The following is a 57,671-nucleotide window of genomic DNA, read 5'->3' as shown; positions in this document are numbered from 1 at the left end:
AAAAGGGCTGCCGCCACCAGCGACGATTGTACTGATTTTTTCATTGTACATGAATTGTGAATTTTCCCTACTCTTTTACAGGTTTTTCGGGGAACACCTCAATGTTGGAATGGCATGGCAAATCGTCGGGAAAAGAAAATGTCTTCCGTGCGAATTCGACAGGAATGAAAAATGTGCAGTAAAATCAGAGGTGCTTAATCGTGCGGCAATATAGAAGGTAATTATGCGTATTTACAAATCTCCGATGGGAAATAACGCAGAGATTTTTTTTGATCTATTGAGATTAAAATCGGCTGTTTCAATATGTAGAATTTTATCGTAGAATAGCCTTTACTTCAAGGGGTGAAAGTAATCATGGGTTCAAATAATTTCCAATTAAATCGTGCGGAAACAGGGTGATGGTCCGAAAGTGGCAAACCATTAGTATTGTAAAATGATTGTTTTTCCAAAACATATTCGAACGGCTCCAATTGGATGGACGCACTGCTCCGAAAAAGTATTTTATCAATCGTTTCGGTTGAATCATCAATGGACAGAATATCGTTGGGAGGCAATCCTGCCTTTACTTTTGGAATGATTCCGTTGCAATGTAAACGCACCCAGGTATCCGTCAATTCATTCTCCCTCAATAGCCAATCCACATTATCCTGCCCGAAACTGTACCGGCCGTTTAAATCGCCCATGACGATCACGGCATTGCCGGCCGAGTGCTGCCGGATGTAGGCCGACAGCTGTTCCATGTTGTGGCGTCGGGCGAGTGCGGCGCGGGGGTGGTTGTACGCGTTGGCGTGTACGTTGTAAAAGTCGATAAAGCGGTTAGGGGCGATTTCAATGCGTGTATAGGTGAAACCTTTGGGCGTAAAACAGTCGGCGCCGGTGCAGTCGGTCCACGCAATGCGGCGGAGGTGCTTCACCGGAAATTTGGAGAGGGTATTGAGTCCGTCACCCGTCATGACGGCCCCTTTGGTGGGCGTGCGAAAGCGATGGGTGTTGCCGCTATTGTATAAATATTGATTGTAATTGAAATCCTCCTGCACGTGCGCGATGTCGTAGCGGTTAAGCAGGCGCCCGATGGCGGAAATACTCTCCTTTCGGGGTGTGGCGGCGCTGCAGATGAGCTGGGGAAGCCCGGCGATATTATAGGTAATGACGGAAAAACTGCCCGCCGTGGCGGAGTCGGGGGGCGATTGCGGCTGATAGGCACCGGGTTGTTCGGTCATTTCACGGGGTGCAGGGGTGGCTTCTGAAAGTAAGAAGAGAATAAAGAGCCACGAAATGGATTTCAGGAACCTGTTGTTGCCAAGAAATAAATAAGCCCACATAAAGTGCTGGTTGGTATGCCCAAAGCTACGGGGAGCGTATGGTCAGGATAATTCCAAATTGTTAAGAATACATTATTTTTCAGACGGATAGCGCCTTTTAGGGTGTAACCGGCCGGTTGCGACGCTAACTTCGCGGTAGTTTTATTTTTTAACAGTGATAACATATTCCATGACCCGTTTTCTGAACAGAATCGCTTCCGGCGTTTCATGTCTTTTGATCGCCTTCGCCAGTCCTGCTTTTTCCCAATCTATTCCAGAGAAATCCTTCCTCGTTTGTGGCGACAGCAAAGTGCTGGTCGTGGATTATTCCAAATCCAGGGACAGTATCCCCAAAATCAAATGGTCGTGGGATGCGCACCAGGCGATTGAGTTGCCAGAGCATTTCCGAACGAAACTGTTCAACACGATGGACGATTGCAAGGCTGTTCGCGGAGGTAAGCAATTGCTTGTTTCATCGTCCAGCGGGGCCATTGCATTGTTGAATGTGAGGGACAAGAAGGTGCTTTTCCGTGCCAGCGTTCCCAACTCGCATTCCATAGAACTACTGCCCGGCGACCTCATCGCCGCTGCCGCTTCCGTACATCCGGCAGGGAACAAATTAATGCTTTTTTCACTGAAACAGCCCGACAAGCCGCTATATACCGATAGCCTCTATTCGGCGCATGGCGTGGTGTGGAACGAAAAACGGCAAAGTCTTTTCGCGTTGGGTTACGATGTGCTGCGCGAGTACAAAATCATTTCCGGAAATAGCCTCAAAATGGTGGACAAATGGACGATACCGGGCATAGGAGGCCACGAGTTACAGCCCGCGAATGCGTCGGGCGATTTGTTTGTGACAGAGCACCACGGTACCTGGCTGTTCAGTCTGGCGACGCAGCAGTTTGCCAAAATCCCGGGATTCCCGGATGCGGAAAATGTCAAAAGCCTGGGCCGTGATGCCTCGGGGCAATACATTTACACGATTCCGGAAGAAAGCTGGTGGACATTCCATGTAAAATTCTACGAGCCCGCACGCAAGTTCGCATTCCCGGACATGCACGTGTACAAGGCGCGGTGGTTTGGAAACGGGCTATAAGCCGAACGGTTTTAAATAATTGTTATGAAAATGGTATTCTCTAATTAGCGAATGCCATTTCAGCGGATATTTGCGGCAAATCCCGGTACCAACCATATATTCAAACCGCCGGGACACCGTTTCATGAAAGCTATTTCCCTATTATTAATTCCCCTTTTTGCCCTTTTGCCCTGGGCCGCTTCCGCCCAGAACAGCCACAACAACCCGTTGTCGTGCGCGCATTCGCATAACGATTACATGCAGGCCGCACCGTTTTCGCTAGCGTACCGACATCAGTTCGGTTCGGTAGAGGCCGACGTGCATTTCCGCAACGACACGCTTTTTGTTGCGCATGATGCGAATGACATCAGTGCCGACCGTACTTTCGACAAGCTGTATTTGCAGCAGATTATCAAGCAAACCAACCAAAACCAGGGAAGCATATATAAGGATAAAAGCCGGGTTATGACCCTGCTGGTCGACCTCAAGACTTCCTCGCAGCCTACCTTGCAGGCTTTGGTGAAAGCATTAGCGCCCCATGAGGCATTGCTGGCGCCGAAAGGTTCCGTGAAAGTGGTCGTAAGCGGCAATACGCCGGCGCCGGATCAGTTCGGGCAGTATCCCGCCTACATTTTCTTCGATGGCCGTCCGGGTGTTAACTATACCGCCGCAGAGGCCGCCCGGCTGGGGATGATCAGCCAGGATTTTCACAAATATTCGCAGTGGAACGGAAAAGGTATTCCCGTAGAAAAAGACCGCAAGGCGCTCGTGGATGCGATTGCCAATGCACATGCGATGGGCAAACCGTTCCGTTTCTGGGCGAGTCCGGACAATATCAATGCGTGGAAAGTGCTGATGAACCTCGGGGCGGATTACATCAATACCGACCATGTCGCCGAGTTGGGCACGTTTCTAAGTGGCCGTAAAAACGCGGAGTACCAATCCACGGAGTTTTACAAGCCCTATCAACCTACTTACAAAAACAACGACGCGCTGGGTAAGGTGAAGAACATCATCCTGCTCATTGGCGACGGAATGGGCCTGGCGCAGATTTACTCGGGCCTTACTGCCAACCGCGGGGACCTCAATCTCGGTCGGTTCCTGAATATCGGTTTCTCGAAAACGGCTTCCTCTGACAATTACATTACCGATTCCGCCGCAGGTGCTACGGCTTTTGCTACCGGCCATAAAACCCGCAACCGTGCAATTGGTGTGGATTCCAACCTGGTAGCGGTGCCGTCCATTATCCGTCAGGTGAAAGCTACGGGCCGGAAAGCGGCATTGATTTCCGCGGGCGACATTACCGACGCCACGCCAGCGTGCTTTTATGCGCACCGCCCGGAGCGAAGCCAGATGGACGAAATCGCGACCGATTACCTGAAAGAACCGGTGGATGTACTGATCGGAGGCGGTTACAGCCATTTTGATAAAACGAAAACGGCCGACTCGCTCAAAGCACGCGGTTTTCAGGTATCTAATAACTGGGACGACCTGGCCAGTATGAAAGCGCCTTTCGTGTTGCTGGACGACAAACACGTGGTATCAATGCAAAAAGGCCGGGGCGATTTTCTGAAAGATTCATTTCAAAAAGCACTTCAATCGCTGCAATCGAATCCGAAAGGCTTCTTCATGATGGCGGAAGGCGCGCAGGTGGATTACGGCGGCCACGCGAACATCGTACCCTACGTGGTAACGGAAATGCTGGATTTCGATAAACTGGTAGGAGAGGCGCTCCGTTTCGCCGATTCCAATGGCGAAACGCTCGTTATCGTCACTGCCGATCACGAAACCGGAGGCCTCACGCTCCTGGACGGCAACCTGAAAACCGGCTACGTCGACGGGCAGTTCAGCACCAGCGACCACACCGGCATTATGGTACCCGTTTTCGCCTACGGCCCGCATTCACTGGATTTCCGGGGCGTGTATGAGAATACGGAGATTTACCGGAAGATGAGGAAGATTTTGGAAGAGGGAGGAAGGGGAGGAAAGAAGTAAGAGCGCAGCATGCGCTCGTGCAAAGCTCCGGCTTTGCACATACTATTCGCAGGCCTCCGGCCGGTCCATACTGCAAAGCGACTTGCGGTACTGGCCGGCCGGAGGCCTGCGAGTAGTTAGTCACGAAGGTGTCCTTCGCGCCACCTCGCTTGCGGTAATGGCCGGCTGGAGGCCTGTGAATAGTTAGTCACGAAGGTGTCCTTCGCGCCACCTCGCTTGCGGTAATGGCCGGCCGGAGGCCTGTGAATAGTTAGTCACGAAGGTGTCCTTCGCGCCACCTTGCTTGCGGTACTGGCCGGCCGGAGGCCTGTGAGTAGTTAGTCACGAAGGTGTCCTTCGCGCCACCTCGCTTGCGGTACTGGCCGGCCGGAGGCCTGCGAATAGTTAGTCACGAAGGCATACCTTCGCGCCATTCCCTTTTTAAAAACATTTAATAACCATATTTTCCTATTTGATCCGTTTTGATGTTTACATTTGTGCAAATCTGCCATGTATTCCATTGAAGATAGACGCGTTACATAATGAAACGGAGTTGCTGACTGATATTGCAGCCGGCAGCGAAAGGGCTTTTGCCACACTGTTTCACTGGTATCGCGATAAAGTCTATTCCGCGGCATTCCGGCTCACCCATTCCAGTTTTCTTGCCGAGGAAGTTGTTCAGGATGTATTTTTGAAATTGTGGGTTAAAAGGGAAGCATTGCTCGAAATCGCTGGTTTTGAGGATTACCTCTTCATCATGACCCGTAACCACGTTTTTTCCGCCCTCAAAAGAATGGCCCGGCAGCAACAACTCGTCGATGACCTTCAACTCGAACTGCCCGCGGGCGAAAACACGACTTACAACCGCATGCTCGACCTCGAAATCGAGGAAATCGTGCATCAGGCGGTAGAGCTTTTGCCTGCCCAGCAAAAACAGGTTTACCTCATGAGCAAGGAGCAGGAATTGAAGCGTGACGAGATCGCGAAAAAGCTCCGTATTTCTTCCGAAACAGTCAAAACGCACCTCGCCCGCGCATTGCGCCACATCCGGGCATACAGCAAATTGAAGCTCGAAATTTCGATTTCCTGGCTGCTGTTTTTCTTGGTAAATTAATTTTAAAACTTTTTTTTATCGCATTGTCCCCCGAAACCGTCCGGCAGAAGTCTTTACGGGTGAAGGTCGGCAAAAGCCGTCCGTAATCCTGACTATCTATGCAAAACCGACGACTGGACGACTTGTTTTTCCGGTATTGTGAGAAAAAAATAACCGACGAAGAGCGGGAAGAACTGATGGCCATGTTGCTTTCGGACGATAACCGTGAGCAGATCAACGGGCTGATCGATCAGTTTATCCGCAGCGACGGCACGAAACATACATTGTCTGACGAAACGGCCGATGATATCCTGAGCTCGATTTTTTCGGCTACGGGGATGCGGGACACCAGGCGAGAGCCTGGTGCCAGTGACGGTGAGCAGATTATCGAGCGAGAATCGGTTAGCACCGAGCGGGAGCTCGGCGCTAACCGCCCGATGTGGTTATTCAGGCTGGCTGCGGCTTCGGTGGTGCTTTTCCTGGTGTACGGAGGCTACCGGTGGTTTAACAGCAGGAAACCGGCACCGCAGGTGGCGGTCATGCATAGCGTGTACGGGGACGACGCGCCCGCGGGAGGCAATAGGGCAAGCCTTACGCTGGCCGACGGCCGGACCTACGATCTGAATACGATCACCGAACGAAACCTCCTGGTGCAGCCCGGTACCACAATCGACAAATCGAAGGGGGAGGTGATATATGGAAAAAATGGCGTCAATGACGGTGCTGTGGCCTATAATGTGCTCAGAACGCCGCTTGGCGGGCAATACAAAATCGTGCTACCCGACGGCTCCAAGGCATGGCTCAATGCCGGATCGAGCCTGAAATACCCCACCGCTTTTAAAGGCGATAGGCGGGATGTTGAAATGACGGGGGAAGTATATTTTGAAATAGAACCCGACAAGGCCAGGCCATTCCTGGTGCGCGTTGCGGATAAAAACCGGAATGGTAAAGATATGGAAATCACTGTTTTGGGTACGCATTTCAATATCAGCTCCTACGGTGACGAACCTACGATGCAGACGACCCTGCTGGAAGGTTCCGTGCGTGTGAAGAAGGACGAAGTGACCAAAGTGCTTACGCCGGGCCAGCAGGCACGTGTCGTAACGGGCGAGGCGGTGCATGATATTGCCGTTAACACGGTGGATACCGAGAGTGTTGTGGCGTGGAAAGAGGGGCGGTTCGAGTTCAATGGCAATATCCGGGAGATCATGCGGCAGATTTCGCGCTGGTACGACCTGGATGTGAAATATGAGGGAAATGTGGAGCGAAAGTCATTTGCGGGGACGATCTCGCGCAAGAACAACGTGTCGGAAGTACTGAAAATGCTCGAAATGACGGGCGGAATCCAGTTCCGGATCGACGACAGGAAAATTACCGTGAAAAATACAGATTGAATACCTTCAACTTAAAACTTCCCCTGACATGAGCCTCCTGAATTCCTCCTGAGCTGCTTACCGGAAAAGGATGATGAGGAAAAAGACCGGATGCGTTGCGACCGCACCCGGCCCGACCTGATCAGTCCTGCTATCATTGGACAACGATACATTCACTTTAACCAGGCATACAAAACTATGAAATTTGTATACAAGGGCAAAACTGTCCTATGGGGGGCGTATATACTTATCCGTTCTCTATGGGGGCAGTATGCCGTAAAACACCGAACCGACTTTGGCAAAGTCCTCCTGACGATGAAATTAACCGTGTTGATATTCCTGATTGGTACATTGCAGGTGCTGGCCGAAGATACATTCGCCCAGCAGGTATCGATCAAAAAGAAGGACGCAACTTTACTGGAAGTGCTCAGGACCGTCAGGAAACAAACGGGCTTCCTGTTCATTTGCGATCTTGAAATGCTGGATCAGGCCGAAAAGGTCAATATCAATGTGACGAACGCGCCTTTGAAAGAGGTGCTCGACGCCTGTTTTGCCGGGCAGCCGCTGACCTACAATATTGTCGACAAGACGATCATCGTCAAGAAAAAGCGCGAGCCGGTCCGGAAACCGAAAGAGCAGACCAGCCTGAAAGAGCCATTTTCTTTTACGTCCGATCCGGTTTTGAAGGAAAAAATGACAGAACTGATGCGTAAGAAGGTCAACCTGCAAACAATCTTCGATATCAGCGTCATCGGTAAGGTTTCCGACGAAAAAGGCGAGCCGCTCGCGGGCGTGAACGTGATCCAGAAGGGTACCCAGCGCGGTACTTCGACCAACGAGCAGGGGGTATTCAATATCGACATTACCGACGCCGACGCGGTGCTGACATTCTCTTTTGTCGGTTTCATGTCGCAGGAGGTGATCGTAGGCCGCCGGAGCCAGATCGACGTGACCCTGAAAATCGACAATAAGGCTTTGGAAGAGGTGGTCGTGGTCGGCTATGGTACGCAAAAACGTTCGGATCTGACCGGCTCGGTATCATCGGTGAAGTCGGAAGAGATCAAAAACCTGCCTGTGCGGAGTGTCAATGAAGCATTGCAGGGCCGCGCGGCGGGTGTGCAGGTGACGCGCCCGGATGGTTCGCCGGGTGGTGGTTCGGACATCGTGATCCGTGGCGTTGGTTCCATTGGCGGTATGGCGCCGCTTTACATTGTGGACGGAATCCGGATGTCGGCGGGTAACAACTTCAACTTGCAGGACGTCGAATCCATTGAAATCCTGAAAGATGCGAGTGCCGCGGCGATCTATGGGGCGCAAGCCGCGGGTGGCGTGGTGCTGGTCACCACGAAGCGTGGCACCGCAGGTTCCGACAAAATGAATATCAATTTCAATGCCTACTACGGCGTGCGGAAGCCGGTGAACCTGTATTCGATGCTGAATACGCCGGATTACATCAAGGCCAAGGCCGCTTCCGGTGTGAATACCAGCGGCTGGGGCGATCCGAATACCCTGCCGGATAACAATTGGGTGGATCAGATTTACCAAAATGGCAGCGATCAGAGCTATTCGCTGTCGCTTTCGGGAGCGACGCCCAAGACCAACTATTACCTTTCGGCCAACTACCAGCGCGAAGGCGGTACCATCATCGACAACTGGTTCGAACGTTACGGGATCCGGTCCAATGCGGATTTCAAGATTAATAACCGCTTGAAAGTAGGAGAGACGTTGTACGGCTGGAGTACCCGCAACAATCCAGTGCAAACCAGCACATTCCCGTTCCGTTCGGCACCCGTGATTCCCGTATACGACCCGACGAACCCCGTAGGTGGCTGGGCGAAAACGGGGACTTTTTTCACCGGGCCCAACCTCGTGGCGAATGAGCTGATCAACCATGCGAAAAATAACCAGTATGCGTTGGAAGGGAACGTTTACCTGGATTGGGAAATCATCAAAGGCCTCAACTTCCGCTCCACATTCGGGGCGTCGATTTACGCCGTGAACAACTACAAATTCACGGAGGCCTACGATTTTGGTACCCTTAAAAATGTGAATGCGTTCCTGGGCCGCGATCAGAGTAATACCCGGAACTTTACCGGAAACTTCGTCCTTACTTACGCCAAAACATTCGGACGTCACGAGATCAAGGCTATGGCGGGTTACGAGGCTTATCAGTCTAACCTGAGCAACTTGCATGGCGAAGCACAGGGCTTTCAGGTGATTACCTATAACCTGGCCATGACTACTAACCCGAGTACCTATAAAACCAGTGGCGGCGAGTTTCCGCAAACACGTCTGCTGTCGCAATTCGGGCGGGTCAACTATACATTTGCCGACAAATACCTTTTCACGGCCAATGTGCGCCGCGATGGTTCCGACCGCTTCGGTCCGGCCAACAAATGGGGCGTGTTCCCTTCCTTCTCGGTAGGCTGGAAAGTGAGCGAAGAGGCTTTCGTGCGGGATAATTTTTCACAGGTTTCGAACCTGAAAGTCCGCGCAAGCTACGGTAAATTGGGTAGCACGAGCAGCATTCAGCAATACACCTATCAGGCTTCGTACGGGGGCAGCGGCGGTACCAATATCCTGGGTTTACCTAACGGCGACCGCTCGAAAGGCTACGCGCTGACGGCCCAGCTGCCTAACCAGAATATCAAATGGGAGCAGGTGAACCAAACCGACATCGGTATCGACCTTGGTTTGTTTAAAAATGCATTGAATATCACCGCCGACTGGTACAGCCGCCAGACGCAGGATATGATCTACCAGGTGCCGGTGCCGGTTTCTGCGGGTTTTTATGGGTCGAGTGTGTATACCAATATCGGCCAGATGAGCAACAAAGGACTTGAACTGGCGGTGGATTACCGGGGTAAGGTGAAGGATTTTACCTATTCGGTGAGCGCGAATGCGGCATTTAACAAAAACCTGGTGAAACAGCTGAGCGGTACCAACAACAATCCGATCAACGACGGCGCCGCGGGCGATTACCTCGAAAGTACCGTTACGCGCACGCAGGCGGGCAAGCCGTTGAGCCAGTTCTACGGGTATATTGTAGAAGGCCTGTTCCAGACCGATTCAGAAGTAGCGGCATTGAACCAGAGCGCACAGGAAGCTGCTTCGGCGGCAGGTAAGCCTACTACCGGCGTATTTTTCCAGAATGCGGGTACCGGCGCGGGCGACCTGAAATTCCGTGATGTGAATGGCGACGGCCGCATTACCATCGACGATAAAACCTACATCGGTAATCCATGGCCCAAAATCACCTATGGCTTCTCGCTGAACCTCGGTTGGAAAGGCATTGATTTGCAGGCGATGTTCCAGGGCGTGCAGGGGGTGGATGTTTTCAATGGCAACAAATATTACACCCAGTTTTTTGTCGGCGACTACAATACGACCAACGACATTTTCAAAACCTCGTTTTTCAATGGAAACGGCCTTACCGACCAGCCTCGTGTGGGCACGAAGGACGCGTCGGGCAACTACGTGCGCGACCCGAATTCAAACTACACCCGTATTTCCTCGTTCGTGGTCGAAAACGGCTCGTTCCTGAAACTGCGTAACCTGCAAGTGGGCTACACATTGCCTTCCGCATTGGTGAAACAATGGAAAATGAGTGGTTTGCGGGTTTACTTCCAGGCGCAGAACCTGCTCACCTTTACCGGCTATTCGGGCCTCGACCCGGAGGTGCTGGGCCGCAACGGTACCACTGCCCGCGGGCTCGATACGATTTACTCGTACCCGCGCACACGACTGGTTTCCATGGGTATCGATCTGAATTTCTAACCGATTTAAACAGCTGGCAAGGCTATGAAAATATTACACCAATTTCTCCTGCTTTTCGTGCTTACGGGCCTGCTTTCGTGCAGCGACGACTTCGTGAATGTCGAAAACCCGGGTGCACTGTCCCCTTCGCAATATCCCAACTCGGTGACGGACCTCGAACAGTTGCTGACCGGCGTGTATGCCACCCAGCACGCCACCGGCCTCTATGGACACACGATGCTGGGCAAAAACCTCTGGCTGTGGGACCATACCCTCGATTTGAGCTGGCAAGGGACGCCGACGTGGATCCAGATGGGCCAGAACAATTCGCAACCCAACGACAGCTTTCTGTACGACACATGGCGTGAGCTCTGGCGCGGCGTACAGCGCAGCAACACGCTGCTTACTTCAATAGAAAATTACCGCCAGAAGGCACCCAACGACGCGGCGGCGATTGACCTGATTAAAGGGCAGGCGCTTTTCCTGCGTGCCTGGTATTATTTTCACCTGGTATCGTTCTGGGGAGAAGGTTTCAATGCGGCCACCGACGGCGCCAAAATGGGCGTTCCGATCATTACCGAAGTAGCTCCGGGCCTCGAAGCGACGCAGGTACCGCGCAAAACGGTGAAGGAAGGCTGGGATTTCATTATCAGCGATCTCAAAGCGGCCGAAGGCCTGCTCAAAAGCACGAACTGGACAGGCGCTACCGACAAATACAAGGTATCGGGCTGGGCCGTGAAAGGATTTTTGGGCAAAGTATACGCCTACCAGGCCGACTGGGCCAATGCCAAAACCTACCTTGGCGATGTGGTGACCAACAGCGGCAAATCGCTGGTGTCGTTTGACGTGTACAAGGATATGTTCAATGGTAAAAATGAATTTACCTCCGAATCATTGTTCGAGCTGAACCTGAACGTGGATATGACGGCCCGCGGCGGCGATGACCAGTCGATGGGATCGAGTATCGGGATGGTCATCGCGCCTACGTACGTGAGCGACAATGGAGGACAAGCTGCTTCGGCATGGTCGAATGTGTTCCCACACGCCAAAAACATCGCCCGTTTCGGGTTCAATGAAGGGCATTATTTCAAACCGGGAACGACCAGCGCGAATATCGCCAATGTGGATCCCGCCTACATTACCCGCTCGCTGGAAGCGAAGAAGAAGCAGACCGTCGACCCGCGCCTTTGGGTGGCATGCTATCAGCCTTATGTAGATTCAATGGTTGTGAATGGCAAAAAACGGCCTATTTCGCATTACCTCGACATTACCGAACTGGATATGGAGGCTTGGAGCTTCCGCAAATTCACCAACCCTAATGGCACGGAAGCGGAGATTAACATGTCGAATGGCGCCAACTTCCCGTGGCTCAGGCTCGCTGATGTGTATCTGCTTTATGCCGAAACACTCTCGCATTCGGGAGACAATGCCGGGGCTTTGGAATACATCAATAAGGTGAAGCGGAGGGCTTATGGCCTGCCGGTCAATACGCCGTCGGCATTGGATTACAAGAGCCTTACCGACCAGACGAAGGCCAGCGACGCCGTCCTGAAAAACGACCCGCTCAAATACGAGCGCTGGGCCGAGCTTTTTGCCGAAGGGCATTGGTGGCTCGACGTCCGCCGCTGGCAGATCGGCGATAAGGAAGCGGCTTATTACCAGCGCATTCGCGGAGGCGCCATTCAATGGGACCCTACGGACTACGCCCAACCGATCCCGATCAACGAGATCACTGCCAATGTGAATATGCGGCAAAATCCGGGGTATTGACGGATGTGTGAAGAATGTCAGTCTGAGCGGACGGGGCCGCCCGGCGGTCGAAGACAGTCCGTATGGCAAGACGCCTTACAAGCCCTTCGACTCCGCTCAGGGTGACACCCACAGGAGTATTTACGGGATGTCTACCTAAACCCAACTTCATTCATGCATTCGAACCAACCAGACGTCGGTCCGCTGGGATATTTTATGCGAATTGCAACTGTCCTGGCATTGCTTATAACTCTTGATGCGCTCGTAGGCCTGCAAACCGACGATCGCAATACTGACTGGGTTGCCTACGGCGGCAATAAGGCCGGCAACCGTTATTCGCCGTTGACACAGATCAACCTGAATAATGTAAACCAACTGAAAGTAGCCTGGGAATACGATGCTACCTGGCTCGCACCGGGCGCAACCGCCCCGCGCCGTCCGATGGAAATCCAGTGCCAGCCGATTATCGTGCAGGGCATTTTGTATGGCACCACGCCATACCTGAGCCTGTTCGCATTGAAAGCCGATACCGGCAAAGAGCTCTGGCGCTTCGACCCGTTCGCAGGCAGTGCGCCGCGTTTTCATGCGAACCGCGGTGTCATGTTTTGGGAAGACGGCCGTGACAAAAGAATCCTTTACACAGCAGGAAACCACCTCTATGCTGTCGATGCCGCCACTGGAAAACCCGTGCAGGGCTTTGGCGACGGCGGAAGAGTCGATCTGAGCCAGGGCGTGACCGGCCGGCCGGGGCGTGAGAACGACCGGTTGTCGGTCGATGCGACCTCGCCGGGTGTGATCTACAAGGATATGCTCGTGATAGGCTCGCGCGTATCTGAGTACGGGGACGCCGCGCCCGGGCACATACGCGCCTTCGACGTGCGCACGGGAAAGCTCAAATGGACGTTCCATACGGTGCCCGAGCCCGGAGAACCAGGTCATGAAACCTGGCCGAAGGATGCCTGGAAACGCATTGGAGGAGCCAACAGCTGGGCCGGTATGGTGCTCGACGAAAAGCGCGGGGCGGTGTATTTCGGTACCGGATCGCCTTCGGTTGATTTCTATGGTGCCGATCGCGAAGGGAAGAATTTGTATGCCAATTGCGTGATCTCGCTGAACGCCGAAACCGGGAAAATGAACTGGTATTACCAAACGGTTCACCACGACCTCTGGGACAGGGATATATCGTGTCAGCCGAATCTTTTGACGGTCAGACACAAAGGCGCGGATGGCCGGGTCAGGAAAATCGACGCCGTGGCACAAGCTACCAAGGACGGCTTGCTTTTTCTGCTCGATCGCGATACCGGTAAGCCATTGTTTCCGGTAGAGGAACGCCCGGCATTGACGGATTACCACCTTCCCGGGGAGCATCCGTGGCCTACGCAGCCTTTCCCGACGAAACCTGCGCCGTTTTCCCGCCAGAATTTTACGGAAAGCGAAATCACCGACCGTACGCCCGAAGCGCACGCATTTGTAAAAGAAAAATTCGGTCAAACCCGCTCCGGTAACAAGTACATGCCGCCCAGCAAGGAAGGGAGCCTGTACCTGGGCATCGGCGGCGGTGCGGAATGGGGTGGTAATGCAGCCGATCCGGACGGTATCCTGTATCAAAACGCCAATGAAATGGTATGGGACCTGAAAATGATGGATTACAATGGAAGAGGCGGTAACAGCGCGAGGCAAGCTACGGCAACGCCCGGGCTGGCTGTGTATATGCGGAATTGTGCCGCGTGCCATCGCGCCGACCGGCAGGGTAGCGGGCAGGAATACCCGAGCCTGGTGCAGGTGGGTAACAGGATGTCGAAGGACGAAATCGGCAGCATTATCAAAAGCGGGCGCGGCCGGATGCCTTCATTCCAGCATATTTCCGACAAAGAGCGGGATGAGCTGGTCGCCTTCCTGGCCAACCCGGAGCAAAGGACATTGGTATCCGAAAATCATAGCGCGAGCGAAGCGCCCGAGGAAGCAAAATCGGCATTCCCGTACATTCCGCCATACATCAACAACGGCTGGACGCGCTTCTTCGACCCGGACGGTTACCCGGCGATTAAACCTCCCTGGGGAACACTCAACGCCATCGACCTGAATACCGGCGAATACCTCTGGCGCGTACCGCTCGGCGAGTTTCCCGAACTCACGAAAAAGGGCGTTCCCATTACCGGCACCGAAAACTACGGCGGGCCGATCGTAACGGCAGGAGGTTTGGTATTCATCGCAGGTACCAAAGATGAAAAGATCCGCGCATTCGATCGCAAAACCGGGAAGACCGTTTGGGAATACCAGCTACCGGCAGGTGCGTTTGCTACGCCCGCAACCTATATGGTGAACGGCAAGCAATACGTGGTACTCGCAGCCGGAGGTGCTAAAAACGGTCACAAACCCGGCGGCAAGTACATAGCATTTGCGCTTCCGTGACGATAGGCGACCGACCGCTGACGGCTGACCGCCGACGGCCGACCATAGACCATGCACCGTGCTGACTATTCTTGACCTGTTGACTATTTCTGACTATTCCTGACTATTCCTGACCCGTTAACCATTTCTGAACCTAATCATTCCTAATCCAAACATCTATGAATAACAGTTCCTCTGATCCCCGCCAAAATCGTCGTGACGCGCTAAAAATGTTGGGAGCCGGTTCTACGGCCGGGCTGCTGGGGCTCCTGGGCGCTACCGACCGCGCGTATGGTGGAGACCCACGCGAGCGTTACACACGACCCGCCTACGCGAAAGGCATGGCGCCCGTGAAAATCAAAAGTGTGAAAGCGATCGCCACCGCGCCCCAGGGCTCCAACCTGATCGTCGTCAAAGTAGAAACAACCGAGCCCGGTCTCTACGGACTCGGCTGCGCGACTTTCACCCAGCGTGCTTTCGCGGTGGTGACGGCGATCGATACCTACCTCAATGAGTTCTGCGTTGGAAAGGACGTGGACAATATCGAAGACATGTGGCATTCGACCTACGTGAGCTCGTATTGGCGGAATGGTCCGGTGCTGAACAATGCATTGAGCGGACTGGACGAGGCGCTTTGGGACATTAAAGGTAAGCGCGCCGGGATGCCGGTGTACCAGTTGCTGGGTGGCAAGGCCCGTTTCGCGATCCCGTGTTACACCCATGCCAATGGCAATACACCCGAGGCCGTTGCCGACGACGTCCAGCGCATTATGGACCGGGGTTTCAAATACATACGCATTCAGCAGGGCGGCTATGGCGCAGTGGGTGCAACCGAGCAAAAACCGGATTTCAAGGCGGCCGGTTTTGGCGGGGCTACCGATAATTACATGAATGAAAGGGCCTATTTGAAGTCGGTACCGAAGCTGTTTGAAGCGGTGCGCAAGCGCTGTGGTGAGGATATCGAGCTGCTGCACGACATCCACGAGCGTGTGCAGCCGATGGACGCCATTAATATGATCAGGGCATTGGAGGAATACCGGCCATTCTTTATTGAAGACCCGTTTTCACCCGAAAACATGGGTTGGTTCCGTCAGCTGCGCCAAAGTACCACGGTACCGATCGCGATGGGCGAGTTGTTCAACAACGTGAACGAGTTCCGCGATCCGATGGCTAATCAATGGTTCGATTACATTCGCTGCCACGTGTCGCAGATCGGCGGTATTACGCCAGCCATGAAAGTGGCGCGGCTGGGAGAGTGGTTTAATGTCAAAACAGCCTGGCACGGGCCGGGCGATGTTTCGCCGGTCGGTCATGCGGCACACGCGCACATCGACCTGGCTGTCTGGAATTTCGGTATCCAGGAGGCTGTGAGTTTCAATGAAAAGACGCAGGCGATTTTCAAGGGCTGCCCGACGATGAAGGACGGCTATATGTCGGTGAACGAGGTGCCCGGGCTGGGCGTGGATATTGATGAAAAAGAAGCCGCCAAGTATCCGATCACGAGCAAATCCAACTGGCAGGTTCGTAAATTTGATGGTACGAGCATCCGGCCGTAATGGTTGTTACGTCCCTACGGGACTTTAATCGTTGGTGATGGCATTGTTGGCTACCAATATTCCATCGCTACGCGATTCTAAATAATCTAAATAGCGATGTTTGACAGTGGTAAATGCCGTCAGGCATGTAATATTGGTAGCAGAAAATGGACATGCAAGACATACAATGCCGTAGGTATGTAACAACAAATGAAACGCGAGTCACTATTTAAATTGATCCTATTGTTAATGCCCTTTCTGGTACTGTTGGTGCTGGAAGGGGCATTGCGGTTGTTCGGCTACGGTCACGACCTGGCCGTTTTCACGGAAGATCCCGCCCGGAAAGGCTATTTGGTGCTGAACCCGCACGCTTCAAAACGCTATTTTACCAACCAGCAGAATGCGACTTACGGCAATGCCGAGCCATTCACCGCGAAAAAAGCGCCAGGCGTGTTTCGCCTCTTCGTACTGGGCGAATCCACCACCATCGGCTATCCCTATATGAACAATGGCTCGTTCCACCGCTGGCTGCAATACCGGCTCTCGCAAACCTATCCCGACCGCGACTTCGAATTGATTAATCTCTCACTGACCGCCGTAAATTCCTACACGGTGCTCGATTTTGGTAAAGCCATACTCGACTATGAGCCGGATGCCGTGCTAGTGTACACCGGGCATAACGAATATTATGGGGCGATGGGCGTGGCCGCTACCAAAGGCATCGGTCATAGCCGCACCCTTGCGCGTCTGCTGATGAACTTGCGCGGGTGGAGACTTATCCAACTGCTGGCTTCCCTGACCGACAAGATTACCGGGTTGGTTTCAGGTGAAAAGGTCGATCTGCGGGAAAACCTGATGAAACGAATGGCCGCCGACCAACAGATCGCATTCGGTTCGGATGCGTATCAGGCGGGACTGGATCAGTTCAGGGCCAATATGGACGAACTCGCCAGGGCGGCCAGTGCCAGGAAAATTCCCCTGCTGATCAGTAACCTCGTAAGCAATGAAAAGGATTTGAAACCCTTTATCAGTATCTCGGATGGTACGGGAAAATCGGCCGATACACATTATCAATCAGGCATCAACCTGTACCGACAGGCCGATTATCGTGGTGCCAAAAAGGAGTTCGTGCTGGCGAAAGAGCTCGATGCGCTGCGTTTCCGGGCGCCGGAAGCTTTGAATACCATTATCAACGACATCACCCGTAGGCACAAGGGCGTGACGCTCGTAGACACGCGCGACCTTTTTGAAAAGCATGCCGCCGCCGGTATTTTGGGTAAGGAAACTTTACTGGAACACGTACATCCCAATTTGCAGGGCTACGCACTCCTTTCGGAGGCCTTTTATCGATCCCTTCATCAAATAGGAGTATTGCCTGCGCCATCCGCTGAAATGCCCTTGGAAGTATTACAAAAGCAAATGCCGATAACGCCGGTGGATTCTTTGAAAGGGGTGTATGAAATGATGATCCTGAAAGAAGGCTGGCCGTTCAATATCCCGATGCCGGCGGAAGAAAAGCGGGAGAAAACGGAAGAAGAGAAGTTGGCTGGTGCGTTGGTGGTCAAACAAATATCCTGGCGCGACGCGATGGCCCGGTTGCGACAATATTACGCCGCCGGGAAAGATACGGCCCGGATGCTGCGCGTGACGGAAGCATTGGCGCTGGACGATCCGCTGAACACGGTGCATTTCGACAATGCGGGTAAACTGAGCGCCGCTCTGGGAATGAACAGGCAGGCGGTTAATTATTTTTCCAAAGCATTCAGAATGGAAAACAGTTTCGAACGTGCGCGGATGCTTTTTGTCATACTACTTAAAATGGACCAGCCGGAGGAAGCATTGCCGTACGTGGCTTACGCGGCTGCTCATAATACTTCAAGATTCGATCTGAATGAGTTGTACGCATTCGTGCAGCGGCAAGCCGAGGCGAAAAAGCAGGAACGTTAGCGGTTCGATCGTGCAAAACTCTTGCTTTGCACACATTATTCGCAGGCCTCCGGCCGGTCGGTACCGCAACTTTGCAGTATGGACCGGCCGGAGGCCTGCGAAAAGTGGCACGAAGCGAGAGCTTCGTGCCTGCCGTTCGAATGTTAACGAAGTGTACTGAAAAACGAAATCTGTCCGTCGGTTTTGACCATGATCACATCGGCTTCTTTGCCTTTGGAAACGGTCACAAAATAGTGGTCGGCATCTTCGAACTGGGTGCCGTAGAGGAGCATGTTGGTGTCGTTGTTTTCATTGTCTTTGTATTCTACCACCGCACCGATCGCATAGTTTTTAAACTGTTTCTGAATTTCCTTTTGCGCTTTGGCAGGAATATCGGTGAATTTTTTGTCGGCAGTGGTGCCTACGAGCATGAAATGACTGTCGTAATAGGCTGTCTGTTTCTGCCCGTCCTTGGTGAATGTCACCTCGTCGAATTGCGGACCTCTTACCCATTTGGCATCGCTTACCTGGCCGAAATCGGCATAAAAGGAGTCTTTTGAGCGGGAATTTACTTCCGTGCGTGCTTCGGCGTGTTTTTCGGCGCGGTGTTCTTTTCTGACCTCTTTGGCAAGGGTTTGTGCCTGAGCTCCTGTGATTGCCAGTGCGGCGATAAGAGCGGATGTGATGAAAGCTTTCATTGTGATGCTATGTTTTTTGGTGATTGATCGTTTGAATGATCCAAAACTACCAGGTGCGGCCCACCCGGGAAACAGCGCGTGGGCAGAAGGGCAAAAACTGTCGGTGAACAGGGCAAAAGTGTCTTTGTGATTTCTTTTCGCTACATTGGTTTTCGCATTCCCCCCACCAAAACGGACCGTTAGTTATGAATTGCCTGGTGATCGATGACAATATCATTGCCCGTACTACATTGAGGCAGCTCGTGAAACTTGATAAAGAGCTGGTGCTCATTGGAGAATGCGATAATGCCATGGACGCCTATCGCTGGATCATGGACGAACAGGTAGATCTTTTGCTGCTCGATATAGAAATGGAGGGTATGACGGGCATCGAGCTGGTGAAAAGCCTGGGAAGTAAAAACCCCGTGATCATATTCACGACCTCTAAAAAAGAATACGCCGCCGAAGCATTCGAGCTCAATGTGGCCGATTATATCACCAAGCCGGTAACACCCTCCCGCTTCCTGCAGGCCATTGAAAAGGCCCGGGAGATTTTCAGGAGTAAAAAGCAGGAGGTGAGGATGGAGGACGACAGTTTCCTGTTCATCCGGGATTCGAATATCGTCCGCCGACTGAAAATCGGGGATATATTGTATGCCGAGGCCATGGGGGATTATGTCAAACTGTACACGCTCGAAAAATTTTACTCGGTACACGCCTCTTTAAAGGAAGTCGAAGCGAAGCTCCCCGAATCGAAATTCCTGCGCGTACACCGGTCGTTTATTATACAGGTAGGCAAAATCGATACGATAGAAGGCGGCACGCTTATTATTAACAAGAAAATGGTGCCCGTGGCCGACACTTACCGCGCGGCATTGAATAGGAGGCTGAATGTTCTGTGATTTTGAAAAACCGAACCCATGAGAGTCCGCACGCTCGTCATATACATTACCATAGGCTTCGTAGCCGCTGTGCTGGCACTGGTGGCGGTGCAGTATATGACGCGGCGCAATCTGGAAGAGCTGATCAGCGCGAACGAAAGTCTGCTGGATGAATACCGCATGAGCAGCGGACTTTCGCATCAGGTCGATAGCACAAGCCGAGCGGCGCTGGCGGTGAAGATCAATGTGGTAGACCAAAGCGGGCAGCGGGTTTTACGCTGGAACCTGTACCTGACGATTGGTGTGCTGGCCTTGCTTACCGCAGTTTTTGCCGTCATTATCGGGCGGATGAAAAAGCAGGCGGAGCTGATCGGCCAGCTCAACACCAGCGAAAGGAAGCTGAAAGAGGCCGTACTCGTGAAAGAGAACTTCCTGGCGAACATGAGCCACGAGATCAGGACGCCGCTGAATGCGATTTTAGGATATACCAATCTTCTCCAAAAGAAAAAACTCGACGCGGATACGCGCTTGCACATCAGTACGGTGCAGCAATCGGGAGAGACGTTACTGGCGATTGTGAACGACATCCTCGACCTGTCCAAGATAGAATCCGGCATGATGCGCATCGAACATGTCCCGTTCGATCCCGAGGCGTTGGTGCATTCGGTAGGGACGATGTTCCACCACCGTTCGGCCGAAAAGCAGGTGCCGCTGGTCGTATCGTTCGACCCGGCGATCCCGGAAACGATTACGGGCGACCCGACCCGACTGACCCAGATTCTCGTCAACCTGGTAAGTAATGCATTCAAGTTCACGGAAACAGGAGAAATAAACCTCCGGGTTACCGCGAATGGCGGAAGCAATGACCAGGTGAACCTTACCTTCGAGGTCACCGATACCGGGATCGGCATCGAAAGTGCACGGCTCGAAACCATTTTCGAACGTTTCCGGCAAGCAGAAGACTCTACTAACCGCCAGTTTGGTGGCACAGGGCTGGGTTTGTCTATCGTGCGGGACCTCGTGCATTTGCAGGACGGGCATATCGCGCTATCGAGCAAGCCGGGCGCAGGTACGACCGTGAAGGTAACCATTCCTTACCGGATCGCGGTAGGGAGCGAATCGCCCGCGCCCGGAGCTCTGGTGGAGGCCGCACACCCGCAGCGGCCGGGGTTGCGCGTGCTGATTGCCGAGGATCATGTGATCAACCAGGGGCTGATGATGCGCCTGATGGAGGAACGAGGCATAACAGGCCGTGTCGCCGCCAACGGGTTTGAGGCGATTGACATGCTGCGTAGCGAGCCTTATGATCTCGTTTTTATGGATATTCAAATGCCGGGAATGGATGGGTATACGGCCACGCGCACCATACGCGAAGAGCTGAAACTGACAATTCCCGTTATTGCCATGACGGCCCATGCGATGGAGGGTGAAAAGGAAAAGTGCATTCGCCTCGGAATGGACGATCATATTGCCAAACCCGTGAGGGAGAGCGAGCTGGACAGGGTATTGGCCAGCTACACAAGGCCTCTTCCGGGAAAGGGGCCGTCTGCCCATGCATTCAAGGTGATCGATCCGGACTACATGCGGGAGATCAGTAATGGTGACGCAACCTACGAAAAGCTGGTTACCGAGCAGTTCCTGCACCTGATGCCGCGGGAGCTGGAAGCATTATCGACAGCAGCAGGCAAGCGCGACCGCAGCGAGGTTCGCCGCATTGCCCACGTAATCAAAACGACCATTTCGATTATGGGCCTGAATGCCCTGCTGGATGAGCCGCTGGATATCCTGGAAAACGGCACCTCGGGGAAAGAAGATATGGCCACGCTGGTGGAGCAAATACTGGGCATTTGCAAGGAAGCATTAGGCGAAGCCGGGATCTTTTACCGGCAGTTTCAGAAAGATTAAGCGGGTTTCGGGAAATGTGAAATGATGACGTGCAACGTTTAGGAGAAGTAAACAGGTCTCATCGGTTACATTATTTTACTTTGATTATATTGTACCCAAACTTGAACTGCTCTATGCGCCCTGACAAATCCTTGTTCTTTTCTCTTTTCATCTGCTTGTCAATCGGCGCAAAAGCGCAGATCCGGTTTGAAAAAGGCTATTTTGTTAATAATGACAAGGTGAAGACAGTGTGTAACATCCGGAACGTGGATTGGGATAATAACCCGTCGTCGTTCCGTTACCAGCTGCCGGGTAGTGATGAGGTGCTTGATGCTGCCTTGCAGGATGTCAGCGCTTTCGGGATCGATGGCGGAAATGCCTACGTGCGTGCGCTGGTGAAGGTGGATCAGAGTTCTACCGACGTGAGCCGGCTTTCCAATGACCGCAACCCCGAATGGCAGGAACAGCTGGTGTTCCTGAAAGTATTGGTAGAAGGGGAGGCAACCCTGTTTCAATACAAGCGGAACGAAGTCAGCCAGTTTTACTATCAAAAAGGCGACTCCTTGTACACGCCGCTGGTTTTCAAAAGATATATCGATGGTAATGGCCAGCGGGCGATTAATTTCGGCTTCCGCCAACAGCTGCTGAACGAGCTTTCGTGTGAGGGTATTACACAGCTACAAATCGAGCGTACCAGTTACCGCGAAAGTGACCTGGTATCCTATTTTCAGCGGTACAATACCTGCAAGCGCCCGGGCGGGCAAGACGGCGTCAAGAAAGTCCGGCGGAATATTTTTAATGTGAAAATCACGCCCGGCGTGGATATGAGCCAGTTGTCGACTTCGGGTTTTACCAGGACCCGGGACGGCAAAAATAAAGGGAACACCACCGGGATACGTGCGGGAGCAGAGGTGGAATATTTTGCCCCATTTCATAAAAACAAATGGTCGATATTCGTCGAGCCGAGCTTTCAGGCCCACAAGTTCCCACTCCGGGTAACTTCGACCGACGTGGATATGAACTTCTGGACGATTGAGGTACCTGTTGGTATCCGGCATCATTTTTACCTTTCCGAAAAGACTAAGGTGTTTGTCAATGTTTTCTATTCCAGGAAGATAAAGGAGTCTGCAATGGTGGAGAAGGACGATCATACAGATTATCGCGTTATCGCAAATTCCGGTTTTGGAGGTGGTGCAGGTGTTGCATATGGTCCGTTTAGTCTGGAAGCGCGCTATTATTTGAAGCGGGCCCTTTATGCTTACCGTGTCCGCATCGATATGGAATACAGCAAAGCGACCGTCATTCTGGGGTACCGGCTTTTTAAGAAATAGCTCTTTAGAACATTTTGATTACTGCCTCTTCCGCTGCAACATTTCAAATCCCCGATGGTAGAACCGCCGGGGATTTGCATTTTAATGCATATCAATCTCCTGAACTCCTGCATGAAGCCGCAACTCGCACAGGTACGCTGGTACCGGATTATCCCCGTTGTTTTTGTCACATATAGCCTTGCCTACCTCGATCGCGCCAATTTCGGGTTCGCGGTAGCAGGCGGAATGGCCGACGACCTCCGCATCGATCCGAACACGTCGACACTACTGAGCTCGCTGTTTTTTCTGGGCTATTTTTTCTTCCAGATACCGGGCGCGCATTATGCGGCTACACGCACGGCCAAGAAGCTGATATTCATTTCGTTGATCCTGTGGGGCGGCCTGGCTGCGGCCACGGGGATGGTCAACAATGCGACGGCGCTGATCGTGATCCGTTTCATGCTCGGGGTCGTGGAAAGCGCCGTGATGCCGGCGATGCTGATCCTGTTGAGCCAATGGTTTACCAAAGAAGAACGCTCCCGCGCGAATACCTTTCTGATATTGGGCAACCCGGTGACGGTACTGTGGATGTCGGTGCTTTCGGGCTACCTGATCGATTCCCTGGGCTGGCGGTGGATGTTCATCATTCAGGGCGTACCGGGCATTTTGTGGGCGTTTATCTGGTGGAAGCTCATCGACGAGCGGCCGATGGAAGCCAAATGGCTCACCGACGAAGAGAAAATAGCCGTGGAGGAGAAGCTGAAAGCCGAGCAGGCGGGTATCAAACCGGTCAAAAATTATGCGGAGGCATTCAAGTCGACGAAAGTAATCCTGCTTTGCCTGCAATACCTCTTGTGGAGCGTCGGCGTCTATGGTTTTGTCATGTGGCTGCCATCAATCATTAAAGCGGCTCCGAATATGAACATGGTTACCACCGGCTGGCTGTCTGCAGTACCTTACGTATTTGCCGTGATTGGTATGCTTGGCGCGTCCTATTTTTCGGATAAAACCGGGAATCGTAAGGTGTTCGTATGGCCGTTCCTCCTGATTGCAGCGGTGTGCCTGTATGCGGCGGTATGGATCGGTACTGAGCAGTTCTGGCTGGCCTATGCGTTGCTGGTGATTGCCGGTGGTGCATTATACACACCATACGGGCCGTTTTTTGCGGCCATTGCCGAAATATTGCCCAAAAATGTCATCGGCGGGGCCATCGGGCTGATCAACAGCCTGGGCGCATTGGGTTCGTTTGCAGGATCTTACCTGGTGGGATATCTCAACAGCGAAACCGGGAATTTCAAGGCCTCTTATACTTTGATGGCGGTTGCGCTGGTGCTGGCAACCGTGATTACCATCGCCGTGATTCCGGCTCCGAAGGCCTTGCAGCCGGTCGTGGAGGAAGTCTGACGCTCGAATTTTGTGTAACGGGCGGTTAAGTTCGAAGGTTTTGGGTCTTTGTATGCTATTAAAGTACTCTGCCAAACACTTAACCCAAGGTAAATGAGCAATTTTAGACTGCCGGGGCTTCCGGTTTGTATTTTTCTGTTATTACTAACCCTCGTCTACGGACCCACTCACGCCCAGAACAAAAGCCCGAATGTGCTGAAAGACGGCGACCGCGTTGTATTCCTGGGGAATTCCATTTTTGAGAACGAATTCCAGTACGGTTACCTGGAACTGGCCCTCACCACCCGTTTTGCCGACAAGGGCATTACTTTCCGCAACCTCGGCTGGACGGGCGACAATGTATGGGGAGAAGCCCGCAGCACTTACACCAACCCGCCGACGCCTTACGAGCATTTGATGCAGGATATTACCGCTGCCGCACCGAGCATTGTATTCCTCGCGTATGGGGGAGTGGAGGCGCAGGAAGGGCAGGGAGGTGTGGCGCATTTTAAGGAAGGCTTGAATAAACTGATTGATAAAATAGATGCGCTAGGCGCCCGGACCGTGCTGTTATCGACGATCCCGGTAGTGTCCGCTGACACCGCGCAACATATTGCCAGCCGCAACGCTGATTTGAAGCTCTACTCCAAAGCCATTTCCGAAGTAGCCACCCAGCGCAGCAAACAGTTCATCGATATTTACCAGCCTATTGAAACACTGGCCCAAAAGGAGAACATCGTTGAAAATACCGTGCATTTGAACGAGGCCGGTTACTATCATCTTGCATTGATCCTGGAACGTGCCCTCGGACTGACCGACAGTAAGACGGAGACCAATTTTGACGCTAAACAGTTTTCCAAATCGGCCGATGGTTCGGCAATGATGACCTTTAAAAAGGTGCCGCAATATCTGCCGCTCCCCTGGCCCGCAGATGCAGCCGGTTCTACGGAGCAACTGGAAACGGTGCGTATCAGAGGTTTGAAAAAGGGATACTACACCCTTACCGCCGGCCACAACCAGGTGGTGACCGCCTCTGCGAAAGATTGGGAAAAGGGCATCGACATTATCCAGGGGCCGCCGTTTGAGCAGTCGGCGCGTATCCGCGAGATGATTATCCGAAAAAATGAATTGCATTTTTTTCAGTACCGACCATTGAACCAGACCTATATCATCGGTTTCCGCAAATATGAACAGGGCCGTCACGTGAAGGGGCTTGAAGAGCAGAATATCCTCATCAAATGGCTTGAAGGGCAGATTATCCTTCATGCCGAGCCGAAGGAAGTGGTGTATGAGCTGCGGAAGCTGGAATGAGCGGCTGGTGGCTGTCGGCTATCGGCCGTCGGCACCGTGGCGAGTAAGGATGTATCGAAAAAAAGGTGCAGCACACCGCAAGATTTGCACAAAGCCGAAAGCCGAAAGCTGAAAGCCGACAGCCGAAGTCCTGCGGCAAGAATTATCCAAAAAAGGTGCAGCGCACCGCAAGATTTGTAACAAAGCCGAAAGCTGATAGCCGACGGCCGACAACCCAAATATGAAAAAACTACTTTACGGAGCGTTGCTCCTTCCCATGATGCTGCTAACCTCCTCGACCGAGCCCGAGCAGCATCCCTTTAACCTGGACCCCGACGTTGAAAAGGAACTAAAATCCTTCAAACTGGCTGAGGGCTTTGAGGTAACCCTTTTCGCCTCCGACCCGATGGTCGCAAAACCGATCCAGATGAACTGGGACACCGAAGGCCGCCTCTGGGTGGTGAGCAGTACGGTGTATCCGCATTTGAAAACCGGTGAATCGGCGAACGACAAGATATTTGTCCTGGAAGACACGGACGGCGACGGCAAAGCCGATAAATCGACCGTTTTTGCCGAAGGATTGATACAACCAACTGGCATCCTACCCGGCGACGGAGGCTGCTATGTGGCCAACTCTACCGAAATCCTGCATTTTGCCGATACCGATGGCGACGGTAAGGCCGAAAAAAAACGTCGTATCCTGAGCGGTTTCGGAACCGGCGACACCCACCATTTGATCCATACGTTCCGGTGGGGACCCGAGGGCCGGATGTACTTCAACCAGTCGATCTACATTTACAGCCACGTGGAAACGCCATTCGGTATCAAACGCCTCGAAGGCGGTGGCGTATGGCAGCTCAACACGCGCAACCTGGACATGGAGGTGTACGCACGCGGGCTTGTGAACCCGTGGGGCTTGCAGTTCGATAAATGGGGACAGTCCTTTGCGACGGATGGTGCTGGTGGCGAGGGTATTAACTACGCGTTCCCCGGCGCTACGTTCGTGACGGCTCCCGGCGCGGCGCGCATCCTGCGTGGATTGAACCCCGGCCAGCCGAAACATTCGGGTCTCGACGTCGTTTCGGGCGGGCATTTACCGGACGCATGGCAAGGCCGCATGATCACCAACGACTTCCGCGCGAACCGCATTAACAGCTTCAAACTCGAAGAGCAGGGTAGTGGTTATGTGTCAAAACAAACCGACGACCTGATGTGGTCGGACAATGTCGCTTTCCGTCCGGTGGATATCAATGTAGGTCCTGATGGCGCCATTTACGTGGCCGACTGGTACAATCCTATCATCCAGCACGGCGAAGTGGATTTCCACGATCCCCGCCGCGACCAGCAGCACGGCCGTATCTGGCGCATTGTGGCCAAAAACCGTCCATTGGTTAAAAAGCCTCAGCTGAATAAAGCTTCTGTAAATGAATTGCTTGAATCTTTGAAAGTACCCGAGGACTGGACACGCCTGCAAGCGAAACAAGTATTGAAAGCGCGTGGTACGAAGGAAGTATTGCCTGCTTTGGAAAAATGGGTGACTGGTTTGGATAAAAATGATGCGAAATACGAGCATAATCTCCTGGAAGCATTGTGGTTATATCAAACATTGGAAACCGTAAACGAGCCGGTACTGCTGAATCTGTTGAATGCAAAAAGCCACAACGTACGTGCGGCTGCATTGCGTGCGCTGGCGCTCTGGTACCCGAAAGTTTCCAATACCCCGGCATTGCTGGCGAAAGCGGTCGGTGATTCCCATCCGCAGGTACGCCTGGAAGCCGTGATCGCATTGCGCAAAACAAAGACACCGGAAGCTGCCAAAACCGCATTGACGGTTCTCGACGCGCAAATGGACGAGTTCCTGGACTTCGCATTATGGCAAACCGTTCGCGAACTGGAACCAGTTTGGGTCGCCAAACTGAAAACAGATCCGAACCTGCTTGGCGATGCTAAAAAGACCGCTTATGCATTGAAATCGGCGACAAGTGCCGATGCTGCCGCCTTGCTTACTGCATTGTACCAAAAAGGCCAGGTACCTGACGAATACCAGAAAGACGTGCTGGCGTCGATCGCCCGTCTCGGCCAGCCCGCTGACCTGAATATGCTGCTGGATCTCGCGGTTCAACCTAATAACAAGAATGCGGCCGTGCAATTGACTGCATTGGAAGAAGCAGGAAGCCAGCGCAAAGTCATTCCGAATAAAAACACCGAACGCATCGCTTCGCTGATCGGCAATGAGGACGAATCGGTTAGCCTCAGCGCCATTCGTCTGATCGGTCTTTGGAAAATCTCTTCATTGAACGACCGACTGACGAGCCTTATCCAGAATGGCAACCCTGCTACCAAGAAAGCCGCGCTCGGGGCATTGGGAGCTATTGACAAACCGAAAGCCCTGCAATTGGTAACCGACCTGACCGGCCCGAAAAATACCCCGGAAGTGCGCATTATTGCCGCTTCGCAACTGGCTGGTCTGGATGAAAAAGCAGGTGCCCAAGTAAGCGCGGAACTCATGCGCTCGCTGCCGGCGGATACCGACGTGTCGGACCTCTTCCTGGCATTCATCCCATCCAACTCCGGTGCCGCAGCATTGGCCGACGCCATCGCTGCGAAAAAAATCCCGGAAGCATTTGCCAAACGCGGACGCATATTGGTGCAGCAGCGCGCCGGCTGGACACGCCAGAGCATCGATGAGATCGCAGCCTTGAAAAAGGCCCTGGAAGCATCGGGGGGCTCTATGCCCGCACCGAAAATGCCGCAGGACCTCGACGACAAAACCATCGAGGGGCTCGCGAAGTTGGCGCGTGAAAAAGGCGATGCCGCCAAAGGAGAGCTGATTTTCCGCAAGGCCGAGTCGAGCTGCACGACCTGCCACGCCATCGGCGGCGCAGGCGGATTGATCGGCCCCGACCTGAGCAGCCTCGGTACCAGTTCGCCGGCGGAAACCATTATCCGTTCGATCATTTATCCAAGCAACTCGATCAAGGAGGGTTACGATTTGAAACGTGTCGTGAAAAAAGACGGCTCCGAACTGATGGGCTACCTCGCTTCCGACGGTGCCAACGAAATCGTGATCCGCGACGTGACCGGCAAAGAGGTTTCCATCGCCAAAAGCCAGGTACAAATAATGGAAAAGGTTCCCGGCTCTCTTATGCCTCCGGGCCTCACCGCCAGCCTCGACCGTGACCAATTCGTAAACCTCGTCGCATTCCTCACCAAACTCGGCGAACCGGGCGACTTCCGTGTGCCCGCAACGCGTTACGTGCGTAGGTGGGAGAATGTGGAGTTGAGCAAGGACCTGGCCTCTAAATTCAACATGGAAGGCCCGGTCATCGCCGGAAAAGGCGCCAGGATCACAAAGGCACCTGTATATAGCAAAGTCTCCGGTGAATTACCGGTGGATGAGCTGCCCGAAATGCAAAATGGGGCCGGCAAACCGTTCAGCATTATTAATTTTGAAATCGAAGCATTAACCAAGGGCCCGGTAGCCTTCGCATTGAACAGCACTAGCGGCGTTAAAGCCTATAACGGCAACAAACCTTTGAAAATCTCCGACGGCACCATCACCGCCGACCTTTCGCAAGGCATTCAACCCATCACACTCGTTCTAGATCGGAATGTTGTGAAAGGTGGCTTGAAAGTGGAATTGAAAGATGTAAGCGGCGGCGCGCAGACGCGGTTGAAAGTGGGTCGGTAATTTGTATTTTGAATTGTTTTGAATTGCAGCCGGGGCATGTGTTCCGGCTGTTTTTTGTTTGCTCAATACTTTCTGTCACTCGATAATCAGTATTGAATGTCTGATAAGTAACCGCGAAATTTGAATAGTTCGGACAAAGGTCCGCATTGATAAGAAGCTTGAAAAGATGTAAATTTGCTTAAACTCAAATCACTCACGTCCATGCAAACCATAGGAAAAAAGGCTGGTAATGTGTTGGAAGGCAAGCCAAAGCCGAAGAAATTGACAGCGCGGGAAATCCATGAGGATCTGATTGATATGAAGATCTATGAGGAGCGGAAGAATGGGGAGTTTATATCAGAAGAAGAAGCCATGGCATTCCTGCGGAGCCATGGTAAAATATGAGATATAAAATCAGTTACGAAAAACGCGCAATAAAAGAACTTAATAAACTACCCAAGCGGGCTGTTGTTCAGGTCGTCAAGAAGATTGATTCCTTGGGCGAGAATCCATATCAGGCAGGAGTAAGGAAGCTCGCTGCTATCCATGATGTATATCGAGCCCGCGTAGGTAACTATGGAATTCTGTATGAAATTAATGATGGAGAACTGCGGATAATAATTGTATCGATTGGCGATCGAAAAGACGTGTACAATCGGTGAAAGCTTACTCCCCCAAAATCCGATACAACTCCAGATTCAAATAATAGTGATTCCCCTGAATAACCCGCCTTTGCAATACCCCCAAATCCACTAGCTGATTCAGGTACTTTTTAGCCGTATTCTCTGCATACAGCCGCTGATCCGTCAAATGCTTCACGCGTGTGAAGGGTTGTGTGAATATCGCATTGACCAGCAATTCCGGGCGGGTAATGGCCGTGTCGTCCAGGATTACCTGACGGATGGCATCTTTCGTATTGAGGATGTCGTTGATTTTGTTGTAGGTTAGAATGGCGGTGGTTTCAACAGCATGAAGCATGAATTTAAGCCAGGTGTTCCAGTCGCCGCGCTGACTGACGCCCATTAAGCCACTGTAATAATCTTCACGGTGGTCGAGAATGTGACGGCTGAGGAAGAGGATAGGGTAGTCGAGCAAACCTTTGTGTGTGAGATAATTGATATTGAAAATTCTGCCCGTACGACCATTGCCGTCGCGGAACGGGTGGATGGCTTCGAATTGATAGTGACCAATCGCCATTTTGAGTACCGGATCGACTTTGAAGCTTTCGTCATCATTCAGGAAACTGACCAGATTGGCTAATTTCGCTTCAATAATGCCCGTTCCACGCGGAGGCGTGTATACCGGCTTGCCTGCATTAGGGCCAGTGCCACCTTGCCGGATATGGGTTTGTATGAACGGAGGTCTGATGCCTTCGGTAGTTTGATAAATCTCCTGGTAAACTACCCTGAAATAATCTTCGCTGAACCGGTCGCTATCCTTTAAAAAATCGTGGCCAAACCAAAGTGCTTCGCGATAGCGCAACACTTCTTTGGCAGAACCGCTCATTTCGTTGGGCCGCTGCTCACTGAATGCCTTGTAAAGTTCGTCATCCGTTGTAAAAATGTTCTCGATCGCACTCGACGCCTTCGCTTCTTGCAGACTGATCGTGTTGATCAGTACAGCCTGATTGGGGATCGCGATACTCCTGCCTTGCAGCTTGCCCAACGCAGCCTTTGCATTCGCCAGTGCTTCATATACTTCGATATTACGGTACAATTCTTCTGAAATCGGAAGCTCGGGAAGCTCATTCCAGGGGACATTGCGATCGGGATTGATGGGGTACGGCATAGTTTCGTGTGTTAATTTGGCATTAAACTGGCCTTTGTTTTAATGTTAGCTCTGGTTTGAGTATCAAATTTAATGCTTTTTATTGAGCTAACATTAAAATTATGAACATTTTAATGTTAGTTGGAATTTTGGCATTAAAACAGACCTTTGAATTTTAGAAGTGCCCCAATCTCGCATGTCCAAAACAGTAAATTCTCAGCTCCGCTTGTTTTAAATACTATTTCCATCTTTTTCCAATTTTAATCATGCTCAAAAAATTACTGGCCCTGTCTCTTCTGATCGGAAGCGCGGTTACGGCGCATGCGCAGCAGTTCAAGGCGTTACTTTTTACCAAAACCGCTGGTTTTCACCACGTTTCTATCCACGAGGGTGTGACGGGCGTCAGGAACCTCGCCGCCAGACACAATTTTTCGGTCGACTGGCAGGAGAATGCCGATGTTTTCAATGACAAAAGTCTGGCTAACTACTCGGTGGTCATCTTCCTGAACACGACCGGCGATATCCTGAACGAAGCACAGCAGGCCGCCCTCGAAAAATACATCAAAAGCGGAAAAGGCTGGGTAGGCATCCACGCCGCAGCCGATACCGAATACGACTGGCCGTGGTACGGCAAATTGTGCGGAGCCTATTTCAAAACCCACCCTGCGCAGCAAACCGCATTTCTGGACGTAAAGGACAGCAACTTCCCGGGCCTCGAACGCTTCCCGAAACGCATGATGTGGACCGACGAGTGGTACGAATATAAAAAGCCTCTCAACGCCGACGACCTGAAAGTGCTGATCACCATCGACGAAAAAACCTACGATCCTAAAACCAGCCAGGGCACCGGCATGGGCGATCACCCGATTGCGTGGTACCACAACTTCGACGGCGGCCGCGCATTCTACACCGGTTTGGGGCATATTGGCTTAGTTTATTCGGACCAGTCGTTCCTGGATCACCTTTACGGCGGTATTTACTGGGCTGCGACTGGTAAGGGGTTGAAGTAACAGGTGTGCGGTAAGGAGCGTTGGGCTCTTGACCGACCGCGGACCGCCGACTATCGCCGTTGATCTCGGAACTTTCGATATGCAGGCCACGGCGTGGCCTGCTGTTTATAGAAATCCGAATGCCCCAATAACGTTTCAGCTCCGTAGGAGCTTCCTGATGCACAATGCCCAAGGAAGCTCCTACGGAGCTGAAATCGTTATTGCACGGCCTATTTGCTAGAAACAGACAACCGCGCTGCGGTTTATTTTTGGGAAAACAGTTTAATGGTATAGTCGAGTAATGCGGTATCGCCGATCTTTCCGTGGCCCGGTATCACCACTTTCGCGTCGCTGTATTGCTTTTTAATCGTAGTCACAGTGGCAGACCACGCTTCGACATTGGCATCGGCCAGATTGCCTTTGGTCGCATCGACCTCTTTAATCAGGCAGCCACCGAACATTACCTTTTCGCTCGGGAAATAGCCGATAATGTTATCGCGCGTATGTCCTTCACCGTAAAACGCTGCAATGACCGCCTTTTTGCCCACTTTCAGGTCCAGCTTGCCGTCGAAACCTTTTTGAGGTACCGGAAACTTGTGTTCTTTATCGAATGCGATCGTTTTGTTCGTCGCGTATGATGGGATTCCGTGATCGTGGAATGCCTTCAACCCGCCCACACAATCCTCGTGAAAATGCGTCGCGATCACCGCCTTCACCTTGCATTTCAAACTATCCTCGACCCACCGGATCACCCGTGATGACGTCGCGTCATCCACCGGCGTATCAAAAATCACCGCCTCGCCGCCATCGAATACGATCAGTCCATTGCAAGGGACTTTGCCGAAGGTTTCGGTTTGGAGATAGGTCAGGTGCTGGTATGTGTGATCGGTTAACTTTTGCAGGACCAGGTCGTCGGTTTTGAAACTTTTGTCGGGCGTTTGAGCGCTTGCGCATGTGTATAGGAGTGTAAGCAGGCAGGTGAGAATGTGTTTTTGCATGAGTTGATTGGTGAATAGAAGTAAGGGAGCAATATAGAGGAAATTAGTATATTTGGGTACATAACTTATAAAACCATGACGAAACAAGCGATTATAGAACGGACGATCGAGGCGATAAATCAGCTTCCCGTGGATAAGGCTGAGGAGATATCGGATTTTGCCGATTCCCTCCGAAAGCGTCATGAGGAACAACAGTTAACCGAAGGCATTCAAACACTCATAGAAAATGGGGGGGCATTTGAATTTCTCCAAGATGATGAAGATATCTATTCCGTGGCCGATTTAAAGGAGGTATACAATGGTTAAAGGGGACGTGATACTGATTCCTTTTCCATTTACAAACTTGTCGGGAAATAAACTTCGACCAGCAGTCGTGCTCGCAGCGGATAATACGGATGTTACTGCGTGCTTCATTACTAGTCAAATTGGCTGGCAAGAACTAACCGATGTCTTGCTCATTCCGAGTCATGCCAATGGTTTGAAAGTGACTTCATTGGTAAGAACCAGAAAAATAGCTTCGATACAACAAAATCTCGTAAAGGGACTGCTGGGTCGCTTATCTGCAAGGAACTGACCGAACTTAATTCAAAACTAAAATCACTGCTCCAACTTCCATAACTTCCGAGCGAAACAGAACATCCTTAATCTGAATTTATGCAAACACTCTCTACCATCCTCGTAGCCCTCGTCGCGCTGGAACATCTTTACATTCTCTATATCGAAATGTTTGCCTGGGAGACCAAGGGTAAGGAAACGTTCAAAGGCTCCCTAGCGCCGGAGCTTTTCAAACCTACCAAAACGCTGGCGGCCAACCAGGGGCTCTATAATGGCTTTCTTGCTGCGGGGCTAATCTGGTCGTTGCTGATTGAGGATCATCATTGGCGGTTGTATGTCGGGGTATTCTTTCTTACCTGTGTGATTATTGCCGGGATTTACGGGGCTGTTACGGCGAGTAAGAAGATATTTTTCTTGCAGGCGTTGCCGGCAATAGTGGCTTTGGTAGTGCTGCATTTGTAATTAATTGAATGTGGGGTGAATACTCTTCATCAAATTAGAAGTAATTAAATTCGAAATCGATAAAAATGACATTTAAGTTGGAACCCACAGCGGAAATGCTGGACGAAAAAATTTTTTGGGATATCGTCGAAAGATCACTAGCGAATACAGTCGATCAGGACGATCAGGAAAGCTATCTGGTGGAAGAGATCAGCAAATTATCGCCAAAGGAGATAGTAGGTTTTCGGTTGCGGACAGATGAATTATTGTATAAATCCTACACTTCGGAAATGTGGTGTGCGTCGTACATTATGAATGGCGGTTCATCGGATGACGCTTTTGAATATTTCAGGAATTGGGTAATCTCGCGTGGAAAAGATGTGTATTACAATGCGAGGGAAAATCCGGATTCGCTTATCTCGCAGGTTTATGAGGAAGTGGATTTGTATGAGTTTGAAGCATTCTGGTATGTCGCACTCGAAGCATTCCAAAGTGTGACAGACGAGGATTTATACGACTATATCGACGAAGATAACTTCCACACGCGCGAGGGAAATTATCCTCCTATTGAATTTAATTGGAGCGACGACGACCGCGAGACCATGCAGGCGATTTGCCCGAGGCTGTACGAGCGGTTTGAGGGGACACTGGAAAGCTGAGGTTTCTGAAAAATCACTAAATAATCCTTAACCCCATTCCATAAGAATCCCCTTCGCCGCGTACAATCTTAAAATGGGTATTCAGAATAATGGCGGTATTTAAAAACGCCATCAGAAACAGCACGCACACGACCACAAATGGATTCAGGAAAAACCGTCCGGCGAAGGTTGAGAAGACCATCACGAGCGTGAGCCCGTAGACAATAATGGCCCAGGTAATCTGGAAATTGAGGATTCGCTTGCCGAGCTCCATCACGCCGGCGACGCGTTGGCGGTTGTAGAGCCATAACACAAGCGGTACCAGGACGCCGCCGAGCGGCAGGAGCCAGAACGATAACGCGGAAAGGTTGAGGATTTTCAGGAATGAAATGTCTTCGGCAGGGGTTGGGACGAGGCTTTCCACGGGGACGTCGAGCGCCTGGGCGATGAGGCGAAGCGTTTCGCCCCGCGGGATGGTGTCGCCGGCTTCGATGCGTTGCAATGTGCGCAGATTAATGCGGGCGCTTTCGGCCAGGGTTTCCTGTGAAAGTCCCTTTGCCCGGCGCAGGGCTTTGATTTGCTCAGAGGTATTCAGGTTGTTCATATTGAAGTTGTTTTACCCAAATTTAACCATTCACAAGCGGGAATGATAGCGGCATTTCTACGGCATTTGCAACCGGTGACCGGCAAAACGTTTAAGGTTGACGATCTTCGCTTATGTTGTTTTTATAATGACTCGCATTCTGGCATTCCACAAGCGCCTTCAAGTCGTTCCAACAATCTTTTATAATTGCCTCTTTCTTTTTCTGCTCCAACCTTTGATTTGTTTTTCGAATGCAATTGCCTGTCGGATGTCGTTAAATTCATATGAAAAGACGATTTCAACCGGGCGTCGTGTGAAGGTAAAGGAACCGGAGTCTTTTCCAGCATTGTGCTCGGCCAAGCGACGGCCCAAGTTGTTGGTGGCCCCGTCCGCTCTGGCTGACATTGGTACTTGCTTCCCGTAATGGTGGTATATTATCCGGTGTCACCAAGTATTGTTCCTTCTCGTTTACTATATTTAGCCAACACCAATAAATTCAATCACTTCACTCCATGCGACACCTTTTCAAAAAAACATTACTTCCCATCCTATTCTCCGGCCTGGCCGTGATTCCTTCACAAGCGCAGCAGCCGCTCCTCGGCTTTGGCGCCAATGCTGCCCAAAAGGAGCTGGACCTCGAAGCGACTTTCGACAAGCAATTGCAGGCCAACAACCTGCGCGACTGGATGAAGCGGATGACGGCTTTCCCGCATCAGCTTGGTTCGGCTTATGGCCTTAATAATGCGCTTTTTCTGCGCGATAAGCTGGCTTCCTGGGGTTTCGAGGCGCGGCTGGATACGGTGCATGTGCTTTTCCCGACGCCCAAAGTGCGCATTCTGGAACTGACGGAGCCTACGAAATTCAAGGCTTCTTTAATGGAAAAGCCGTTAAAAGAAGACGCTACATCGGCGCAGACGAAGGATGTGCTGCCGCCTTACCACGCGTTTTCGGCCAATGGGGATGTGACGGCGGAGCTGGTTTTTGTGAATTACGGCGTGCCGGACGATTATGAGGAGCTGGCGAAGCTGGGTGTGGATGTGAAAGGCAAAATCGTGATCGCCAAATATGGCGGTTCGTGGCGGGGGATCAAGCCGAAGGTGGCGTACGAGCATGGGGCGATCGGGTGCATTATTTATTCCGATCCGAAGGAGGATGGCTATTTCCAGGGCGACGTATATCCCAAAGGGGCATTTAAAAACGAGTCGGGCGTGCAGCGTGGGTCGGTGGTGGATTTGCCGCTGGCGCCGGGCGATCCGCTGACGAACGGCTTCGTGGCCGACGCCACGCATACGCGGCTATCAGTCGCGGAGGCCCCGGCGATGATGAAGATCCCGGTGCTGCCGATTTCGTACGGCGACGCATTGCCGCTGCTCAGAGCATTGGGCGGTCAGGTGGCGCCTGCGACTTGGCGCGGCGCATTGCCGATCACCTACCACGTCGGGCCGGGCCCGGCGAAGGTGCATTTGAAACTGGAATTCAACTTCGATATCGTGCCTTGCTACAATGTGATCGCGACGCTGAAAGGCAGCGAGTTCCCCGACCAATGGGTGATCCGCGGCAACCATCACGACGCCTGGGTGTTCGGCGCGGCCGACCCGGTGAGCGGGGCCGTGGCCGAGCTGGAAGAGGCGCGCGCATTGGGCGAACTGATCAAAACCGGCTGGAAACCCAAACGGACCATTGTGTACTGTTTCTGGGACGGTGAGGAGCCGGGGCTGCTCGGTTCGACGGAATGGGTGGAGAAATACCAGTCCATTTTGAAGGATAAGGCCGTGGTGTATCTCAACTCCGACGGAAACGGTCGCGGGTACCTGAGCGCGGGCGGGTCGCATACGCTCGAAAAGTTCCTGAACCAGGTAGGCCGCGACGTGACCGACCCCGAAAAAGGCACGAGCGTGATCGAGCGCCTGCGCTCGCGTATGATCCTGAACGGGAGCCCGACCGCCCGGCAGGAGGCACGCACCCGCGCCGACCTGCGCATTAGTGCGCTGGGTTCCGGTTCGGACTATACGCCGTTCATTCAGCATCTCGGCATTGCCTCCCTCAACGTCGGCTATGGCGGCGAGGACGCCGGCGGCGACTACCATTCCATTTTCGATTCCTACGACCATTACACCCGTTTCAAAGACGGCGACTTTGCCTACGGCGTCACCCTCGCCAAGACCCTAGGTCGCTCCGTCCTGCGTTTCGCGAACGCCGACGTGCTGCCTTTCGACTTCACCAACTTCGCCAACACCGTGCAGCAATACGCCTCGGAGGTAAAGAAAGAGCTCGAAAACGCCCGCACCAAAGCCGAGGACCACAACAAAATGCTCGCCGAATCCCGCTTCGAAGCCGCCGCCGACCCGAAAGACCCTTTCGTGAAGCCCGTCGCGTTGTCGGTCGCTCCCTATTTGAACTTCGCACCGTTGGATAATGCATTAGTTGCCCTTGAAAACAGCGCCAAAGCATTTGCCTTGGCTTCTTCGAAATTCTCTGCTTTGCCCGCGGATAAGTTGAAGGAGTTGAATGAGATATTGTATAAAACTGAAAGGAAGCTGATTCATGCAGATGGCTTGCCTAGGCGGCCGTGGTACCGGCATCAGATTTATGCGCCGGGCTTTTATACGGGGTATGGCGTGAAGACTTTGCCGATGATCCGGGAGGCAATTGAGCAGAAGAATTGGAAGGAGGCTGAGGAGGGGATTTTGAGGGTTAGTGGGGTTTTGGAGGGGTTTGTGGGGGAGGTTGAGCGGGCTACCAGTATTAAATAGCCGTTTGAATTTTGACTGAGGCGTTCTCGGTTAAGAGTGCCTCAGTCAAAGTTGACATTTTAGAACGACCTATCGTCTTTTCGAGCCACATCAGACTGTGGCCTTGCTGTGTATGGATATAATATTTCTTTTATCGACTTTTTAGTCCTAACACTGGATTCATTGTGATTGGTCAGGTCGAGTTTACCTAAATCAATCTTATTTTTTGTGGCAGGATGTTCGATTAGCCAATGTTTCGCCGCATGTAGGTTCGATGGAAAAACTTGTGTAATGAAGAATGCCGACACTTGCGTAAAGATGGGCCCCGTGGGATTTTTTAGTACACCATCCATTTCAATCGAAAATGGCGCGTTTTGATAATTGTGTGTATCTGTAAAGTGCCGGCGGAGGCCCAAAAGCGTATTGTAAATTTCGTCAGTACGCGGATGTCGGACGCCTATCATGTTAACACAGACAATGTAAGGTCTGTCCAACTGTCCATACTTGGCACCTTTTTCTCTTATCGCTCCTGCCAAAGCTTCTTCACACCCACCACAAAAGCTTCCTCCTAAATAACTTGCAATAGGATGGTCATCCATGATGATTCCTGCGTGAGCTCTAAGCGAAATCTTAATATCTTCATCGTCGTATGAAAAACATTCGTCGCCATGTTCGTCGTAATCGTTGTATTGCGGATGTTGCGAAGCGTGGCAGGCATCCAACCATTTTTGAAAATACTTCCTCAATTTTGAAAGTTTAGCCTGTTTATCACTTTTAAATACGATATCTTCAATTTCAACAAGATAGTTTACGCTGACTAATTTTTGGAGCTCATCATAAATTGCACCACGCTTGTTTTCCAGTGTGCGTTGATCATTACTTTTATCCGTGGCAACTTTGGCTTCTAGGTATATTTCAAAATCACCTTTTCTTGCAAGGAAATCCGGATTTTTTGTGGAATTAGGAAGTGTTGGGTGCGGAGTTAATGAGAATCCTTGCTGATAGAAGAGCTCATGTATGAATAGCTCGAAAAAGGCTGAATCAAATTGATGGGAGTAGAAGTCTCGTTTTAGTTGTCGCTTATCTGTTTCGGGGTATCTGGAAAACCAATCGTTAAGCATGTCGCGAATTGCGACAAATTCTGGCTTAGCAGTAGTGTCATAAAAATCATATGATTTTTCTAAATGCCCGGAATAGCGGTCGTCATTCCGGATTTTGTCGTCGAATAACTTTTCCATTATTTACTCTGATTGATTACTAGTCATTGCTTAGGTTTGAATGTACAAACAACCCTAATAATTTATAATGGTACTTATGACGAAAAAGCGAGTATAAAAGTGTAATAATCAGGTTTTAAAGTCTAAGCCTTTATTATTGATGCTCAGCTATCTCCCTACACAAATCCTTAGCAAACCGCTCAGCGTCTGCCTCAGATACCAATTTAACGGTAATCTCAGCCGAGTTCAAAGTCAGTTTTTCCTGAATGAAACCACTCAATTCCAAATGCCTTTTGGGAATGGATGTCAGCAAGGTAACGTCAATAAATTCGCTCGCCGTCGCCAATTCTGCAAGCTTTCCAGCCCACTTGTAAACCTTACTTCTGATATTTTCTACATTTTGTAAGTCAAACGAAACCGGCAGATAACAATGCCAAATCTCGTTTTTCCAAGCCTTGTCAAACTGAAAGCTGTCATATTTGGTCTCAACCTCGTGTTCAGTCAGCTTAGCCGTGATCCCGTATTCATCGAAATACTTCTTGTATTTTTTCTTCCAAAGGTCGGCGTCACTGGTCGCGGATTCGTCAGCTTCATTTTGCCATTTGGTGACTAGTAGGCGATAAAGGTCGGCAAGCGCTTTATTGAAGTCCAAATCGACTCCCTTTTTTACATCGGTCAAAGTCAATGAGCTGTCGTCGTCCGGGAAGATTTTTCGCGTGAGTTCCGCTAAATCCTCCGAGACTGGGAGAAGCTCCGAGAATAGCTGCTTTGTTCGAATAACTTCTTTCTCGAAATGGCGGAGGGATTTTAGAATTGCCTTGCCATCCGCGCCCGGAAAGAAAGAGGTGATTCTCCCGTATTTGGTTATGATCTTGCAATCTAGGTGTTGATATTCAGGCGAGTATACAATCACGCCGACGTTGATGAACTCGCCGGTAACGCGGTCGTGAAGATATCGGATGATTTGATATTGATACTTTTTCATGCCAAAATTGCCTGTGTCAGCTGCCTAGCAAAGATAGTCCTATTCTCGATGATCAACGCAAGATGGTTTTTAATAGTGATCAAGTCGTCTGAAAACCAAGCTGTTGGGAGTAAGTTAGATGCTTTTGTCCAGAATTTGTCGCCAAGGCGCTCAAGCCGTTCGATGAAGTCGTGGATTTGAATCTGCGTTCCCCTCAGTTTTGGATAAAGAAAATGCCTTCGGAGCATTGTTAGCTCCGTTTCGCCGAGTTCCCAAGGCCGTGGATTTCGATTGAAGGAGAGCATTAGCATAAAATCAAATGCAAGTTCGTGATCAAACACGTAGAGATCGGACTGAACTGTTAAGAGATTCGGTTTTTCTTCACGCCTGTCCGCGTTGGAAATAAACAAATCAAACGACGTGACTTGTTCTGCTTGGGAAACCTGAATTCTCGAAAGGCAGTTTTGGCCAACTACTGGAATGGTTCCGGGAACATATTTGGTGCCAAAGTTGAGGCCGATGCTATCGGTAAATCGCTTATGATGTGGATTTCCGAGAAGAGTATCGGTAAAAGCTGAGCTGACTTCGATGTAAACCGGTTCGAATGTATTCAGTCCCAGTTCCAAGGCAATCCACGCACCCAGGCATTCCTTCCTCACGGCTTGCTGGTAGATTCTTGGATGACCGAATGGCTTGATTACATAACTATCGCGGTCTCCGCTTTCCGTCTCCAGCGCTAAAACCAACATCGGTTCGGTGGTTCCCGTAGCAAGAACATCGAGCCATTCAGTCGCGTGAACTGTTTTGATCAAATAGTTTTCGTCTGTGATTTTTGACATTCAATAGCAGGTTGAAGGGTTTTGCTATTGAAAAGTTGATTTTTCAAATTGCTTACTAACTTATTATTTGTCAATGATTAAACGGCGGATTGAGTGTGAAAGGTGGTATCGCCATCTATTCTTTGGTACTCACCAACAACTCCCTAATATCCACCTTCAAGTACACGGAAATGTCGTACAGCGTCTCCAAAGTAGGTTTGTGTACAGACTTTAAGTTTTTTCCACTTTTTTCAATTCAATTTAATGTGCATGAAATGACAATTGTTTAGCATTTCATGTAAATTAATTGGCATATTACATCATATTTTGTTTTGCAAGATTCTGTATGTCAGATTGTTGGTTGTTTTTTGGTTTTTCTTTTCATCTTTTTCTGTGCTAACATTGCAAAGCAAAAATTACAAACTATGCCACACAGAAAAATATCTCCCGCCCCCACTGAACGTGGTCTCACAGTTTACAGTAAATACCTCCCACGTGTATACAAGTACGCCCTCATTCCCGAAATCCGCCTCTGTGGCAAATGGCTTCAAGAAGCCGGCTTCGAATGCGGCGACGAAGTGACCGTGAAATGTTTAGGCAATAAATTGGAGATTACTCTTAACCCAGTGGAGGAGCCGGAGCCAGCGACGGTGCGGAGGCGGTGACGAGGAAATTGGAGGTGGAAAATGCCGCCAAATAGATATTTAATGCTATTATGCGGAAAAATATCGTGTCGATTTATGAAGATTTTACTACCGCTTGTTTTCCGCCTGATTGTTTGCTCCGTAAATGGGCAATCGTTGGTTCGCGATGATTTTAAAGGGTTTTCGAGAAGCGATTTTACAATTTCATATCCTTCCGACTGGCGCGTGGATACGTCGGGTACGATGAATACCAAAGTGTTCTTTTTCTCTCCGTTAGAAGGCCCTGAAGATAAATTCAGCGATAATCTGAATGTGATGATCCAAAACCTGGCTGGCCATCAAATTGATATTCAAAAATACAAGGAAATATCTGAGCAGCAGATCAAAGCAATGTTCAGCGATGGGAAGCTGTTGGAGTCCAAGGTCATGAATAGCAATGGGCGCGAGGAATACCGGCTGTCTTACGAATTTTCACAGGGGACATTTAAATTGAAAGTGCTGGCCGTATGTTTTATCAAAAACGATATGGCTTATCTGGCGACTTTCACAAGTGAAGTGTCGAAGTTTGAGGGGTACCGGGAGACTGCGGAGAAGATGTTGGGGGCGCTTTCCATGAAGTAAGGGGTGTGAGACCTTCGATAGTCCGCCTCCGATCGTATGTCACAGATATCCTCCAAGTCTGATGCTGCTCGACGGCTTAGCCGAAATGTCCCCATTTATGATTTTCGTTTAGTGCGCATGCGGGCTTTAAATGCTTCCGGATCGAAATCTTCAATCCAACCGCTTTGCTCGCCTTCTATCAGAGCCTGCCGTAAAAGTTTCAGTTTCTCTTCTTCTTTTTCGAGCAAACGCAAGCCGGCCCTTACAACCTCGCTGGTAGAGGCATAGCGGCCCGTTTCGATCTGATTCTGGATAAATGTGTCAAAATGAGGGCCGATGGAAATAGATGTGTTTTTAGTCATGATCAATTTGCTGAGTAGCTAATTTATTAAAAGTACCAAAAATTGGTAACATTGCGCACAACAAATCCCTCCGTTGATCGAAGGGAGGAAACATTGCTTGGTATGGACTGTCTTCGACTGCGCTCAGACTGACATAACGCATTTGTCATGCTGAGCGCAGTCGAAGCATATGCACGACGTCACTTCACCGTATACCAATCCCTCACCCGCACATCAATCCCCTTATCCTTCTCATTCACCAACTTCTTAAACGCCTCGGTATCACTAAACCCCTTCTGGCCGCGATAGTGGTAGGGGTAAACAACCTTCGGCTTGAATGTCAGCACGGTGGCAGCGGCCTCATTAATATCCATCGTATAAGGCAAATTCATGCATACAAATGCCACATCGATATTCTTCAAAGCCTTCATTTCCGGCACGCCGGAGGTATCCCCGCTGAGGTAGACGGACTTGCCGCCCATTTTGAGGACGTAGCCGTTGCCACGGCCTTTGGTGTGGCGCGAGTCGGCGGTTTCGGGCAGGTTGTACATCGGGATGGCGGTGATGGAGATGCCGAGCTTTTCGGTGTTGGCGCCGTTGGCGAGGACGGTCGTTTTGGCTTTCAGGGCGTCGGACATTTTGTCGACGACGGCTTGGGGCGCAACGATCACGGTGTTGGTCAGGTCGAGGGCGTCGAGGGAAGCCGGGTCGAAATGGTCGCCGTGGATGTCGGTGATCACGATCAGGTCGGGTTTGGCGATGCCTACGAAGGTTTTAGGGGCCTGGTAGGGGTCGGCGTAGATGGTTTTGCCGTTCCACGTGAGCGCGAGCGTGGCGTGGTTGAGCGGCTGGATTTTGAGCGGACCTTTGGAGGTGGCAATTTCATCGGGTTTGGGAAGCTGCGCCCAGCAAAGCGAGACTGCGAACAGGAGCAAAAAGGTGAAAGTCGTTTTCATGTTTTGTTTGTTTTTAGAGAAATCAAATTTAGGCTTTGCCGGCCCGCAAGCAAGTTTTCGGGGATTTTTTCATCGCTTTTTAATAGCGAAGTGCCATACTTGTTTAGCTTGCAGCCGCATTGTTTAAAGCGAAATGGAATGACTTTTCATCACCCAACGGTTGCCCGGATTGCGCAGTTTGTATGCTGCCTGATTTCTGTCCTCGTCGCGGGTACATTTCACGCGTCGGCGCAGCAATTCGTTGTGGCGCCATTCAATTTTAATATCCAAAACGGCTCCTACACACCCGCGAGTACGGACGCGAAGGCGCTCGCGGAGGTGAAAACGGAGATTCCGGCGCAGACATTCGTGCAAAAACCCGACCCCGATCTGGCGCTCATCTGTCCCCGGCCGGGCGGTATTTTGCTGTTTAAATCGATGAAAAAGACTGAGCCTGACGATATTGCCGGTAAACTGGTGAACCCGTCACTGGCGATCGTGGATACGATTTTTCATAACCAGGTTTATAGTCAAAAAGTAAATGGCCAGGAAAGTTTCACGTTCGATCTTTGGTATTCCGTGCTCATTGACGGCAAGCGCTATTACACCGATTTTCGGCCGCACACCTTCGATTACCGCTACCCTTTGATGTATCACAAACAGCTTTTCATGGTGGCATCGCAAGACACAGGCTACGAAATGTACGCCGATAAAGGCTATCCCGAGCATTTCCACATCGCGATTTTTGATATGCAAAATGGCGGTATCAAAACGCGCTTCGTGAGCGAGGAACTTCCATTTTATTACGGTAACGAGTTCCTGGACGAGAGCGATAACGTCATTAAGTCCCGATACAATGAGAAGGATCACACGTTCCGCATTGAAATCGAAGGATTGAATGAGACTTACAAAGGCATTTGGGATGGTAACGTATTGAAGCATTTGAACTAGACATGGCAACGATCCATTTAACGACACTGATTCACGCACCGATAGATGCCTGTTTCGACGCAGCGCGAAGTGTTGACGCGCATTTGTCGTCCACGGCTGGCACGCGTGAGAAGGTGGTGGCGGGTCGCATGTCCGGCTTGTTTGAAGCGGGCGACGTAGTGACCTGGGAGGCAAAACATTTGGGCGTCAGGCAGCGGCTTACGGTTGAGATTGTCCGAATGTCGAGGCCAACATTTTTTGAAGACAGAATGGTCAAAGGCGCTTTTAAAAGCATGCTGCACGAGCATCATTTTGTGGAAGAAAATGGAGCTACAATCATGACCGACATATTTCGGTATGAAATGCCGTTGGGTGTTTTAGGTGATCTTTTCGACAAGTTGTATTTGGAGAAATACATGAGAAAGTTCTTGCAGAAGAGGAATTTGCATTTAAAACAGATGCTGGAAAGAGCTTAACGTTTTTTCGAAGGTCACTTTTTTAATGCAATCGGGCTATCTTCGCGTCCTTTTTTTTCAATTCCCAACTACACAATTTTTTTCAATTCCCAACTACACAATGAAGACTTTTATTCGCATTAATTTCCTGGGCCTCTTCCTGATGCCGCTGCTGACTACCGCGCAGCAAACGGAGGAAAAGCAAGTCAGGAAAACATTTGAAGACTATAAGTCAGCGATCCTGAATGACAAGGGCGAGGAGGCTGCCGGACTGGTTGATACGAAGACAATCAACTATTACGGCGATATCCTTGAAAAAGTGAAGACCGCAGATTCGTTGAAAGTCGATGGGCTTTCTTTGATGGATAAGCTCATGGTCCTGATCGTTCGTCACCGTATTCCGAAAGAGGAGATTATGACCACGAATGGCAGGCAATTGCTGGTAACGGCGATTAAAATGGGCATGGTAGGAAAGAGTTCGGTGATCAACAACGAGGTGGGCGTGGTGAAGGTGAATGGCAATTTCGCGTCGGGCGAATTGCTGGTGCGCGGCCAAAAGACGCCACTCGCATTTGAGTTCAACAAAGAAAACGGCGCATGGAAACTCGATCTCACAGCGGCCTTCCCGGCAGCGCAAGCGGCGTTTCAGCATCTGGTAAAGGAAAGTGGACAGCCTGAAAATGAATATTTACTGTCGCTGGTCGAGTTATCGTCCGGTAAGGAGGCGACGAGGGAGGTTTGGTTGCCTGTACAGCGGTGACTTGCGCTCAACGTATTTTGACTGTCAGCCTGAGCGGAGTCGAAGGCCGTTGCTATGAAGGCCTTCGACTCCGCTCAGGCTGACAGTTGCTTCGACCGCCCGGCGGTCCGCTCAGTGTGACGTTAAACCTCCTATACCATAGGCGCTTCTTCCTCGCTCACAGACGGTTCCACGGGTACGCCTGCGAGCCTTTGCAGCACGTGAGCGACCACGGGCCTGCAACTGAACAGGTACGCGTGATGGGTCATGAGGTAATGCCTGTCCCAGAATGTTTTCAGCAGGTTAATGCCGCTATAATCGCCGGTTTGTGCTTTGGCCATAGCGGCGTCGGTATTTTCCAGAAAAGGATAAAACAGCGGGTCGGCATCCGGGCCGGTGCTTTCTTTGATGATATCCAGTACATTATAGAAATTGAAACCTTCTTCGAGTTCGATGCTGGGGTCATTTTTGAAAATCTGGTCGCCGTAGGTGCCCAGGTTCCGGAAATCGGTGGTGAGGCCATCGGCGTCGGGACGCGGATTGAACTCCGCGGTATTTGCGTTGAGGTTGAACTGTTTGGAACTGACGTACAACAGGTAATCACTCGGGTCGTAGTAAATATGGACGTGCTTGCCGAGCTGTTTCAGCGGGGCGTAGTTGTAGTGAAAATGCGGTCCTCTGAACTTCCTCCGCATGTTTCTCAGTTGCACGCCACCTTTTTGAACGGCCAGGTGCGTCACATCCGAGGCCATGAGGAATATGTTCTCGAAAATGCCGGTCGGGATACTGTGGCCTTCGCCGGGGTTGATCATGCCGTTCAGCAGCTGATGTCCGAATGAGTGCACCACCAGGTTCAGCGTTTTTCCGGCTTCTTTCAGCTTTCGAGAGAGTACTTCAAAGTATTCGAACAAACCGTTTCTGGTAAACTGCTCTCCGTAGCCGATCGAACGGTCGTCGGCCTTCTTGCGCCAGCCGTACGATGGCCAGCCGAAGTAAAGCACATTGGCGACGGTATTATCGGGGTGGGCGAAATAGCTCTGTACAAATTGCGGTACGAGGTCCAGTTTCAGGCCGGGTTCCCAGTCGAAGCCATGAATGTATACAAAAACGTGTTTTCGCGACTCAGGGAGCTTGGCGGCAGCCTGCGTTACACCTGTTGCAAATACCTCGGGAAACAGCTCATTTACCCTGAAAGGAAGGTTGGGCGAGGGCGGAAGGTTGGCGAATGAGAGCTTGCTAGGGGCATCAGCCATATCGATCACCGGAATGCCGGCTTTGCTGGCCCGGTAACAGATGAAGAAATGGGCTTTGTCATTGGTTGACAAGCCGGAATAGGCGTCGAGTTCCACTTTGTTCCCGATCACTTTCGTTCCGTCGGCGGTAATGTACCAAACGGTACGTCCGTCATTTTCCGCCCGGGTGACGGTCACTTTCGTGCCTTTCGTGAAAAACGGTCGCGGGCCGTTTAGCCCGGGCCGCTGCGATTGCTGATCGAGGTCGTCGTTGATTATACCTTCCATGAGCGGTGGTGTTTAAGAATCGAGGTAGTTCTACAAGTTAGCTACTATCCCTGATCTACTCAATCGTTTGTTATTTACCGGTAGGCTGTGGGGCAAATGCGCAAATAATTGCCCGGAGTGGCATGTTTGGCATAGTTTTGGCTGAAATATGGGTATAACCATCCAAACACCAAAGATGAAAGCTGTTATTTCGATGTTATTCGCTGCCTCAGTAATGGTAGCTTGTAACACGCAGTCAGACAAGCAGGAAGCACTCTTGAAATCACAACAAAAAACCATTGACTCCATGCGTGTGGTCATGGAAAAACAAGCCATCATAGATTCAATGAATGCTTTGCAAGCGCAACGCAAGGAAGCAGAAAAGTGGGAAGATCTTGAGAAAAATGAGGCAACAAACCACACTCAGGCCGTTGCAAGCGCACCGGCTGCCGCATCGGCCCCGGCTAAAAAGAAATGGAGCCATACGGCCAAAGGCGCACTGGTAGGAGCGGGCACGGGTGCCATTACGGGCGCGATCGTGAACAAGAAGCATGTAGAAGGTGCGCTGATCGGTACGGTAATTGGCGCGGGCGTGGGGGCTGGTACAGGCGCGATTGTCGACCACTCCGTGAAGAAGAAACGTCAGCAACAGCAATAATAATCACATACGCTATATAGATTCGGATTGCCGGTCGTAAGGCCGGCAATTTTTTTGTGCCTGCTCATTTCAAGGGTTCCGGTACCAGCATTGCTGCTTTGCCCTGTCTCGGTAACCGGTATACGTCGCCATTGGCATTGGAAAAGTAAATGAACGATTCCGATGGTTTCCGACCATGGCCATCGGCCCAGATTGCGTAAAAACCATCTTGCGCGTGCGCAGGCCTACGCACGTAGGAGTGGTTCATCGGGCTGTTCCGGGTAAGGCGCCTTTCCAAAGCCCAATTCACGCCGCCGTCGTCGCTCCGCCACATGGCCACTTCCCCGCCCGGATTGTAGGCCTGCGGTCCGTCGTAGGTAGGCCCTACGACCCGCCAGCTGTTTCCGGAAATGTGGTAAACAGAACCCATATCGTAATTGTTATCGGACGTCGTCACAATGTGGTGCTCCCAACCCTGATTACCGGGGCGGAACAACGTCCATTCACGCGGACCGTTGGCCGGGCCGGCTTCGTAACCTTTGCTGGCAATGACGAGGATCGCCGGTTTGTTGTGCTGGTCGAACGTGATGTCGAGCAGGTAGCAATTCCGCTTTTCATTCGCGTAGTCATGAACGGTAGCGGGGTTCTGCCGGCTGGTTAAGGGCAGTTGCACGGTGTCGTGTCCGATGTTCTGCCAGGTTTTGCCAAAATCCGATGTTTCGAGGTAATGCAGGTTGGTGCGATAATTCAGTCCTTTGCCTTTGGGATGACAGTCAAATGCGACACCGATTTTTCCATTTCGCTCCGTGCTGATCTGGTAATGCCCTTCCTCGATATGTGCGAGCACTTTCCATTCATTCCAATGCACACCATCGGCCGTCGTATTGTACCCGATTACGCGCTGGCCGGCTTTGTTGTATTTGGTAAAAAGGGCAATGAATCCTCTCCCTTTTACCGGATATACCTGGAAATAGGAGAAGTTGGTAAACGGCTGCGGCTTTCCATCGACCAGTTCCGTGGCGTTAACCCGTTTGAAATCACTGATATCATAAGGCTTTTTGCTTCTATGAATGTAGGAAGGTCGCGAAATGCCATGCGAGGTCGAGAAAGTCCAGATATGACCGCGATCGTCGATGGAAATCACCGGGTTATCATGTGCGTCGGTCGTTTTTTTGTCCAGAATCGTTAGCGGGTTGGCTACTTTGCCGGTTCGGTGATCGAAGTAAGAGACATTGTGCAACAGGGCGGAATTGGCGCTGTCGGTGCCACCAAAACAGAAGAATGTCTTATCTACCTGCCTCGCATAAATGGCGAACGGGCGGTGATTGGCCGGGTAAACCGCGAGCCCGCCGCTGTATTTGTACACATATTCGTCATTCGAAGGCTGGTTCCTGTACCAGATCCCCCGGAAGCCGTTGGCCCTTTTCATAATGATTTCCGCTTCTGCGAAACGATCGTCCTGGGCGAGTGTCGTACATGTGGTCAGGAATGTAATGAATGTCAGGAGGGTCAGGAATTGTCTTAACGGCAGGCGGTTTTGTTTTGCGGGGGTCATAGGGCGGGCGGTGTAACTGGTGATTACATTATTTAAGTAAAGCCTGTCTGTGATGGTTTATTACTGATAACCAGTACGTATTAGAAATTCCATTCCCATATTGTACCTTGTAAATCTAATACTAAGTGTTATAATTACAAGGTAAAGTGTTTGTGAAACCCGCAGTAAATCCTTATTTTTACCTTGTAAATCTAACACCAGATGTTATAATTGCAAGGATGATACCACGGATAGCAAAGGAAGAAATCGACGAATTACTGGATAACTTTCCGGCTGTGGGTGTGCTGGGGCCGCGCCAGATCGGCAAAACTACGTTGGCCGAACTCGTGGCGGAATCGCTCGACCCGAAGCCCATTTATCTCGACCTGGAAAACCCAACTGATCTGGCCAAATTAGATGACCCCGAAGCCTATTTCGAGGCACATAAAGGTAATCTCATTATTCTTGATGAAGTTCATCGGGTTCCCGGACTTTTCCCGGTGCTCCGCGGCGTTATTGACCGGCGGAGAAAGGAAGGCCTTCGAACCCGGCAATTTCTGATCCTGGGATCGGCATCACTCGACCTGCTAAGGCAATCGTCGGAGACGCTGGCAGGAAGGATCGCTTACCGGGAGCTGTCGGGGTTTGTGATCAATGAAATTGAAGAGACGAGCCCGCGTGCCCAGGATAAATTGTGGTTACGCGGTGGTTTTCCGGATAGTTTTCTTTCCAAAAATGATCTGAATAGCTTTCGCTGGCGGCTCAATTTCATTAATACCTATCTGGAACGGGACATTCCGCAATTCGGGCCACGCATCCCGACGGTCCTGCTCCGACGGCTTTGGACCATGCTGGCGCACCATCAGGGCGGACAGTTGAACACGGCTCAGTTGAGTTCGAGTCTGGACATTGCATTGCCGACGGTAAAACGTTACGTAGAATTGCTGGAAGACCTTTTTCTGATCCGTACATTACGGCCGTGGTCGGGCAATGTGGGCAAGCGCCTCGTGAAAACGCCCAAGGTATACATCCGCGACAGTGGACTCACGCATGCGCTGCTCAATCTTGCAACCTTCGACGATCTGCTGGGACACCCGGTATCGGGCAACAGCTGGGAGGGGTTTGTGATCGAAAACCTGATGGCGGTGCTGCCATTGGGTATGACACCGTGGTACTATCGCACGTCTGCCGGTGCGGAGATCGACCTTGTGCTGGAACGGGGGGCGAACGAGCGCTATGCGATAGAAATCAAAAGATCGCTTTCTCCCTCGTTATCGAAAGGTTTTTACCTGGGCTGTGAGGATATCGGGGCTGAAAAGCGATTTTTGGTGTACCCGGGTAAGGAAAGGTTTCCAATTGCCCAAAACGTCACGGTTATTCCGCTGGCGGAAATGGTTACTGAATTGATCAATTTGAAAATATAGCATTAAAATGGCCTGGAATCCGGATACCTATAACCGTTTCAAAAGCGAACGCTCGGCACCGTTTTACGACTTGCTGGCTCTGTTGAAAGTGCAACCCGACCTGAACGTGATTGATCTGGGCTGCGGCACTGGTGAACTTACCGCCCTGCTGGCCGAAGCGCTGCCCGGTTCGCATGTTCTGGGTGTCGATTCGTCACGGGAAATGCTCGATAAATCAGTGAAAACCGGAGGAGGCGTGCTCCGTTTTGAATGCATTTCCATCGAAGATCAGCTGAAAAAGCAGCAGCAATGGGATGTTGTACTCTCCAATGCGGCCCTGCAATGGGTACCGGACCACGAAACGCTGTTTCCCCGGATCATTACCAAAATAAAGCCTGGCGGTCAGCTGCTGGTACAAATGCCGGCCCAGCATCATAACCTGACGAATCAGCTGCTCGAAGAATTGGGCACGTGGGAACCTTATGCTGATATTTACCAGGGTTGGAACCGCGTTTCCCCCGTGCTCGAAATCAATCGCTATGCGGAAATCCTATTTGAAAACGGCAGCAAATCGATGCAGGTTTTTGAGAAAATATATCCGCTGGTGCTGGATGATGTGGAGGCGTTGCTTACCTGGGTTTCCGGTACAGCACTGATACCATATCTGGAACGGTTACCCGAGCATTTAAAAAGTCGGTTTCGGAATGATTACAGGGTGTTACTACATCAGTATTTTCCAAAAATGCCTGTTTTTTATCCATTTAAGAGGATATTGATGGCAGCGCAGTTTTAAACTAACGAGTGAAAGATTGGCGATCTTTTTTTGTAAATTTGAATATGGACACGCTACTGATCAACATATTGGATCCCAAAGCCGCCAAACTCTTGCGAGACCTGGAAGAAATGGAATTGATTTCCATTCAAAACCCAGATGAAAGTGGTTTTGCCTTCGTTTTAAAAAAGCTTCGTTCCAATTCTGACTCAACTCCGACGCTTGAAGAAATAACCGCCGAAGTCGAATCAGAAAGGGCGAAGCGATATGCCGGATAAACCGCAAAGAACAAATTGGCCGAACACAGATCAAAACTTTGACAAACTTCCTCGGAATATAACAGTATAAGGGCCAATGCGACCGGCCATACATGAGTTTTAAGCCTGATACGCCCCCGCAAACCGCTTCGCGAAGTCTTCCAGTTTGAAGGTGCCCTTTATTTCTCCGCTATTTTTCCAGTAATCTTCCTGCATTTTGCCGTTTTGCAGCGCTTGTCCCATGTCGCGGTACAGGCCGGCGAAGCTTTCGTTGAGACCGGCCTGGAGCATTCCGTTATAGGCGTCCTCGTCGGAAAAGATGACCCATGGCGCGCCCTCTTTGCCGACGGCTGCCCCCAATACCGCCGCAATTTCGGACGGGTGGCGCTCGTCGCTGGAAATGTAGGTGATGGTTTGGGCTTCGGTGAATGGCGCGAGAAGTTGCTCAGTAGCGACTTTGGCGATGTCGTCGGTGTCGACCAGGACGAGCTTTTCTTCGGTGCCGCCAAAGTTGCTGCCGGCAATGCCCGCATTTTTGATCAGGCCGATTTGTGCGTACAGATTATTGAAAAAGTAGGAGGGACGGAGGATTTTTACCCGTAAACCCGGGATTTGAGCTAGTTTTTCTTCCAGATAACCCAAAGCATCGATCGGTCCCGCGCCCTTACGCAGGTGTGCGCCCAGGCTGCTCAAGAGCACGATGCGCGTAACGCCTGCGGACTGAATGGCTTTCAGGTACTTGTCAGCCACTTCCAACTGGAATGCAGCATAGTCGGCAACGGAGAAATCGGAAGGTATCATGAGGTAGGCTACATCGCCACCTTTGAATGCGGTTTCCAGAAAAGCCAGGTCTTGCACCGAACCAATAGCGGCTTGTGCACCGAGGCTTTCGATTTGTTCTTTCTTATCCGTATTGCTGCTGATGACAACTACTTCATGACCAGCTTTTACCAGATTTTGGGTAACAGGCAGGCTAATATTACCGAGCGACCCCGTGATGATGTATTTCATGTCTTTTCGAATTGTTTTTTGACGGGACAAAACTATATTTGTACTTACTTTTTGACAAGTACTTACCCGAGAGTATGTATGACTAAAATCAAGGAAAACTCGACTTACAATGCGAACCGCGAAATTGTAATGCAGGAATGTCCGGTTACGTATGTGATGAACAAGATCGGTGGGCATTGGAAGCCGATTATTTTGTACCACCTGTTGGCGGGAAGCAAGCGTTACAGCGAGATTAAGAAGGCAATGCCCCATATCACCGAAAAGATGCTGATCCAGCATTTGAAGCAGCTGGAAAACGACCGTTTGCTCATTCGGGAAGCCAAGCCGGTGGTGCCGCCGTATGTGACCTACACGCTCACGGAGGGAGGCCGGGAATTGGAATCGGTGATCAATGCGATGGCTGAATGGGCTTACAGGGACATGAAAAGAAGTCGTGTGCCGCTAACTACGGAAATGGTGGCGTAACAGCAGGCAAACTTTTGATGTATTTGATTAGCCTGCTGACATACAGTTGTCACCAGAGGCATTATTTTGCGGCAAACTTAGTTCAGTCATGAAAGTCCATACCACCAACTACGAAAATACATTCATCGAAGTCGCCGACGACTGCCCGGCGGCTGGAGGCGAAGTGCCGCCGATGAAGGGCGATGCCAAAACTGTCGCCGGTATCCAGTTTGAGATGATCAGCAAAAATCCCTACAAATTCACCTCGGATGACGTGTTGTTCAGTGTTTTTGCGGAACGGAAGGATCTGACGGAGAATGAATTGGAGGAGGCGAGAAAGCAATTCTTTTCGAGAGGCCAGGCCTGCATGCGCGCCTCACCACTCACCAAGCGCTACGGCTGGGGTGTTCATAACGACAAAGACGGAAAGATCGCGCTGTACGCGTGCGACAGTCCTGAATACAAGAAATTGAAGGAGGAATTGCAAACGGTGAAAGCCATGAAGTCGAAGCGGTAGCATTTTTGTATCCACATCCATTAAAATGAATGAAAAAGTTAGGCCTTGTAGGCGGCATGAGCTGGGTCTCGACCGTCGATTATTACCGTTTTATCAATGAAAGTGTCAATGAGAAACTCGGCGGGTTGAACTATGCCGAATGTGTTATTTACTCGGTGAATTTCAATGCGTTCGTAAGCAACAACACGGCCGGCAAGTGGGACGATACCTTTCAGATTTTGCTATCCGCATGTAAAAACCTCAAAAGAGCGGGGGCCGAGGCCATTGTACTCTGTGCGAACACCGCCCATGCTGTGGCCGACCGTTTGGAAACTGAAATTGATCTGCCAATCATTCACATCGTAACTGCTACTGCCGAGGCTATCCAAAAAGCGGGGCTAAGGAAAGTTGGCCTGCTCGGTACGAAGTTTACCATGGAAATGGATTTCTATAAAGACAAACTGACAGGACTGGGCATTGAGCCGATCGTACCGGCCACGCAGGAAAATCGTGATTTCATACAAAACACACTGAGGGACGAACTGGGAAAGGGCATCATCAGGGAGGAAACAAAGCAAGGCTATCTTGCGATAATAGATGAACTTATTGCCCGGGGAGCCGAAGGAATTATCCTGGGGTGCACGGAAATACCGATGATCATCAGTCAGGACGATGTGACTGTGCCGGTTTTCGACACTACCCGTATCCATTCCGATGCCGCGGTAGCATTTGCATTGTCGGAATGACTGTGGGTTTAAATGCTTTTGAGCAACACCAAAGCCAGGATCCTTATCGGATCAGCCGGCTTTGGTGTTTTAAATGGGTTTACAACGCGTCCGAAGATGGCACCAATTTTGCTTTCAGATCCGGTTCTTTCATGTTTTTGTCGAGCGGGAACATCGGGCGTTTGATCCGTTTGTAAGGCAGCCGCTCCAAATCCTGATCGACGCCACCCGGCGTGAGCGACAGGATCCAGTCGGCACGCATGTTATATAACTCGGGTTCCAGGTAACCAATTTTAACAACCACAATATCCGACTTGCGCGGGTTCAGGCCGAGTCTCGTGAAATCGGCCTCTTTGTGATAAGGTTTGCGTTTTTTAGTCACGATCACCCGCACGCTGCCCACTTTCACGACTACCTCAGTTTCAGCATTAATGTCGCCATGGTGGATCGCTTCCACTGTTCCCACCAAATGCACCGGCGGCGCGAAACGTGCATCTACCCTGGCACCTGCAAATGCATCTATTTTGCCTCCTACACCCGCTTTCACGGCTGCTTCCACCAATTCGGGGCCGGGAATGGAGGCGTAAATCAATGACGGACCATTTTCATTCCGGAATTCCGGGCGTTTGAGGATTTCGGTGATCGTCCAGGTTACATCACCTGCACCGCCTGCGGTAGGATTGTCGCCCGAATCGCTGATAAAGAACGGATGTTTATTGCTGGCGAGGGCCTTATTCAATGCGCCTTTCAGGTCGTCGGTAGGTGCTACAAATGCGAATTCCCTGCGCACGTCCCAGAAGCTTTTTGCAAGCATTTCGGCACTTTCGGTCACTTTGGCTTTGTCGTCGCCGGTAACCATCACCACCGCGTGGTTACGTGGTTCGTCGGCCCACGCATAACCAACCCACATAGCGGCATCGATCACGCCTGGTTGCACCGAGGCCGGTGCGACTTTGGCATAAAGCGACTTCCCGGGCTCAATGCGTGTGCTCGTTTTCTCTCCCGGAAGCAGGATCGGCACGGGGATCCACGCTTTGTAAGCAGGCTTGCCTTTGCCGCTTTCGAGGCGGGAAAGCAAGTTCGCAACCGCCCGGCGCTTGGACTCCATGGCATCTTCATGAGGGGCCATACGGTAGCAGGTAATGAGGTCGGTGTGCTGTGCCAGTCGCCACGAGACGTTGCCGTGCAAATCCATGCAAGTGGATACAAGCACTTTTTTGCCGATCACTTCGCGGATGCGCGTGATGAGGTCGCCTTCGGGATCATCCAAACCTTCGACGCTCATCGCGCCGTGAATATCGAAATACAGACCGTCATACGGGCCGTTCTTCTTCAAAAGTTCCAGCGTTTGTTTCACCAGCGACTCATAGGCAGCGCGTGTCACCATTCCACCCGGCAGCGATTTGCCTACCAGTGCTGGCAGCCATTCAGCCCGTTTTCTGAGATTGGAATCGGCAGCCATAAACGGGTACGATGTGAAAATCTGCTCGCCGTACTTGGCTTTGAACGCAGGCTCCTCCGTGCGGGCCGGCGAGAACGTGCTCGACTCGATACCGAGCCCGGCGATGGCGATGCGGGGCAATGCTTTGGATTTTTTTTCTCCGTCCGCAAAGCATAAAGTCTGTATGCCTGCCAAAAGGAAAGAAACGATCAGGGAAAGTGTAATTTTCATATATTTTATTTTAACAAACAGGCTTAGGGCCTCTATTTTGTTTAAACATAATGAAAATTGGCGAAATCGGATGATGTGCGGAATTTGTGCAAGGACTTCTTGCACAAATCAGCCACCTTGTTCAGGCAGTTTCCGTGCGCGGCGTTTGGGTTTATTAATTTCTTGTTCAATCGTCTTGATAGATGGCAGTGATGCCTTGAGATTTTTAGGAATAGCCTCCGTTAGCTGAAATTCTGAAATACCGATTGGTTTGGAAAGGTCACGCAACGAATACTCTGCTATCACGCCATTTTTATCCTGGCAAATCAATAATCCTATGCTGGGCTCATCGAGACTTGTTTTTAATTTGTCGTCGACTACTCCGAGGTAAAAATTAAGCTTGCCGGCATATTCGGGCGTAAACTTGCCTTTTTTAATTCTACCACAACATAACATCGCAGTTTTAAGTGGTAGAACAATAAATCTATATAAAATTCCTGATCATCAACCTCAATGTGATACTGCTTTCCAACAAATGCAAACCCCGCACCTAATTCAAGAAGAAATTTCATAACGTGATCGGTGAGAGCATCTTCAAGTTCCTTTTCCTGGCATTGGTCTGTGAGAGCCAGAAAGTCGAATATGTACGGGTCCTTCGTCATTTGCTGGGCGAGATCCGATTGGGGAGAAGAGAGCGCCGAACTGAAATTCGTTATGGCCTTGCCTTTCCGTTGATAATAAAACGAGTCAATTTGGGCGACCATAACATCCCGTGACCAACCATTTTTGTGTGCTTCGCCAATGTAAAACAGCCGTTCGGTGTCGTTTTTTACTTTGTTCAAAAGCGTAATATGATGGTACCACGAAATTTGTGCAAGGACTCCTTGCACAAATTGGGGGTCAGGGTAGGCGAGCGCGAATTGACGCATGTATTTAAGATTCCGGGTCGAAAGGCCCTGCATATCAGGGAATTCTTTGCGTAGGTCGCGGGAAAGCTTGTCTATAACTTTAGAGCCCCAGCGGGACTTGTTTTGCTGATGTAGAATCCACCAGCCTATTTGCCAATAGACGTCCAACAACGCGGAATTGGCAGCCACATTAGCCTTAAATCTTGCAAGCCTGATTTCTGACTTGATTTTGTGAAGAAAATCGTCATACCTGAGAAATACATTTTCCAAAAACATAGAATGAGTGCCAGATGAGTTGCGAACTAGTGTAAATCTATCCGTCACTATTGATTGCCTGGAAATTTTTTATCAGGTAGCCAAATCTGTTTAGCAAAAGGTACAAACGTGTTATTCCTTTGTAGAAACCGCTTTACTGAAACTGTAAATATTTAATTTGTGCAAGGACCCCTTGCACAAATTATCAATCACTTACGAGTCGGTTTCGCGCTTCCATATCCACTTTTTCCATGAAACCATTCGGCCCCTTGCCCTACCAGCCACAGGTAGTAATCGGAAGGGAGGTCGGGCTCGATACCTACGAATTTCCCATCTGCATTCAGGGGTGTATCGCCTTCTTTGCGCGTTTTGAAAATGGCGGTGCCTTCATCCACTTCATCGAACATGGCGACGTACAGTGCTTCGGCACCGGACATTTTGGCGCCGGCGATTTGTTGCCAAAGG

At 50.9% G+C, this 57,671-nt stretch carries 52 protein-coding genes and 1 pseudogene (2 of these 53 running past the window's edge); 35 read left to right on the top strand and 18 right to left on the bottom strand.

Features of this window, described 5'->3' with window-relative positions; all coding sequences use genetic code 11:
* Together J7619_RS10260 and J7619_RS10255 are read right to left on the bottom strand one after the other, a co-directional pair.
* Positions 1-44, bottom strand: the start of a protein-coding gene (locus J7619_RS10260) for a hypothetical protein (protein ID WP_291197609.1). The gene continues 1,054 nt to the left of window position 1, outside the view; 44 of the gene's 1,098 nt are visible here — the first part of the coding sequence; its start codon is at positions 42-44; its stop codon lies off the left edge, out of view.
* Positions 45-335: 291 nt separating this feature from the next.
* The gene (locus J7619_RS10255) at positions 336-1,322 is read right to left on the bottom strand and encodes an endonuclease/exonuclease/phosphatase family protein (protein WP_291197607.1); all 987 of its coding nucleotides are present in this window, start codon (positions 1,320-1,322) and stop codon (positions 336-338) included.
* A gap of 169 nt (positions 1,323-1,491) precedes the next feature.
* On the opposite strand from J7619_RS10255, the gene J7619_RS10250 reads away from it, so the two are divergent.
* The 9 genes from J7619_RS10250 (at position 1,492) to J7619_RS10210 (ending at position 18,194) form a co-directional block, all read left to right on the top strand.
* Entirely contained in the window at positions 1,492-2,397 is a 906-nt protein-coding gene (locus J7619_RS10250) for a DUF6528 family protein (protein WP_291197605.1), read from the top strand.
* A gap of 123 nt (positions 2,398-2,520) precedes the next feature.
* The gene (locus J7619_RS10245) at positions 2,521-4,371 is read left to right on the top strand and encodes an alkaline phosphatase (protein WP_291197603.1); all 1,851 of its coding nucleotides are present in this window, start codon (positions 2,521-2,523) and stop codon (positions 4,369-4,371) included.
* Positions 4,372-4,870: 499 nt separating this feature from the next.
* Positions 4,871-5,464, top strand: a complete 594-nt coding sequence (locus tag J7619_RS10240) for an RNA polymerase sigma factor (protein ID WP_291197601.1) — start codon at positions 4,871-4,873, stop codon at positions 5,462-5,464.
* A gap of 98 nt (positions 5,465-5,562) precedes the next feature.
* Positions 5,563-6,837 (top strand): FecR family protein, encoded by a 1,275-nt coding sequence (locus J7619_RS10235; RefSeq protein WP_291197599.1) that lies wholly within the window; start codon positions 5,563-5,565, stop codon positions 6,835-6,837.
* A 177-nt stretch (positions 6,838-7,014) separates the two neighbouring features.
* Positions 7,015-10,593 (top strand): TonB-dependent receptor, encoded by a 3,579-nt coding sequence (locus tag J7619_RS10230; RefSeq protein ID WP_291197597.1) that lies wholly within the window; start codon positions 7,015-7,017, stop codon positions 10,591-10,593.
* Between the two features lie 24 nt (positions 10,594-10,617).
* The gene (locus tag J7619_RS10225) at positions 10,618-12,342 is read left to right on the top strand and encodes a RagB/SusD family nutrient uptake outer membrane protein (RefSeq protein ID WP_291197595.1); all 1,725 of its coding nucleotides are present in this window, start codon (positions 10,618-10,620) and stop codon (positions 12,340-12,342) included.
* A 153-nt stretch (positions 12,343-12,495) separates the two neighbouring features.
* Positions 12,496-14,733: a pyrroloquinoline quinone-dependent dehydrogenase gene (locus tag J7619_RS10220; protein ID WP_291197593.1), complete on the top strand. Its 2,238-nt coding sequence runs from the start codon at positions 12,496-12,498 to the stop codon at positions 14,731-14,733.
* A 209-nt stretch (positions 14,734-14,942) separates the two neighbouring features.
* Positions 14,943-16,268 (top strand): enolase C-terminal domain-like protein, encoded by a 1,326-nt coding sequence (locus J7619_RS10215; protein ID WP_409012723.1) that lies wholly within the window; start codon positions 14,943-14,945, stop codon positions 16,266-16,268.
* A 228-nt stretch (positions 16,269-16,496) separates the two neighbouring features.
* Positions 16,497-18,194: a GDSL-type esterase/lipase family protein gene (locus tag J7619_RS10210; RefSeq protein ID WP_291197589.1), complete on the top strand. Its 1,698-nt coding sequence runs from the start codon at positions 16,497-16,499 to the stop codon at positions 18,192-18,194.
* Between the two features lie 143 nt (positions 18,195-18,337).
* Here J7619_RS10210 and J7619_RS10205 read toward each other — a convergent pair whose 3' ends face one another.
* A complete protein-coding gene (locus J7619_RS10205) occupies positions 18,338-18,871 on the bottom strand; it encodes a hypothetical protein (protein ID WP_291197587.1) in 534 nt (177 codons plus the stop codon).
* A 185-nt stretch (positions 18,872-19,056) separates the two neighbouring features.
* Between J7619_RS10205 and J7619_RS10200 the strand changes: the two genes are divergently transcribed.
* The 8 genes from J7619_RS10200 to J7619_RS32245 all read left to right on the top strand — a co-directional run bounded on the left by J7619_RS10200 (position 19,057) and on the right by J7619_RS32245 (position 29,930).
* Entirely contained in the window at positions 19,057-19,752 is a 696-nt protein-coding gene (locus J7619_RS10200) for a LytTR family DNA-binding domain-containing protein (RefSeq protein WP_291197585.1), read from the top strand.
* Between the two features lie 18 nt (positions 19,753-19,770).
* The gene (locus J7619_RS10195) at positions 19,771-21,636 is read left to right on the top strand and encodes an ATP-binding protein (RefSeq protein ID WP_291197583.1); all 1,866 of its coding nucleotides are present in this window, start codon (positions 19,771-19,773) and stop codon (positions 21,634-21,636) included.
* Positions 21,637-21,749: 113 nt separating this feature from the next.
* On the top strand, positions 21,750-22,946 hold the full coding sequence (locus tag J7619_RS10190) for a hypothetical protein (RefSeq protein WP_291197581.1): 1,197 nt from the start codon (positions 21,750-21,752) through the stop codon (positions 22,944-22,946).
* Positions 22,947-23,057: 111 nt separating this feature from the next.
* Entirely contained in the window at positions 23,058-24,329 is a 1,272-nt protein-coding gene (locus J7619_RS10185; protein ID WP_291197579.1) for an MFS transporter, read from the top strand.
* A gap of 93 nt (positions 24,330-24,422) precedes the next feature.
* Positions 24,423-25,619: a GDSL-type esterase/lipase family protein gene (locus J7619_RS10180; protein WP_291197577.1), complete on the top strand. Its 1,197-nt coding sequence runs from the start codon at positions 24,423-24,425 to the stop codon at positions 25,617-25,619.
* Between the two features lie 220 nt (positions 25,620-25,839).
* Complete coding sequence (locus tag J7619_RS10175) at positions 25,840-29,289, top strand: PVC-type heme-binding CxxCH protein (RefSeq protein WP_291197575.1); 3,450 nt, start codon at positions 25,840-25,842, stop codon at positions 29,287-29,289.
* 201 nt (positions 29,290-29,490) lie between these two features.
* On the top strand, positions 29,491-29,673 hold the full coding sequence (locus J7619_RS10170; RefSeq protein WP_291197573.1) for a hypothetical protein: 183 nt from the start codon (positions 29,491-29,493) through the stop codon (positions 29,671-29,673).
* Entirely contained in the window at positions 29,670-29,930 is a 261-nt protein-coding gene (locus tag J7619_RS32245) for a type II toxin-antitoxin system RelE family toxin (protein ID WP_409012718.1), read from the top strand. Before J7619_RS10170 ends, J7619_RS32245 begins: the two co-directional genes overlap by 4 nt.
* Before the next feature lie 4 nt (positions 29,931-29,934).
* Here J7619_RS32245 and J7619_RS10165 read toward each other — a convergent pair whose 3' ends face one another.
* Complete coding sequence (locus tag J7619_RS10165) at positions 29,935-31,056, bottom strand: Fic family protein (RefSeq protein ID WP_291197571.1); 1,122 nt, start codon at positions 31,054-31,056, stop codon at positions 29,935-29,937.
* 245 nt (positions 31,057-31,301) lie between these two features.
* On the opposite strand from J7619_RS10165, the gene J7619_RS10160 reads away from it, so the two are divergent.
* Positions 31,302-32,045: a ThuA domain-containing protein gene (locus J7619_RS10160; protein WP_291197569.1), complete on the top strand. Its 744-nt coding sequence runs from the start codon at positions 31,302-31,304 to the stop codon at positions 32,043-32,045.
* A gap of 242 nt (positions 32,046-32,287) precedes the next feature.
* Here J7619_RS10160 and bla read toward each other — a convergent pair whose 3' ends face one another.
* On the bottom strand, positions 32,288-33,022 hold the full coding sequence (bla, locus tag J7619_RS10155; RefSeq protein WP_291197567.1) for a subclass B1 metallo-beta-lactamase: 735 nt from the start codon (positions 33,020-33,022) through the stop codon (positions 32,288-32,290).
* 75 nt (positions 33,023-33,097) lie between these two features.
* Between bla and J7619_RS10150 the strand changes: the two genes are divergently transcribed.
* From J7619_RS10150 to J7619_RS10135, 4 genes are all read left to right on the top strand, one after another.
* Complete coding sequence (locus J7619_RS10150) at positions 33,098-33,328, top strand: hypothetical protein (RefSeq protein WP_291197565.1); 231 nt, start codon at positions 33,098-33,100, stop codon at positions 33,326-33,328.
* A complete protein-coding gene (locus J7619_RS10145) occupies positions 33,321-33,596 on the top strand; it encodes a type II toxin-antitoxin system PemK/MazF family toxin (RefSeq protein ID WP_291197563.1) in 276 nt (91 codons plus the stop codon). The genes J7619_RS10150 and J7619_RS10145 overlap by 8 nt, the downstream gene beginning before the upstream one ends.
* An 80-nt stretch (positions 33,597-33,676) precedes the next feature.
* Positions 33,677-34,039 (top strand): DUF1304 domain-containing protein, encoded by a 363-nt coding sequence (locus J7619_RS10140; RefSeq protein ID WP_291197561.1) that lies wholly within the window; start codon positions 33,677-33,679, stop codon positions 34,037-34,039.
* 65 nt (positions 34,040-34,104) lie between these two features.
* On the top strand, positions 34,105-34,677 hold the full coding sequence (locus tag J7619_RS10135; RefSeq protein WP_291197559.1) for a DUF4240 domain-containing protein: 573 nt from the start codon (positions 34,105-34,107) through the stop codon (positions 34,675-34,677).
* Between the two features lie 16 nt (positions 34,678-34,693).
* Here J7619_RS10135 and J7619_RS10130 read toward each other — a convergent pair whose 3' ends face one another.
* Positions 34,694-35,260 carry a helix-turn-helix domain-containing protein gene (locus J7619_RS10130; protein ID WP_291197557.1) on the bottom strand — a complete coding sequence of 189 codons (567 nt, stop codon included), beginning with the start codon at positions 35,258-35,260 and terminating at the stop codon, positions 34,694-34,696.
* Positions 35,261-35,440: 180 nt separating this feature from the next.
* Positions 35,441-35,644, bottom strand: coding sequence for a GIY-YIG nuclease family protein (locus tag J7619_RS32240; RefSeq protein WP_409012717.1), 204 nt, complete (start codon positions 35,642-35,644; stop codon positions 35,441-35,443).
* A gap of 107 nt (positions 35,645-35,751) precedes the next feature.
* Here J7619_RS32240 and J7619_RS10125 point away from each other — a divergent pair, with 107 nt between their 5' ends.
* Positions 35,752-37,992, top strand: a complete 2,241-nt coding sequence (locus J7619_RS10125; RefSeq protein WP_291197555.1) for a M28 family metallopeptidase — start codon at positions 35,752-35,754, stop codon at positions 37,990-37,992.
* Positions 37,993-38,051: 59 nt separating this feature from the next.
* Here the strand turns inward: J7619_RS10125 and J7619_RS10120 are convergent, their stop codons facing one another.
* The 3 genes from J7619_RS10120 to J7619_RS10110 all read right to left on the bottom strand — a co-directional run bounded on the left by J7619_RS10120 (position 38,052) and on the right by J7619_RS10110 (position 40,991).
* Positions 38,052-39,209 (bottom strand): hypothetical protein, encoded by a 1,158-nt coding sequence (locus tag J7619_RS10120; protein WP_291197553.1) that lies wholly within the window; start codon positions 39,207-39,209, stop codon positions 38,052-38,054.
* A gap of 133 nt (positions 39,210-39,342) precedes the next feature.
* The gene (locus J7619_RS10115) at positions 39,343-40,173 is read right to left on the bottom strand and encodes a DUF3037 domain-containing protein (protein WP_291197551.1); all 831 of its coding nucleotides are present in this window, start codon (positions 40,171-40,173) and stop codon (positions 39,343-39,345) included.
* Complete coding sequence (locus J7619_RS10110; protein WP_291197549.1) at positions 40,170-40,991, bottom strand: HipA family kinase; 822 nt, start codon at positions 40,989-40,991, stop codon at positions 40,170-40,172. The genes J7619_RS10115 and J7619_RS10110 overlap by 4 nt, the downstream gene beginning before the upstream one ends.
* 404 nt (positions 40,992-41,395) lie before the next feature.
* On the opposite strand from J7619_RS10110, the gene J7619_RS10105 reads away from it, so the two are divergent.
* Together J7619_RS10105 and J7619_RS10100 are read left to right on the top strand one after the other, a co-directional pair.
* Positions 41,396-41,635, top strand: a complete 240-nt coding sequence (locus tag J7619_RS10105; protein ID WP_291197547.1) for a SymE family type I addiction module toxin — start codon at positions 41,396-41,398, stop codon at positions 41,633-41,635.
* A 75-nt stretch (positions 41,636-41,710) separates the two neighbouring features.
* The gene (locus J7619_RS10100) at positions 41,711-42,235 is read left to right on the top strand and encodes a PsbP-related protein (protein WP_291197545.1); all 525 of its coding nucleotides are present in this window, start codon (positions 41,711-41,713) and stop codon (positions 42,233-42,235) included.
* Between the two features lie 95 nt (positions 42,236-42,330).
* On the opposite strand, the gene J7619_RS10095 is transcribed toward J7619_RS10100, so the two are convergent.
* Both J7619_RS10095 and J7619_RS10090 read right to left on the bottom strand, forming a co-directional pair.
* Complete coding sequence (locus tag J7619_RS10095; RefSeq protein ID WP_291197543.1) at positions 42,331-42,576, bottom strand: type II toxin-antitoxin system ParD family antitoxin; 246 nt, start codon at positions 42,574-42,576, stop codon at positions 42,331-42,333.
* 179 nt (positions 42,577-42,755) lie between these two features.
* A complete protein-coding gene (locus tag J7619_RS10090; protein ID WP_291197541.1) occupies positions 42,756-43,511 on the bottom strand; it encodes an MBL fold metallo-hydrolase in 756 nt (251 codons plus the stop codon).
* A gap of 138 nt (positions 43,512-43,649) precedes the next feature.
* Here J7619_RS10090 and J7619_RS10085 point away from each other — a divergent pair, with 138 nt between their 5' ends.
* From J7619_RS10085 to J7619_RS10075, 3 genes are all read left to right on the top strand, one after another.
* Complete coding sequence (locus J7619_RS10085) at positions 43,650-44,441, top strand: hypothetical protein (RefSeq protein ID WP_291197539.1); 792 nt, start codon at positions 43,650-43,652, stop codon at positions 44,439-44,441.
* Positions 44,442-44,443: 2 nt separating this feature from the next.
* Positions 44,444-44,896, top strand: coding sequence for an SRPBCC family protein (locus J7619_RS10080; protein ID WP_291197537.1), 453 nt, complete (start codon positions 44,444-44,446; stop codon positions 44,894-44,896).
* 100 nt (positions 44,897-44,996) lie between these two features.
* Positions 44,997-45,635, top strand: a complete 639-nt coding sequence (locus J7619_RS10075; protein WP_291197535.1) for a hypothetical protein — start codon at positions 44,997-44,999, stop codon at positions 45,633-45,635.
* 131 nt (positions 45,636-45,766) lie between these two features.
* Here J7619_RS10075 and J7619_RS10070 read toward each other — a convergent pair whose 3' ends face one another.
* Positions 45,767-47,134, bottom strand: coding sequence for an alpha/beta hydrolase (locus J7619_RS10070; protein ID WP_291197533.1), 1,368 nt, complete (start codon positions 47,132-47,134; stop codon positions 45,767-45,769).
* A gap of 175 nt (positions 47,135-47,309) precedes the next feature.
* On the opposite strand from J7619_RS10070, the gene J7619_RS10065 reads away from it, so the two are divergent.
* Positions 47,310-47,771, top strand: a complete 462-nt coding sequence (locus tag J7619_RS10065) for a glycine zipper family protein (protein WP_291197531.1) — start codon at positions 47,310-47,312, stop codon at positions 47,769-47,771.
* A gap of 64 nt (positions 47,772-47,835) precedes the next feature.
* Here J7619_RS10065 and J7619_RS10060 read toward each other — a convergent pair whose 3' ends face one another.
* A complete protein-coding gene (locus J7619_RS10060; protein WP_291197529.1) occupies positions 47,836-49,305 on the bottom strand; it encodes a BNR-4 repeat-containing protein in 1,470 nt (489 codons plus the stop codon).
* 218 nt (positions 49,306-49,523) lie between these two features.
* Here J7619_RS10060 and J7619_RS10055 point away from each other — a divergent pair, with 218 nt between their 5' ends.
* The 3 genes from J7619_RS10055 to J7619_RS10045 are packed head-to-tail and all read left to right on the top strand — an operon-like array spanning position 49,524 to position 51,737.
* Positions 49,524-50,708 (top strand): ATP-binding protein, encoded by a 1,185-nt coding sequence (locus J7619_RS10055; protein ID WP_291197527.1) that lies wholly within the window; start codon positions 49,524-49,526, stop codon positions 50,706-50,708.
* 7 nt (positions 50,709-50,715) lie between these two features.
* Complete coding sequence (locus J7619_RS10050) at positions 50,716-51,480, top strand: methyltransferase domain-containing protein (protein ID WP_291197525.1); 765 nt, start codon at positions 50,716-50,718, stop codon at positions 51,478-51,480.
* Positions 51,481-51,524: 44 nt separating this feature from the next.
* The gene (locus J7619_RS10045; RefSeq protein WP_291197523.1) at positions 51,525-51,737 is read left to right on the top strand and encodes a hypothetical protein; all 213 of its coding nucleotides are present in this window, start codon (positions 51,525-51,527) and stop codon (positions 51,735-51,737) included.
* A 99-nt stretch (positions 51,738-51,836) separates the two neighbouring features.
* Here the strand turns inward: J7619_RS10045 and J7619_RS10040 are convergent, their stop codons facing one another.
* A complete protein-coding gene (locus J7619_RS10040) occupies positions 51,837-52,727 on the bottom strand; it encodes an SDR family oxidoreductase (RefSeq protein ID WP_291197521.1) in 891 nt (296 codons plus the stop codon).
* 78 nt (positions 52,728-52,805) lie between these two features.
* Between J7619_RS10040 and J7619_RS10035 the strand changes: the two genes are divergently transcribed.
* The 3 genes from J7619_RS10035 to J7619_RS10025 all read left to right on the top strand — a co-directional run bounded on the left by J7619_RS10035 (position 52,806) and on the right by J7619_RS10025 (position 54,413).
* Positions 52,806-53,192: a helix-turn-helix domain-containing protein gene (locus J7619_RS10035; RefSeq protein ID WP_291197519.1), complete on the top strand. Its 387-nt coding sequence runs from the start codon at positions 52,806-52,808 to the stop codon at positions 53,190-53,192.
* 88 nt (positions 53,193-53,280) lie between these two features.
* Positions 53,281-53,688, top strand: a complete 408-nt coding sequence (locus J7619_RS10030; protein ID WP_291197517.1) for a DUF6157 family protein — start codon at positions 53,281-53,283, stop codon at positions 53,686-53,688.
* A gap of 29 nt (positions 53,689-53,717) precedes the next feature.
* A complete protein-coding gene (locus J7619_RS10025; protein WP_291197515.1) occupies positions 53,718-54,413 on the top strand; it encodes an aspartate/glutamate racemase family protein in 696 nt (231 codons plus the stop codon).
* Positions 54,414-54,492: 79 nt separating this feature from the next.
* Here J7619_RS10025 and J7619_RS10020 read toward each other — a convergent pair whose 3' ends face one another.
* The 3 genes and pseudogenes from J7619_RS10020 to J7619_RS10010 form a co-directional block, all read right to left on the bottom strand.
* A complete protein-coding gene (locus J7619_RS10020) occupies positions 54,493-56,064 on the bottom strand; it encodes a M81 family metallopeptidase (RefSeq protein WP_291197513.1) in 1,572 nt (523 codons plus the stop codon).
* A 108-nt stretch (positions 56,065-56,172) separates the two neighbouring features.
* Positions 56,173-57,227: pseudogene (locus J7619_RS10015) on the bottom strand (YhcG family protein).
* Between the two features lie 188 nt (positions 57,228-57,415).
* Positions 57,416-57,671 carry the final stretch of a glycoside hydrolase family 71/99-like protein gene (locus tag J7619_RS10010; protein ID WP_291197511.1) on the bottom strand. The gene runs 1,052 nt beyond the window's last position, so only the last 256 of its 1,308 coding nucleotides appear in the window; its start codon lies beyond the right edge, outside the window; the stop codon is at positions 57,416-57,418.

Origin of the sequence: Dyadobacter sp. (assembly GCF_017744695.1) — a bacterium.
Classification (GTDB): domain Bacteria; phylum Bacteroidota; class Bacteroidia; order Cytophagales; family Spirosomataceae; genus Dyadobacter.
This window is presented reverse-complemented; position numbering and strand designations above follow the sequence as displayed.

Coding starts and splice junctions, on each gene's coding strand:
- J7619_RS10255 (WP_291197607.1), bottom strand. CDS start 1,322: ATGTGGGCTTATTTATTTCTTGGCAACAACAGGTTCCTGAAATCCATT.
- J7619_RS10250 (WP_291197605.1), top strand. CDS start 1,492: ATGACCCGTTTTCTGAACAGAATCGCTTCCGGCGTTTCATGTCTTTTG.
- J7619_RS10245 (WP_291197603.1), top strand. CDS start 2,521: ATGAAAGCTATTTCCCTATTATTAATTCCCCTTTTTGCCCTTTTGCCC.
- J7619_RS10235 (WP_291197599.1), top strand. CDS start 5,563: ATGCAAAACCGACGACTGGACGACTTGTTTTTCCGGTATTGTGAGAAA.
- J7619_RS10230 (WP_291197597.1), top strand. CDS start 7,015: ATGAAATTTGTATACAAGGGCAAAACTGTCCTATGGGGGGCGTATATA.
- J7619_RS10225 (WP_291197595.1), top strand. CDS start 10,618: ATGAAAATATTACACCAATTTCTCCTGCTTTTCGTGCTTACGGGCCTG.
- J7619_RS10220 (WP_291197593.1), top strand. CDS start 12,496: ATGCATTCGAACCAACCAGACGTCGGTCCGCTGGGATATTTTATGCGA.
- J7619_RS10215 (WP_409012723.1), top strand. CDS start 14,943: ATGTTGGGAGCCGGTTCTACGGCCGGGCTGCTGGGGCTCCTGGGCGCT.
- J7619_RS10210 (WP_291197589.1), top strand. CDS start 16,497: ATGCCCTTTCTGGTACTGTTGGTGCTGGAAGGGGCATTGCGGTTGTTC.
- J7619_RS10205 (WP_291197587.1), bottom strand. CDS start 18,871: ATGAAAGCTTTCATCACATCCGCTCTTATCGCCGCACTGGCAATCACA.
- J7619_RS10200 (WP_291197585.1), top strand. CDS start 19,057: ATGAATTGCCTGGTGATCGATGACAATATCATTGCCCGTACTACATTG.
- J7619_RS10195 (WP_291197583.1), top strand. CDS start 19,771: ATGAGAGTCCGCACGCTCGTCATATACATTACCATAGGCTTCGTAGCC.
- J7619_RS10190 (WP_291197581.1), top strand. CDS start 21,750: ATGCGCCCTGACAAATCCTTGTTCTTTTCTCTTTTCATCTGCTTGTCA.
- J7619_RS10185 (WP_291197579.1), top strand. CDS start 23,058: ATGAAGCCGCAACTCGCACAGGTACGCTGGTACCGGATTATCCCCGTT.
- J7619_RS10180 (WP_291197577.1), top strand. CDS start 24,423: ATGAGCAATTTTAGACTGCCGGGGCTTCCGGTTTGTATTTTTCTGTTA.
- J7619_RS10175 (WP_291197575.1), top strand. CDS start 25,840: ATGAAAAAACTACTTTACGGAGCGTTGCTCCTTCCCATGATGCTGCTA.
- J7619_RS10170 (WP_291197573.1), top strand. CDS start 29,491: ATGCAAACCATAGGAAAAAAGGCTGGTAATGTGTTGGAAGGCAAGCCA.
- J7619_RS32245 (WP_409012718.1), top strand. CDS start 29,670: ATGAGATATAAAATCAGTTACGAAAAACGCGCAATAAAAGAACTTAAT.
- J7619_RS10165 (WP_291197571.1), bottom strand. CDS start 31,056: ATGCCGTACCCCATCAATCCCGATCGCAATGTCCCCTGGAATGAGCTT.
- J7619_RS10160 (WP_291197569.1), top strand. CDS start 31,302: ATGCTCAAAAAATTACTGGCCCTGTCTCTTCTGATCGGAAGCGCGGTT.
- bla (WP_291197567.1), bottom strand. CDS start 33,022: ATGCAAAAACACATTCTCACCTGCCTGCTTACACTCCTATACACATGC.
- J7619_RS10150 (WP_291197565.1), top strand. CDS start 33,098: ATGACGAAACAAGCGATTATAGAACGGACGATCGAGGCGATAAATCAG.
- J7619_RS10145 (WP_291197563.1), top strand. CDS start 33,321: ATGGTTAAAGGGGACGTGATACTGATTCCTTTTCCATTTACAAACTTG.
- J7619_RS10140 (WP_291197561.1), top strand. CDS start 33,677: ATGCAAACACTCTCTACCATCCTCGTAGCCCTCGTCGCGCTGGAACAT.
- J7619_RS10135 (WP_291197559.1), top strand. CDS start 34,105: ATGACATTTAAGTTGGAACCCACAGCGGAAATGCTGGACGAAAAAATT.
- J7619_RS10130 (WP_291197557.1), bottom strand. CDS start 35,260: ATGAACAACCTGAATACCTCTGAGCAAATCAAAGCCCTGCGCCGGGCA.
- J7619_RS32240 (WP_409012717.1), bottom strand. CDS start 35,644: ATGTCAGCCAGAGCGGACGGGGCCACCAACAACTTGGGCCGTCGCTTG.
- J7619_RS10125 (WP_291197555.1), top strand. CDS start 35,752: ATGCGACACCTTTTCAAAAAAACATTACTTCCCATCCTATTCTCCGGC.
- J7619_RS10120 (WP_291197553.1), bottom strand. CDS start 39,209: ATGGAAAAGTTATTCGACGACAAAATCCGGAATGACGACCGCTATTCC.
- J7619_RS10115 (WP_291197551.1), bottom strand. CDS start 40,173: ATGAAAAAGTATCAATATCAAATCATCCGATATCTTCACGACCGCGTT.
- J7619_RS10110 (WP_291197549.1), bottom strand. CDS start 40,991: ATGTCAAAAATCACAGACGAAAACTATTTGATCAAAACAGTTCACGCG.
- J7619_RS10105 (WP_291197547.1), top strand. CDS start 41,396: ATGCCACACAGAAAAATATCTCCCGCCCCCACTGAACGTGGTCTCACA.
- J7619_RS10100 (WP_291197545.1), top strand. CDS start 41,711: ATGAAGATTTTACTACCGCTTGTTTTCCGCCTGATTGTTTGCTCCGTA.
- J7619_RS10095 (WP_291197543.1), bottom strand. CDS start 42,576: ATGACTAAAAACACATCTATTTCCATCGGCCCTCATTTTGACACATTT.
- J7619_RS10090 (WP_291197541.1), bottom strand. CDS start 43,511: ATGAAAACGACTTTCACCTTTTTGCTCCTGTTCGCAGTCTCGCTTTGC.
- J7619_RS10085 (WP_291197539.1), top strand. CDS start 43,650: ATGACTTTTCATCACCCAACGGTTGCCCGGATTGCGCAGTTTGTATGC.
- J7619_RS10080 (WP_291197537.1), top strand. CDS start 44,444: ATGGCAACGATCCATTTAACGACACTGATTCACGCACCGATAGATGCC.
- J7619_RS10075 (WP_291197535.1), top strand. CDS start 44,997: ATGAAGACTTTTATTCGCATTAATTTCCTGGGCCTCTTCCTGATGCCG.
- J7619_RS10070 (WP_291197533.1), bottom strand. CDS start 47,134: ATGGAAGGTATAATCAACGACGACCTCGATCAGCAATCGCAGCGGCCC.
- J7619_RS10065 (WP_291197531.1), top strand. CDS start 47,310: ATGAAAGCTGTTATTTCGATGTTATTCGCTGCCTCAGTAATGGTAGCT.
- J7619_RS10060 (WP_291197529.1), bottom strand. CDS start 49,305: ATGACCCCCGCAAAACAAAACCGCCTGCCGTTAAGACAATTCCTGACC.
- J7619_RS10055 (WP_291197527.1), top strand. CDS start 49,524: ATGATACCACGGATAGCAAAGGAAGAAATCGACGAATTACTGGATAAC.
- J7619_RS10050 (WP_291197525.1), top strand. CDS start 50,716: ATGGCCTGGAATCCGGATACCTATAACCGTTTCAAAAGCGAACGCTCG.
- J7619_RS10045 (WP_291197523.1), top strand. CDS start 51,525: ATGGACACGCTACTGATCAACATATTGGATCCCAAAGCCGCCAAACTC.
- J7619_RS10040 (WP_291197521.1), bottom strand. CDS start 52,727: ATGAAATACATCATCACGGGGTCGCTCGGTAATATTAGCCTGCCTGTT.
- J7619_RS10035 (WP_291197519.1), top strand. CDS start 52,806: ATGACTAAAATCAAGGAAAACTCGACTTACAATGCGAACCGCGAAATT.
- J7619_RS10030 (WP_291197517.1), top strand. CDS start 53,281: ATGAAAGTCCATACCACCAACTACGAAAATACATTCATCGAAGTCGCC.
- J7619_RS10025 (WP_291197515.1), top strand. CDS start 53,718: ATGAAAAAGTTAGGCCTTGTAGGCGGCATGAGCTGGGTCTCGACCGTC.
- J7619_RS10020 (WP_291197513.1), bottom strand. CDS start 56,064: ATGAAAATTACACTTTCCCTGATCGTTTCTTTCCTTTTGGCAGGCATA.